Origin of the sequence: Janthinobacterium sp. P210006 (assembly GCF_036231885.1) — a bacterium.
GTDB classification, from domain to species: domain Bacteria; phylum Pseudomonadota; class Gammaproteobacteria; order Burkholderiales; family Burkholderiaceae_D; genus Janthinobacterium; species Janthinobacterium violaceinigrum.
In genome coordinates this window covers 287453-343678 of record NZ_JAZARD010000005.1, presented here as the reverse complement: position 1 = coordinate 343678, position 56226 = coordinate 287453, and the positions used below count along the sequence as shown (strand labels likewise).

Here is a 56226-nt window from a genome sequence, read left to right as displayed (position 1 = left end):
AGCGACACGGAACGCTACGCGGAACTGGGCCGCAAATTGAGGAGCACCTCGTTCTCGACCGCGCTGACCATCGCGCGCGGCAGCTCCGACCACGCCTGCAACTACGTCGCCTACCTGATCATGGCGCGCCTGGGCCGCGTCGTGGCGTCCCTGCCGATGTCGCTGGTGACCCTGAACAAGTCGCCGCTGGTGACGCGCGACACCCTGGCCATCTCGATCTCGCAATCGGGCCAGAGCCCTGACGTGGTCGAACCGATCCGCTACTTCCGCGACGGCGGCGCCACCACCGTGGCCCTGGTCAACGACATCGACTCGCCGCTGGCGCACGCCGCCGAGTGGGCCATGCCCCTGCGCGCCGGCAAGGAACAAAGCGTCGCCGCCACCAAGAGCTTCATTACCAGCCTCGTTGCCGGCGCCCGCATGGTGGCCCAGTGGCAGAATGATCCCGAACTGCAGGCGGGCCTGGAAGCGCTGCCCGAAGCGCTGCTCGAAGCGACCCGCGTCGACTGGTCGCCCGCCATCGACGTGCTGGCGCCGGCCCGCAACATCATGGTCGTGGGCCGCGGCATCAGCTTCCCCGTGGCGCTGGAATCGGCCTTGAAATTCAAGGAAACCTCGGCCCTGCAGGCGGAAGCTTTCAGCGGCGCCGAAATCAAGCACGGCCCGATGGCCCTGATCGAAGACGGCTACCCGCTGCTGATCTTCGCCACGCGCGGCCCGACCCAGGCAGGCCTGCTGCAACTGGCAACAGAGATGCGCGGCCGCGGCGCCAAGGTCCTGCTGGCGGCCCCCGCCGACGTGACCGAACGCGACCTGACCCTGCCCGTGGCGGCCACGCCCGATCTCGATCCGATCGTCGCTATCCAGTCCTTCTACGTGATGGCGGCGAAACTGTCGGCCGCGCGCGGCATGGACCCGGATGCGCCGCGCCACCTGAGCAAGGTCACCAAGACCAATTAAGCAGTATCCGGCAGCTTCGCCCCCGGCACGGGGCGAAGCTGCCGTCCGCAGGACACGAATATAAGCGACGGCAAGGGCATGTACCCGCGCCGCAGACTCATGGACATTGGAGCCCCGCGCTCCAGGATAAAAATGACGATCAAGAGACTGTTGGCAGCATTTGCCTGTGCGGGCCTGCTCGCGCCGCAGGCATGGGCCGCCGAGAAAATCGAATTCTGGACCTTCAGCATGAAGCCCAAGTTCACGCCGTATTTCAATGCGGTGGTGGCGCGCTATGAGGCGCAGAATCCCGACGTCAAGATCGAATGGATCGACTTCCCGTGGGACGTCATCCAGACCAAGCTGGTCACGCGCATCGTGGCCGGCACGCCGCCCGCGCTGGTCAGCCTGAACGTGCCCTGGGCCGACGAATACGCGCGCGACGGCTTGCTCACGCCCGTCGATGGCCTGATCGCGCAGGCGCGCGCCAGCTACATTCCCAGCGCCCTGGAAGACCTGCGCTTCAAGGGCCACACCTATGGCTTCCCCATGTACAGCAATGTCGCGGTGATCGCCTTCAATACCGACATCTTCAGGCAGGCCGGGCTCACGCGCGGCCCCGCCAGCCTCGACGAACAGCTGGCGTTCGCGCGCCAGATCGCGCAACGCACGGGCAAGGCGGGCATCGCCCCCGCGCTGTCGAAGATCGACGGCCTGTTCATGCAGCAGGGCCTGTCCGTCATCGCCAACAACCGTGCCGTCTTCAATTCGCCGCAGCACGTGGCGCTCGTGCAAAAGCTGGCCGACACCTACAAGGCCGGCGGCCTGCTGAAGGAAAGCCTGTTCGCCGAAGATAACTTCCCCGCCGTGATCGACGCCTACAAGGGCGGCCGCCTGGGCATGCTGCTGGCGCCGCCCACGGCCATGCAGCGCATCCGCGGCGACGCGAAAGACATCTACGCCGTCACCGACGTGGCGCCCGCGCCGCTGGGCCCGACGGGCATCGCCGATGGCGGCTGGCTCGTGCACTTCGCCATTCCCAAGGGCGTGCCGGCACGCCTGCTGCCGTCGGTCGGCAAGTTCGCGCGCTTCCTGACGAACGACGCCAACCAGCTGGACTTCGCGCGCCAGGCCAGCGTCTTCCCCACCACCGTCAAGGCGGCGGCCGACCCGTTTTTCCTCGCCACGCCGCAGAACGCGGGCGCGGCCGAGAAGGCCGTCGCAGCCGGCGCCCTGTCGATGGGCCACTCGCGCACCCTGTACGTGGCCGGCATCGACGACTACGACGAGCTGCGCCGCTCGCTGGTAAAAGCCGTCGAGGCGGGCGTGACGGGCAAGCAGGACGTGAAGCAGGCGCTGGACCAGGCCGTCGCCATCTGGAACAAGAAGCTGGCCACGTTGCCGCGCCACTGAGGACACCATGAAACTCGCCCACCGCCACACCGTGCAAGCCTGGCTGTTCCTGGCCCCCGCCCTGCTGCTGCTGGCCACCTTTTCCTTCTGGCCCGTCGGCTATGGCTCCGTGCTGGCCTTTACCGATTACAGCCTGATACGCGAGACGCGCTTCGTCGGCCTCGATAACTTCCGCTACATCTTCAACAACGAGATGTTCGTCTCGGGCTTGAAAAATTCGCTGATGTTCCTGCTGATGGTGCCCTTCGTGCAGGTGGGCGCCATCACTTTGGCCGTGCTGGTGAACAACCGCCTGCCCGGCATCCGCCTGTTCCGCGCCGCCTTCTACGTGCCCGTGGTGACCACCGTTTCCGTGGTCGGCATCATGTGGGGCTTCATGTTCCACGAGCAGGGCGCGCTCAATTACGTGATGATGACGTTAAAACTGGTGAACGCGCCCGTGGGCTGGCTGACGAACGACAGCCTGGCCCTGTTTGCCGTCATGTTCGTCACCCTGTGGCGCGGCCTGGGCTGGTACATGGTGATGTACCTGGCGGCCCTGCAGGCCATCCCGTCGGACATGCAGGAAGCGGCCATGCTCGATGGCGCCAGCCGCTGGCAGCGTTTCTGGAAGATCACCGTGCCGATGCTGCGCCCCACCATCATGCTGTGCTCCATCCTGTCCGTGCTGGCGGCCCTGAAGGCGTACCAGGAAGTGGACGTGCTGACGCAGGGCGGCCCCATGAATTCCACATTCACGGCCCTGTACTACGCCTACGACCAGGGCCTCAAGCACCTGAAGCTGCCGCGCGCGCTGGCGGCCAGCTTCGTCGTCTCGCTGTTCTGCATCGGCATCGCGCTGCTCTGCCTGCGCTACCTCAAACCCAAGCACCGCTGACAGGGGAATGACCATGAAAACCCGTTCCCGCCCCCTGAAAACCCGCTTGCAGCTGCTTGGCCAATATGCGGGCCACTATGCCGTGCTGTGCGCGATCGCCGTCGTCTGCGTCTTCCCGTTCTGGTGGACCCTGGTGACGGCCATTTCCACGGAAGGCAATATCTTCGCCTTCCCGCCCACCTTCTGGCCGAAGGCGCCGTCCTTCGACAACTTCATCGAAGTGTTCCAGGCCATCCCCATCTGGTCGTTCTTCAAGAACTCCGTGCTGATCGCCGTGTTTACCGTGTTCTGGAAACTGCTGCTGTGCTCACTGGCCGCGTATCCGCTGGCGCGCCTGAAATTCCGCGGCCGCAAGCTGGTGTTCGGCCTGATCCTCGCCACCCTGGTGCTGCCGTCGGAAGTGAACTTCCTCGTCAACTTCATCACCATCACGCAAATGAGCCTGGTCGACACCTACACGGGCGTGATCCTGCCCAACGTGGTAACGGCCGTGGCCATCCTGCTGCTCAAGCAGGCGTTCGAGGAAGTGCCGCAAGACCTGATCGATGCGGCCAGGGTCGATGGCGCCTCCGAGTGGGTGATCTTCAGCCGCATTATGCTGCCGCTGATCACGCCGTGGCTGGCCACCGTCGGCATCCTGACGGCCGTCGAATCGTGGAATGAATACATCTGGCCGTCCATCGTCATGAGCAAACCCGATGAATTCCCCCTGTCCGTGGGCGTGCTGTATTTGCGCGGCACCTTCGGCAGCAGCACGCGCGTGGTCGCCGCCGGCACCCTGATCACCATCGTGCCGACCCTGCTGGCGTTCCTGTTCACCCAGCGCTTCTTCATGCGCGGCATGGACGGCGCCGTCAAATGAGCGCCGCCATCGCCACCGACCTGCGCCTGCTGGCTGGACAGCTGCTGATGACGGGCATGCCCGGCACCGAGCTCGATGCGGCCACGGCGCAATGGCTGCAGCAAAACGGCATCCGCGCCGTCTGCCTGCGCGCGGCCAATGTGCGCGATGCATCGCAGCTGATGCGCCTGAACACGGACTTGCGGCGCGCCCTGGGTCCGCAGGCGCTGATCGCCCTCGACCTGGCAGGCATGCCGTCCGCCTACCCCGCCTGGCTGCCGCAGCCGCCCGGCGCCATGCAGCTGTGCGCCGTCGGCGACGCGGAACTGGCCAACGGCACGGGCGCGGCGACGGCGCGCGGCTTGCGCGCACTGGGCATCAACTGGCTGCTGGCGCCCCTGCTCAATCTCGACGCCGCTGCCGGACAGGCCCCTGATGCCGCGCACGCGTTTGGGGGCGACCCGCTGCTGGCGGCCGCCATGGCGCAGGCGTGGACGGCGGGCTGCCAGGCCGAGGGCGTGGCCTGCTGCGCCAGGCTGTACCTGCCGCAGCGCAGCGATGGCGGCCCCCTGCCCAGCGTCGACAAGACCCGCTCGCAGCTGGAGGAACACGATTTCGTGCCGTTTCGCCAGGCCGTCGCGCAGACGGCTTCGATGATGAGCGCGCACGTGGCCTACCCGGCCCTCGACCCGCGCCAGCCCGCCAGCCTGTCGCACGCGGTCATGCACGGCCTGCTGCGCCAGCAGTGGGGCTACGGCGGCGTGCTGCTCACCCCAGGCATCGGCGCGCAGGGCGAACATGTGGGCGCGCGCGCCCTGGCCGCCGGCGCCGACATGGCCATGCTGGCCGATGCCGCGCAGCTGCCGGCCGCGCTGGACGACGTCAGCGCCGCGCTGGCATCGGGCGCCCTGCCGCTGCAGGCGGCTGGCGCGCGGCTGCAGCGCCTGGCGGCCATGGCCGCGCGCTACCCGGCCGGCAGCGGCATCTATGCGCAGGAGGCGGCCGATCGCATCATCATGGCCGAGGCCAGGCGGCGCTGCCATTGAACGCCGCCTTTGTTCCCAACGTGACACCCGACTTTCAAGACGACCCGAGGAAGCATCCATGAACGACAAGCACATCAGCAGCAACAGTAGCAAGGGCGGCGTCCGCAGCCCGATTTCGTGGGTGCCCACCTTGTACTTCGCCCAGGGCCTGCCGTTTTACGCCGTGGCCCTGGTGGCCGGGCTGATGTTCAAGAGCATGGGCGTGCCGAACGACCAGATCGCCCGCTGGACGGGCCTGATCGGCTTTGCCTGGGTCTTCAAGTCGCTGTGGAGTCCCTTCCTGGAACTGGCGTCGAGCAAGAAGACCATGGTGGTGCTGTTCCAGTTCCTCGGTGGCCTGAGCCTGGGCCTGATCGCGCTGGCCCTGCAAACGCCGCTGTGGTTTGCCGCCTGCATCGCCGTGCTGTTCGTCGCCGCGCTGGCGTCGTCGACGCACGACATCGTCTGCGACGGCCTGTACATCGCCAGCCTGTCCGACAAGCAGCAGGCTGCCTACGCGGGCTGGCAGGGCGCCTTCTTCAACGCGGGCAAGTTCATCTCGCTGGGCGGCCTGGTGATCCTGGCCGGCTACCTGGAAAAGAATATCGGCGTCAAGCCTGCCTGGTCCGTGATTTTCCTGATCATCGGCGCCATGATGCTGTCGCTGGCCGCGTATCACCTGTGGGCGCTGCCGCAGGTGCGCAACGCTGCCGTGGCCGACAAGAGCGTGGCCGGCATCAGCCGCACCCTGTGGGACGTGCTGGTGGACTTCCTGAAAAAGCCCGGCATCTGGGGCATGATCGCCTTCATCATCCTGTTCCGCGCCGGCGAGGCGCAAGTGCAGACCATCGGCCCGCTGTTCCTGCGCGAAGCGCGCGAACTGGGCGGCCTGGGCCTGTCGACGACGGAAGTGGGCGCCGTGTACGGCACGGCCGGCACCGTCGCTTTCCTGTTGGGCAGCATAGGCGGCGGCTATTTCACCTCCTGGCTGGGCCTCAAGCGCGCCATGCTGTTCCTGATCCTGGCCATGAACTTGCCGAACCTGGTGTTCTACTACCTGAGCCACAGCCTGCCCACCGACCTGACCCTGATCACGGCTGCGCTCAGCGTGGAAATGTTCGGCTACGGCTTCGGCTTCGTCGGCCTGATCCTGTTCATGATGCAGGTGGTCTCCGTCGGCAAGTACCAGACGGCCCACTATGCGTTCGCCACGGGCGTGATGCAGCTCGGTTTCGTGCTGTTCAAGATGATCAGCGGCGACATCCAGACGGCGCTCGGCTACAAGACCTTTTTCCTGTGGGTGCTGGTGTCGGCCGTGCCCGTACTGATCCTGTCGCGCTTCATGCGCATCGGGCCCAAGGACACCGCCGACCAACCCGACCTGACCAAGGCCGAGTCACCACAAGCGCCAGCCAGCGCCAGCTAGGATAGAACCACTTCATGGCACATATCGTTTTAAAGAATATCGTCAAGCTGTACGACGACAAGCATCCCGTCATCCACGGCATCGACCTCGACATCCGCGACGGCGAATTCGTCGTCTTCGTGGGCCCGTCCGGTTGCGGCAAATCCACCCTGCTGCGCATGATCGCGGGACTGGAAGACATCACGGATGGCGAGCTGCACATCGGCGGCCAGCTGGCCAACGACATCGCGCCGGCCGAGCGGGGCCTGGCCATGGTCTTCCAGAGCTACGCGCTGTACCCGCACATGACGGTGTACGAAAACATGGCCTTCGCCCTGAGCCTGGCCGGACATAAGAAAGCCGAGGTGCGCGCCGCCGTCGAGCGCGCGGCCGAGATCCTGCAGATCACGCCTCTGCTCAAGCGCAAGCCGAAGGACCTGTCGGGCGGCCAGCGCCAGCGCGTGGCCATCGGCCGCGCCATCGTGCGCAAACCCAAGGTGTTCCTGTTCGATGAGCCGCTGTCGAACCTCGACGCTTCTCTGCGCGTGCAGATGCGCGTGGAAATCTCGCGCCTGCACCAGGAATTGAAGACCACCATGATCTACGTCACGCACGACCAGGTCGAGGCCATGACCCTGGGCGAGCGCATCGTCGTGTTCAACGGCGGGCGCATCGAACAGGTGGGCAGTCCGCACGAACTGTATAACAATCCCGGCAACCTGTTCGTGGCCGGTTTCCTGGGCGCGCCGAAGATGAACTTCATCGCCTGCGAAGCCGTCGCCTGCGGCCCCGGCACGGTGACCGTGCGCCTGCCCGGCGGCGCCGTGATCGAGGTCGCGGCGCAGGGCGATGCCGTGGCGCCGGGCGGCCGGCTGACCCTGGGCGTGCGCGCCGAGCATGTGAGCCTGCAGGACGGGGGCGCGGCGGGCGACAACGCGGTCGATGTCACCGTCAGCCATGTCGAATACCTGGGCGACGTGGCCATCGTGTACGCCAGCATGCCAGCCGTGGCCGGGATGCCGGCCGAGATGCTGGCCGTCAAGCTGCCGGCCGAGGATGGCTTGCGCCAGGCGGGCGACGCCATGCGCCTGCATCTGCCGCCGCAGCGCTGCCTGCTGTTCGATGCTGCAGGGCAAGCCCTGGCGCGCACGTTTGCCGCACCCGCTCAGCCGTTTATGTGACAATAGCCGCTTAGTATCATGCCGCTTCTGTTTGACTTATGCAGGCAGACTGGCAGAATGTGTGTTTTTTCGAGCTTCCTTGCCCCTCTGGCAATGCCACTGCACGATGTTGCGGCTGCCAGTGCCGGTGCGTATTTTTGTTATTGATTGAAGGATTGACCATGTCCCAATTCCGTCTTGCCCGTCTCAGCCTGCTCCTGGCCGCCATCGGCCTGAACTTCCTGCCATCCCTGTCGCACGCGCAGGATGCCAAGCCAGCTGCCGCCGCAGCTGCCGCTCCGGCAGATTCGGTGCGCCCAGAAGTGTTCAAGCTGCTCGATCCGACTGCCGTGAAGGCATCGATGGATGCCAAAAACTACGCCGACGTGCAAAGCCGCATCGACCAGGCTGCCGCCATACCGGCCCTGACGCCGTATGAAACGTTCGTGCTGAACCGCCTGCGCGTGGCGCTGGCCTCCACCACCAACAATGCGCCCATGGCCATGACGGCGCTGGAAGCAGTGATCGAATCGGGCAAGCTGGACAAGAAATCGGAAGGCGATTTCATCCAGGCACTGGCCAACTACCACTACAACGCCAAGGATTACCCGAACGCCATCAAATGGTTCACGCGCTACCAGACGGCAACGGGCGACGCGACTACCATGCGTCCCTACATCATCCGTTCCTATTACTTCAGCAACGATTTCGCGCGCGCGAAACAGGAGCTGATGGCCGACCTGACGGCCAAGCAGCAAGCGGGCAAGACGCCGACCATCGAGGAATTGCAATTGCTGGCCAATACGGGCTCGAAGAGCAAGGATCCGGCGACCTACCTGGTAGCCATGGAAAACCTGGTGCGCTACTACCCGTCGGACGACTACTGGAGCGACCTGCTGGGCCGCCTGCAGGGCAAGGCCGGCTACTCGGACCGCTTCGCGCTGGACGTGCTGCGCCTGCAATTCAAGGCCGTCGACACCATGCCGCCACAGGACTACAGCGACATGGCTGAAATTGCCTTGCAAAACGCCTTCCCGACGGAAGCGAAAAAAGTCATCGACGCCGGCTTTGCCAAAGGCGTGCTGGGCACGGGCGCGAATGCCGCCAAGCACAAGAAACTGCGCGACCAGGCCGCCAAGGCCGCTGCCGACGATGCGAAAAACATCGCCAGCGGCGAAGCGTCGGCCATGAAGAGCAAGGATGGCACGGGCTTGATCAACCTGGGCTACGCCTTCGTGACGATGGACCAGTTCGACAAAGGTATCGACCTGATACAGAAAGGTATCGCCAAGGGCGGCCTGAAGCGCGTTGAAGATGCCAAGCTGCGCCTCGGCTATTCCTACGCCATGGCAGGCAAGAAAGATGAAGCCATCAAGGTCCTGGAAACGGTCAAGGGCGGCGACGGCGTGGGCGACCTGGCCCGCTACTGGATCCTGTGGCTGAACCGTCCTGCCACGGCAGCGGCAGCACCGGCAGCAGCGGCCCAGTAATTCCTGCTCCCGACAGCACGCACAAAGCGGTTCCCGGCTCAGGCCGGGGCTGCTTTTTTTTCGACCTTTTCCCTCCTTCCATGCCGCCAGCCACCTCCCCCGCCACCGAACGCCTGATCAGCCTGGACGCCTTCCGCGGCTTCGTGATCGTCACCATGATCTGGGTCAACTATCTGGCCGGCATGCCCGGCATAGCCTGGTGGCTCGAACATGCGGGTCCCCGCGCCGACGGCATCACTCTGCCTGACCTGGTCTTTCCCGGCTTTCTGTTCATGGTGGGCATGGCCATTCCGCTGGCCTTGCAGCGCCATTGCGGCCAGGTCACGCCAGCCTTGCTGGGACGCCTGCTGTGGCGTTCCGCCAGCCTGATGCTGGCCGGCGTGGTGCTGGCGAATGCCTACCGCTACGATGCACAGGCGGCGCTGCTGCCGCACGCCGTGTATTTCCTGCTGTTTTATGGGGCCATGATACTGCTGTGGCGCCAGGGTGCCGGCAAGCTGGAACTGGCCGCAGGCGGCGCGCTGATGCTGTTCCTGCTGGCGACGTTCCGCGGAGAACTGAACAGCGAGTTTTCCAGCACCTGGCTGCAACCGTCCTGGTGGGGCATCCTCGGCATGATAGGCTGGGCGTATCTGCTGTGCAGCCTGCTGTACCTGGCGTGCCACGGCAGCGGCACGGCGCTGATGGGTACGCTTGCCATGCTGATCGTGCTGTACATGGGGGGCACGGCCGGCAGCCTCGATTTCCTGCCGGCAGGCGTGAACGCCTTCGTCAACGTGCCGCAGGTGCTGGGCTCGACGGCGGCCAATGTGCTGGCCGGCACCCTGGTGGGCCAGTTGTTCCTGCGTGGCGCGGCCCTGAACCATGGCCAGAGGATACGTTTCATGGCGTGGTTCGCGCTGGGCCTGCTTGTGGCTGGCCTGCTGCTGCGGCCGTATCACCACATCAACAAGATTGCGGCGACGGAATCCTACACCCTGGTCTGCAGCGCCATCATCCTGGCCCTGTTCCTGGCGTTCTACATCGTCATCGACGTGTGGCGCTGGCGCGCCTGGGCAGTGGTGCTGCTGCCCGCCGGCACCAATGCCCTGTTCGCCTACATCGTGCCCGACCTGTGGCAGCAGCTGGCGGCCGTGCTGCACCTGCCCCGTTTCTGGTGGCCTTACCTGGAAACGGGCGGCGCGGCCGGCCTGTGGAATGCCGCCGCCGTCACCGCCCTGATGATGCTGTTGACCGCCCTGGCAACCCGGTACGGCCTGAAGCTGAAGTTCTAGACTTTGATATAGATCTTGCGCTTGTCCATGCCGTAAGCGATCAGCCAGCACAGCAGCATGAAGCTGACGGCAAACAGCAGCGATCCCACCTGTGCCGGCACCCACCCCGTAAACCCGTGCCGGTACAGCCACTGGTACAGGTTGCCGTCACCGATACGCACGGTAAACGCGATGATCACCAGCACTTCCGACACCAGGTAGATGAACAGGGTGTTCTTGCCGAACACTTCAAAGAAGTAGGTCCAGCCCGTCATTTGACGTACGTCAATGATGAACATCAGCAGGGTCAGCAGCAACAAGTCCAGGCCGATGCCCAGCATCACGTAAGAGCTGGTCCACAGCTTTTTATTGATCGGAAACACCTCGTTCCAGCACAGGGCCACGGCCACGCAGATGACGCCGGCCACGGCCAGCTGAACCAGGCTGGCGCGCAGCCGCGCCGGCGCCGCCTGGCGCAGAAAGCTGCCCGCCAGGTAGCCGGCGATGACGTTGACGGTAGCTGGCAAGGTGCCCAGGATGCCTTCCGGGTCGAAGGCGATGCCTTCGCCGTGGTACAGGTGGCTGTCCCCCAGCAGGATCAAATCCAGCTTGGCCGGCGCATTGCCGTGCAAGCTGTAGTCGCCAAAGCATGCGAGGATGGCCCAGTAGCCGAGCAAGGCGCAGGCGCTGAAGAGCAGCGCGCCCCGTGTCTTCCAGTAATGCAGGATCAGGGCGGCGGCCAGGTAGCACACCGCTATGCGCTGCAGCACGCCGGGAATGCGCGTGTGCGACAGGGACGACCAGGCAAACTGGCCCGCGTCGTCGATCTTGAAGAAGGGGAACCAGTACAGCAGGAAGCCCAGCAAGAAGATCAGCGCGCTGCGCTTGCACAGCTTGGCCAGCACGGCGCCATGTCCCAGGTTTTCATACTTGCCCAGCGCAAAGGCCAGCGCATTGCCGACGACAAACAAAAAGCTGGGGAAGACCAGGTCCGTCAAGGTAAAACCATGCCATTCGGCATGCAGGAACGGCGCATACACGCTGCCCCAGTCGCCAGGCGTATTGACGACGATCATCAGGGCCACGGTCAGGCCCCGCAGGACGTCGAGGGCGAGGTAGCGCTGGCTCATGGCTGTTTCTCCGTCAGGACGGGTGCCAGGGCCGTGCCCAGCACATGTTGCGCATCGCCGCTCAATTCCCAGAACATGCCACCGCGCAAGCCCTTGTCGCGGATATAGCGCACTTTCCCGGCCACCGATTGTGCATCCTCATAGCTGATGAAGACGCCGCTGTCGCGGTTGTACAGATACGGCACTTGCGACGCACCGTTCCAGTAGCGCTGGAAGCCCCGCGCGCCTTTGCCATCGACCAGGTAGCCCTGCTCGAGCAGGTGCCGGTAAGTGAATGTCGGCGAGCCGTCATTGCCGCTGGCCGCGCCCTGGCACGCCTGGTACAGGCCATCGCCGCGGGGACCGGCGGCGCACTGCTTCCAGCCATAGCCATAGAAGGGCACGCCCAGTACCAGCTTGGCGGCAGGCACGCCGGCGCGCAGGAAGCGCGTCACGGTCGCGTCCGCATGCAGGGCCTTGCCGCGCTGCGGGTCGGCAGGGTCGGCATACAGGGGCGCCAGCTGGCCATTCTCGGCATCCCACACGCCGCGGTAGTCATAGGTCATCAGGTTGATCCAGTCCAGCTGCGTGGCCAGGCGGGCCATCCAGCCGGGCGAGGCGTCGCTGTCATCGCTCAGACTGGCATGCGCACCGGCAGCGATGGTGATCAGGTAATGGCGGCCGGCAGCCTGCTTGCCGGCGCGGTCGAATGCGCTGCGCAGCTCGCTGGCCAGGCGCACATAGTTTTCCTTGTCGTCGATGCGGTGGCAAACCTTGCCTTCGATGCAGGGAATCCCTCCCGTGGCCGGATGTTCCCAGTCGATATCGACGCCATCGAGGCCATGCCGGCGCACCAGCTCCAGCGCGGAAGCGATAAACGCCTGGCGCGCAGCCGGCGTGGCGGCCACGTCCGAGAAACGGTTGGACCAGATCCAGCCCCCCACCGACAGCAGGACGCGCAGCCGTGGATTACTGTGCTTGAGCGCATTGAGCTTGCGCAAGTTCTCGGCATCGGCTTGCGGTGCCGGCAGCACGATGCTGCCATTGGCCGGCCGCGACGGCTTGCCGTCCGCATCCAGGCAGGCGCTCACGCCGCCGCCATCGGGCGCGGGATTGCCATGTTCGCCATCCCAGCAGATGTCGGCAAACGCATACTGGATCAGGCTGACGTTGCCGGCGCGAATATTGTGCCCGTTAACGGGAAAATCGGCCGATTTCCAGCCGGGATAATAGGCCACCACTTCCGGCGCCAGGAGAGGCGCTGCGGGGACGGCGGTGGCTGCCAACGGCAGCGCGCAGGCGAAGCAAGCCAGCATTGCGTGTAATGTCATCGGATGTATCCCACCATATAAAGAAAACCATCTTGCAATAAAAAAATGGCGGAGCCAGCTGCGCTCCGCCATTGTCATGCCATCCCGGGTGTCCGCCGGGAGGCATTAACCAAGTAAAACGTCTTACATCTTGCCACGCAGGCCGAAGAATACCTGGCGGCCGTTCTTGTAGAACGCGCGCGGCTGGTCTTTGGTCGATGCATACGACTTCAACAGCGGATCGTTCAAGTCCTTGCCTTCCAGCGACAGGGTCAGGAACTCATTGATGTTGTAGTTGATGGAAGCGGAAACGGTGCCGACATCATCCTGGTAAATGGCGCTCTTGCGATCCAGGCCATTCAGGAAGGAGGAGCGGAAGCTGTAGTTCAGACGTGCGCTCCATTTGGCGTTTTCAAAGAAGCCCGACAGATTGTACGAGTTCTTCGACGTACCGACCATGTCGCAGTTGCCGTCTTCGGCGCAAGCCGATTTTGGCGCTGCTTCCGTTTCCTTGCCATCAGCATAGGTGTAGTTGGCGCTGAAACCGAAACCATTGCTCAGATCCTGGGTGTACTGCAGTTCCACGCCACGCACGCGCGCCTTGGTATTGATGGCGGCGCTCATGTTGTAGTCGGTCACGCGACGCAGGGTCTGGTTGTAGAACTGCGCCACCGACGAACCGTAGGTCACATACGAAGCCAGTTTCATCTGATACAGGTTCACCGCGATCAGCGACTTCGGCATGAAGTACCATTCCACGCCCGCATCGACGTTGTTCGACATGATCGGCTTCAGGTTCGGATTGCCGCCGGAACCGGACATCGTCAAATCGTTCAGGCTCAAGGCACCCAGAGCGCCGAAGTCAGGACGCGCCATGGTGCGGCTGGCCGCGCCGCGCAACACGACATTCTTTGCCAGGTCCGTGCGCAAGTTCACGCTCGGCAGGAAGTTGTTGTAAGTGTTCGAGCTGAGGGTCGGTTTCCACACGTCGTTCGGCGAAGCATTGGCCACGTCGATCTTGGTGTTGACATAACGCACGCCGAAGTTACCTTGCACGTTAGCAAAGTTCAGGTCGCCCATCACGTAGGCGGCGTTTGCCTTTTCCGTGATCTGGAATTCGCTCTGGTAAGCATGCTTGTTGAAGGTAACGTACTTGTCGCCCCATTCCTTCATCGAAGGACCGCTGAAGGTCCAGCCATTCTGCAGCACATTCGACAACGGGCTGGTCGGATAATTCGTCAAACCCTTCGGTGCATTCGCCAGCAGGCCGGCGGCCGGTGCTACCGCGCCGTCGAGCCAGGTCAGCGAACGGTCATGCTTGGCAGTACGCACGCCGAAACGGATGGTCGGCACGGCCTCCCAAGTGGTGCTGTAGGCGCCATCGGCCTGGCCGTAGTTTTCCTTGTCGCGCGTGGTCGTGTCCGATGCCCAACCCGAGAAGAAATCGGCGCCCGTACGTGGATTGAACGTCGTGGCATTGTCGACGACGACAGTGGCCGGCGCATCGATGCCGTGCATGGTCAGGCTATTGCCCGCATATGCCAGCCACGCTTCATACGCGTAATCGCGGGCATGGCCCGTACCGCGCGTGGTACCAACCTGGCCGGTAAACCGCAGGTCGGCGCTGGCGCGGTACTTGAAGTTAAAGTCGACAAATTTCGAATCGCTGTAGGAACCTGGACGGGCAATGATGTCTTGCACCGAGGCACCCATGGCCGAGCAGTCGGCGACCGGGCACTTCGACGGGAAGGCGATCGACGTGATCGTGTTGCCCTTGACCGTGTACGACGACGGGATGGCGCCGCCCACGTTGGTCCAGTTGTTCGACAGGACTTGATACGGCGCCAGCATGAAGTTGGTGTTGACGTTGTCGGCATCGAGGCGGGTGTAGAAGCCGTTGACGTTGAAGCTCAGGTCGTTCGACACCTTGTATTCGACATCGAGCGAGCCGCCCTTGCGCTGGCGCTTTTGCTCGAACAGCGAGGAACCCGTCAGGAAAGACAGATACTTGCCTTCAACGGACGGGTCCGCAGCGATCCAGGCGGCAGCGGCACCTTTGTCAACTTTTTCCCACCACAGGAATTCCTGGCCCTGGCGACGCAGGGTGCGTTTCTCGTTAAACACCTGCAGCAAGATGCCCAGGTCGTTCGTTTCGTTTTTCCAGTTGATCAAGCCGCTGATCTGCGCATCGGTTTTCTTGGACGATTCCGTGTAAGCGCCTTCGATCGAACCCATCAGGGTCAGATTCTTCTTGAAGCTCAGGGGCTTGCGGGTTTCGATATTGACATTGCCGGCGGCGCCGCCTTCGATCAGGTCCGCTTGCGAGCTCTTGTGAACAGTCACGCGGCCGATCAGCTCGGATGGGAACATGGTATAGCTGACGCTGCGGCCACCGCCCGTGATATTCGAAATGTACCAGTCGCCGCTGGACACGGTGTGGCCGTTAAGCGTGGTCAAGGTCAGGTTCGATGGCGTACCTTTGAGGCTGACACGGTCATTGTCGCCAAAGCCGCCTTCGGAGCCGCCTGCCGTGGCGACGGACACGCCAGGAATGCGCTGCAGCGAATCGGCAACGCTCTTGTCCGGCATCTTGCCCACGTCTTCCGCCGTGACGACTTCGACCAGGGAGTCGGAATTACGCTTTTGATTGAGCGATTGGGCCAATGCGGCGCGCACGCCGGTTACCACCACAACACTTGAATCCGGCTGCACTGCTTCCTGCGCCTGGGCGGCAAAACTCGCACCCAGTACCATCAACCCCACGGCTGCCGCGATAGGCGTCAGGCGCGTTACACCGCTTGGTTTCAAATTGCGTTTCATGTACTCCCCCTTGATTTAGGCTCCAGGATTGGAACCTTTTCATTTTTAATGTAGGTCTTCTTTCCAGCCCGCCACTCTCGCCGGCATGCTGCAGACCCTTCGGCACAACCACTTACAAAACCAATTCAACGCCAATATACTACTATCCAATACCAGAACACTACCAGTTGCAACTTTTTTTTTATAACGTTGTTTGAATCACACAGACCACTTTATCTAAATCAATCAGTAGCCCGTATGAACGCCCAAAATACCAGCGAGGCCAGGCATAAATTGCCGGCCTGATAATTCAAATTGGTTTTATAACGGTCTTTTTTGGTATTATCCAGCGACACAAAACAGATACAGAGCGCGTCTGCAACGCGCCGTAACGGAGACCCTCAGCGTATGACAACCCTGGCTCACATCATGCAAGGCCTGGGGCAGACGAGTAGCCTGCCCCTGTACCAGCAACTGCAGCGCGCGCTGCGCGAAGCGATCGACAAGCGCATCCTCGGACCCGACGAAGCCCTGCCGGCCGAGCGCCAGCTGGCCAGCGACCTGGCCGTTTCGCGCATCACCGTGCGCAAGGCCATCGATGGCCTCGTCAACGAGGGCTTGCTGGTGCGGCGCCCCGGCTCGGGCAATTTCATCAATACGCGCATCGAAAAGAATTTCGCCAAGCTGACCTCGTTTTCCGAGGACATGCGGGCGCGCGGACGCACGCCCCGCAGCGTTTGGCTCAAGCGCGCCGAGGGTACCGTCACGCCGGAAGAAGCCTTGCGCCTGCGGCTGTCGCCGGGGGCGCCCGTGTACCGCTTCCACCGCATCCGCTACGCGGACGAAGTGCCGATGTGCCTGGAATACGCGACCATCGTCGCCAGCTGCCTGCCGAACCTCGACGCCGTCGATATCTCCATGTATGACGCGCTGGAACAGGCGGGCAACCGGCCCGTGCGCGCCTTGCAGCGCCTCAGCGCGCTGCTGCTGACGGGGGAGCAGGCCAGCCTGCTGCAGGCGGAGGAAGGCGACGCGGGCCTGTCGGTGGAAAGGCTGGGCTTTTTGCGCGATGGCCGCGCCGTGGAATTTTGCCGCTCCTACTTCCGCGGCGATATGTATGACTTCGTGGCCGAATTAAGTACCAATTAATACCGGATGCGCGCATTTATGAATACCAGATAAAACCAATTATTGCAGTGCAATATATATGCAGGCATCGCGCCTGCATATGCACGGCATTGGTGCAATAATCGGCGCCGATTATGTAGTCGTCGTGCGGAACATATAAAAAAGACGGCGCAATGCGGCTTTGCGCAATGCAGCAAAACGTGGCGTTTCCCGTCAGGAAGCGGGCGCGGCGCGGCGTCCCGCACACAGCATGACGAGGCTTAGCGCCACGCACAGCCAGCCAAACAGCGGCCCCAGCCATCCCGCCCACGTGACAACGAACGGAGGCGCCGGCAGCGGCGCCAACAGGGTGCTGCCCGGCATGGCGCTGCTGGCCCGTTCCGCCAGTACGCGTCCATACGCATCGCTGGCCGTCAGCACGCCCTCGCGCGCCGCGCGCAGCACCGCGTAGCCGTTTTCCACGCCGCGCACCACGGTCATGCGCGCCCCCATCCAGGCATCGAGCTGGAAATCCCAGGCCGGCACCAGCATCGTTTGCGCGCCGGCCCTGCCATACGCCTGCCCCAGGGGCGCGAAATGCATGTCCTTGCAAATGGCCAGGCCCATGGCGAGCCCCGCCACGGGCTGCACGGCATACGCGCTGCCGGCAAGAAAATCGCGCTCGGGCGGCGCCAGATGATGTTTCTGGTAGCGGACGGGCGCGGCGCCATCGGGCGCGAACAGCCAGGCCAGGTTGCGCCGGCCGACCCCATCTTCCACGCCGATGCCCAGCACGACCCACACGCCCGCGCTGCGCGCCAGCGCCTGGAAACGCTGCTGCACGGCGTCCGCCTGCGCGGGCGCCAGCACGGCTATTTTTTCCGGCAACAGCACCACGGCGGCGCCCTGCCCGGCCAGTTGCACCACGTGGCGCGCATACTGGTCCCAGACGGCTTGCGCACGCGCGGGCGGCGTGGCCGGGCCGATGAAGTCATCGATGGCCACCAATCCCGCCAGCGGCCTTGCCAGCGCCGGTGCCGGCGCCCCTTGCACGCGCCAGGCGCCGCCGGCGAACGCGGCGGCCAGCAACAGCGCGGCGGCACCGGCCGCTGGCGCATATGGGCGCCCGCCCGCCAGCAACAAGGCCAGCGCGGATGGCAGCAGGCACAACAAAAACAGCAGGCCAGGCACGCCTGCCAGCGCTGCCACTTGCAAAATGGCAAGGTTATCGGCCTGCGAATACGCGAGACTGCCCCAGTTACCATCGGGCAGCAGGGCCGCCATCAGGGTATCGATGGCCACCCACAGCACGGGATACGCCAGCACCGTCCAGCCGGAACGGTAGCGCAGCACGAGGCGCCGCGTGGCCAGCACCACCAGCAGCCACAGCAGGGCTTTGACGGCGGTCACGGCCAGCACGGCCGGCAAGGGCATGAGCAGGCGGAAATAGGCAAAGTTGGCCGACAGGCCCAGCACGGCGGCCACGAGCGTCATCCAGGCCGCATCGCCACGCGACGAGCGCAGGGCCAGCCACAGCACGGGCAGCGGCGCGCACCAGGCCAGCCAGCCCAGCGGCTGCGGCCCCAGCACCCAGTACAGGGGCAAGCCCGCCGCCAGCGCGGCGGCGATTTGGGACAGGCGCTGGCGCAGCGCGGTACTGCCGGCAGCCGGCGCAGGCAAGGTGTCGGACATGCTCATGCTTTCAAGGGGAGCCAGATTTCCACGCCGCCGATGCCGCTGGCGGGATCGAAATGGTGGTCGTAGCGTTCAAAATCGGGAGCGTCGGCTACTTCCAGGCCGGACCGGGGCAGCCACTCGTTCCACACCGTGTGCCAGGTGGCGCGGATGGTGGAAATATGGCCACGGTGACGGAAGACGGCATAGCGCTGCGGGGCGATGCGCAGCCGCGTCCAGCCATCGGGCGCCTGGGAAATTTCGGCCACCGGCATGGCGCACAGGTAATCGAAATTGCCCGCGTCGTCATTGTTGCAGCACACGCCATACACCAGCTGGCCGGGCGCCACATGGGGCAGGAAGCGCTGCCACAGGGCGGGGATGCCGGCAGAAGTTTCCGCGCGATAGCGCTCCACCAGGCCCGCCACCAGCATGGCGGGCCCTTGCTCGAAACGGGGCGCTTCCAGGGCCACGCCCGGCGCCACGTCCATCCGGATGGCGGCGACCAGCGCGAGATTGCCCACGTGGCGCTGGGCCCGCACCATTTCCGGCGTGCGCTGGAACTGTTCGCGGAACGCCCGCGTAAATGCCTCGTGGGAACCGTAGCCGGCCTGCAGGGCGACAGCGAGGATGTCTTGCGCGCCCTGTGCCAGCGCCAGGGCCGCCTCGCTGAGCCGGCGCGCCCGCACATAGCGCATCACGGAGTGGCCCGTGGCCAGGCCGAACGCGCGCGTCAGGTGGCACGGCGAGGCGCCGCCCACGTGGGCGATATCGCCGAGCGAGATATTGTCCGCGTAATGCGATTCGATATACCACAGTGCCTTGGCCAGATAGTGCATGAACGCTTCCCGTTGTACGAGCAGCAACTGTAGCATTTTCAGGCGGCGAGGATTTGACTGGAATTGCGCAATGCGGCGCAATGCGGGCTTCAATGCAGGCTTATTTGCGCGTGCGCTTTTCATGCACCAGCTGGCCGCTGCTGATGCGGGCCAGCTCGGCCATCTCCTGGGCCAGGAAGGCCAGCAGGTCGTCGATGCTGACGATGCCGGACAGCGCGCCCAGGCTATTAACCACGGGCAGGCGGCGGATGCCGTTGACGCGCATGCGTTCGATGATTTCGTAGACGTCTTCGTCTTCGCTGGCCGTGAGCAGCTGCGCGCTCATGATGTCGCCCACCAGCAGGCTGGCAGGGTCGAGGCCCAGGGCGATGACGGAAATGACGATGTCGCGGTCGGTGAGGATGCCGATGGGGACGCGCTCGCCGTTCGGCTGTTCGGCCACGATCAGGTCGCCCACGTGGTGCTGGCGCATCAGCAGCGCCGCGTCTTGCACGCTGGTGTCACGCTGGCAATGGATGGTGTGCAAGGTGCAGATATCGCCGATACGCATGTCGCCACTCCGTTTGAGGCAGAGTGTCCACGCTACGCCAGCCCGCCGCGGCGGGTTTGAGGCAGATCAATTGAAACGGGTCTTACTTTTCTTCGGGGGGCGGCAGGAAGCAGGCTTCGACGATCTGCAGGTCGTTATCCTTGGCGAACTCGCGCACGAAGTGAAACGCCATCGGCTCGATCTCGCGCAGCTTGGTGTTGACGACCACCGACTTGACGCCATTGACGACGGTCGGGCGCACGTAGGGCGAATACTGGAGGTGCGCATTGCGCCCGCCGCCTTCGGGATTGAAACAGGACATCACTCCGCAAAGGCGCTCGGCCCAATCGCTGGGTCGGAATTGCTTGCCATTGCTGGTGAGACCAAGGATGAAGAACTCGTCTGAGAGTTCCCCTGTTTTTTGAGATAACTCGGCCATGTGGCTTGTCGGGACTGGATTGCGTGAATGGCCCCGGCGGGTAAGCCGGGCTGGTAATTCAACTACGTTTGCTGCGGTAAGCCAGTATTATATCTTATAGAAGACTTGGGTTCTACCTCGATCTGCCCTGACTATGCAAACAGGGGCCGGCACGCCTTGCGCGCCAGCCCCTATTTTAACCTTGTTCCAGGCGCAAGGCGCATGGATGGCGCGTGTGCGCCCCCGTCAGCCGAGGAAAACGGCGCCCGACATCAACAGCAGCAACAGCATCCACAGCAGCAAGGCGCGCCAGACCAGGCCCACCGTGCTCTGCAAGGCGCGCGCGCCCGGCTCTTCGCCTGGCAGGATATCGCTTTCGCTGTCGCTGTCATCGACGGCCAGGTCGGGCGTCGTCACCACGCGCGCCGCCGTTTCCGCTGGCGTGCCCAGGCGTACGCCCATGGCGCCGCCGCCCGCCGTCAGGATGATGCCGATGGCCTCGTCCTGCCAGCGCTGGGCGAAATTGCGCCAGGCGTAAATGGCATCCTCGAAATTGCCGACCACGGCAAACGCGACGGCCGTCAGGCGCACGGGAATCCAGTCGATCCAGTAAAAGGCGCGCGCGGCGAACTGGCCGAACGCTTCATTGCGCATGTGCTCGGGCTCGTTCCAGGCGCGCGCCAGGTATTCGGCCACGCGGTACATCACGGCGCAGGCGGGGCCCAGCGGCATGAGGAACCAGAAGAACACGCCAAACACGTTGCGATGCGTGGTGATCAGGGCTTTTTCCACGGCGATGCGGGCGATTTCGCTCGCTTCCATGCCCACCGTGTCGAGTTTGGTCCAGTCTGCCAGCAAGGTGCGCGCAGTCGCTTCGTCGCCGGCGCTCAGGGCCAGCTGGATGGAGGTAAAGTAGTGGCTGTAATGACGAAAACCCAGGGTCAGGTAGACGATGAGCACGTTCCAGGCAAAGGCCAGCAGGGTCAGCTGGTAATGCTGCAAGAGCCAGTAAATGCCTGCCGTCGGCACCATCAGCGCGCCGATCATGAGGAACCAGCCCATGCGGCCGTGGTTGGCGTGGCCGGCATTGAACCAGGTCTCCATGCGCGTCGCCAGGCTCTTGATTTCGGCGTAGATCGGATTGTCCGCGCGCAAAGGTTTGAGCTGCTCGATCAGCAATGCGCAAAGTATGGAGAGAAATGTCATCAATGGTCCTTTTTGTCTTTTTCAGCAATACCGCAATGCCCGCTACGATAGCGCAGTGCAGTGCCGGAATCAAACTTATTACGTGCGCGGCGCCATTTTACGCGCGCAAGAGGTGAAACAGATTGCGCAGCATGCCGGCCGTGGCGCCCCAGATGTAGAAGCGCTCGTACGGCATGGCGTAGAACGAGCGCCGCCCGCCGGGCAATTCCACGGACAGGCGCTGATGGTTGAGGCCATCCATGAGGAAAGCCAGCGGCACTTCGAAGATTTCCGCCACCTCGGACGGGTCGGCGCGCAGCTCGAACGGCGGCGTCACCAGGCCCACCACGGGCGTGACCTGGTAGCCGGTGCCCGTCAGGTAGTCGGGCAGGCAGCCCAGCACTTCGACGTGCCCGCGCGCCAGGCCCACTTCTTCTTCCGTTTCGCGCAGGGCCGTGGCCACGGGCGAGCCGTCGAACGGTTCGCTGCGCCCGCCGGGAAAGCTGACCTGGCCAGCATGGCTGCTCAGGTGGTCCGTGCGCATGGTGAGCAAGATGGTCAAGCCTTCCGGCCGTTGCACGAGAGGAATGAGCACGGCGGCGCGCACGGGCACGGCGCGGGCGGACAGGAAATCCTGGGTAATCTCGGGCTGCCATTCCGGCTGTTCGGCCAGGCGCTGGCGCAGCCAGTCCGGCGTCAGGCGCACGGCGTCCAGCGCCGCCTCGCCGGCGATCGAATCGATGGCGAGTTGTTTGGGATCAAATGCGATAGTGGCCATTACCCCTCCTTCATGATTAAAACCACCTGGCAAAACCGTCGCGAGCGGAAGGAAGCGGTGGCCGAGACGCGCAACCGCACTCCAGTACGGCGAGCATCGCAGGCTACCCATGCCGACGCGCAGCAGCTTGGGCCAGGTGTCACCATAAAAAAAGGGGCGCCGAGAGGCACCCCTTTTCCCAACGCAGACGCTGATATTACGCGCTTGCTTTCGCCACAACGCGGCGATTTGGCAATTTTTCTTTGATACGCGCCGATTTACCCGAACGCTCACGCAGATAGTACAGCTTGGCGCGGCGAACATCACCACGGCGTTTCACTTCGATCGAAGCGATCAGCGGCGAGTACAGTTGGAACGTACGCTCAACGCCTTCGCCGGACGAGATCTTACGAACGATGAAGTTCGAGTTCAGGCCACGGTTACGACGGGAGATAACGACGCCTTCGTAAGCCTGGGCGCGCTTGCGCGTGCCTTCGACTACGTTGACGCTGACGATAACGGTATCGCCTGGTGCGAAGTCAGGAATCGATTTACCCAGACGGGCGATCTCTTCTTGCTCTAATTGTTGAATCAAGTCCATTTTTATAACTCCGAAAACCATCATGCCGGCGCACTGTGGATAGCAAGTATCCGCCCGGTAGAGGATGGGTAACACAATATGGGCAACATGCCCGGCACTACTGGCCACCCTGCACGCCGTCCGGAGACGGCTTACAGGCTGGCCAAGAATTGTTCGTCGGCTCGGCTGAGCAAGCCGGCGGCGCGCGCACTGACCAGCAGGTCAGGCCGCTTGGTCGCGGTCGCTTCCAGCATGCGCTGGCGGCGCCACTTGACGATCTCGGCATGATTGCCACCCATCAAGACGGGCGGCACGGCCATGCCTTCATATGTTTCCGGCCGCGTATAGTGCGGCGAATCGAGCAAGCCATTGACGAAGCTGTCCTCGATGGCCGATGCCTCGGTGTTCAAGACACCCGGCAACAGGCGGATCACCGCATCCATCAGCGCCATGGCGGGCAATTCACCGCCCGACAGGACAAAGTCGCCGACGCTGATTTCTTCGTCGACGCAACGGTCCAGCAAACGCTGGTCCACGGCTTCATAGCGGCCGCACAGGATCACCAAACCAGGTTCGGCTTTCAACTGCGTGACGCGCTCGTGCGTCAGCGGACGGCCTTGCGGCGACATGAACACCACGCGGGGCGCCGCCAGGCCGAGATCGGTCTGGCGTTGCTTCGCAGCGGCAATTGTCGCTTCGAGCGGACGGGCCATCATCACCATGCCGGGGCCGCCGCCATACGGGCGGTCATCCACGGTACGGTGATTGTCGGTCGTGAAATCACGGGGATTCCACAGCGACAAGCCACATTTGCCCTGATCGAAGGCGCGCCGGGTCACACCCGACTGCGTCAGCGCGGCAAACATTTCCGGGAACAGGGTCACGACATCAAATTGCATCGCTCACCATCCTGCAATGTTTGCCCGGCGCATGGTTAAGCGCAGGCGGTTTAATAATCGAGGCCCCAGTCGACCGTGATCTTGTTGGCGGCCTTGTCAACGTTAATGACAAACTGGCCGACAAACGGGATCAGGCGCTCAGGCGCCTTTTCAGCGGCGTCATCGGGATTGGCGACGGGCGTAATGCGCAAGATCGACTGCGGACCATTGCTCATCATGTCAGTCACTTCGCCGAGGCACTCGCCTTGCAAATTCTCAACTGTCAGTCCGATCAGATCGGACCAATAAAATTCATCGGCCGTCAGCGTCGGGAAATGGCTACGCGGAATTTGCACAGAGACGCCTTTCAGCGCTTCTGCGGCATCCCGCCCGACCACACCCACCAGCTGGGCCACGACGTCGCCGCCGTGTAACTTCGCTTGCCTGACTTGAACATCATGCAAGGTCGGTTTATCAAACCACCAGGTTTTGACGTTTAATAATGCATCCGCGTCGTCGGAGAAAGGAGTGATCCTGACCCCGCCAGCAATGCCATAGGCACCGGAGACATAGCCTACCTGTACCAGGTCATCGGGGACTTTCACCCCGGATGCAGTCTTGACCGTCAAACCAGTGATCTAATTAAGCTGCTGCTTTGTTGTTGCTAGCTACCAGGCGAGCAACGGTTGGCGACAATTGTGCGCCAACGCCTTGCCAGTAGGCCAGACGGTCTGCGGTGATACGCAGTGGAACTTCGCCACCTTGCGCCATCGGGTTGTAAAAACCGATACGCTCAATGAAGCGACCATCGCGGCGATTGCGCGAATCAGTAGCGACGATGTTGAAGAACGGGCGCTTCTTGGCGCCTCCACGAGCTAAACGAATAACGACCATAATATTTCCAAAAAGTGTGCTGAGGCGGAAAAAGCCGCAAATTATAGCGCGCTTTACCGCCAGGCAGCAAGCGTTATGATGACGGGCGTGTAATTTGGGCTAATCAAACATTATGACCAGTCATGGCCGAAGACGCAATAGGCGCGTGCGTCTATCGTGCCCGCCATGCCACGCCCAGGCCATGATATTGCGCGACAGCATGACCTGAACGCCGCAGGAAAGTGCTATCGTTGCGGCAGGCAATGACCGATACTGGCAATCTTTACTGATCAGCAACTCTGGAGCCCCATGACCGCCGCCACCATTTTGCAACAGCCGCACAAGAACAAGGCATTCACCACCTTGCTGGCCTTCCTGCTGGGCACCCTGGGCGCCCACCGCTTCTACCTGCATGGCGCCAAGGACCGCTGGGGCTGGCTACACCTGGCCGCCGTGCCCGCCTCGCTGCTGCTGCGCCAGCTGTTTCCCGAGGCCGACTGGTTTTACCAGATACTGCCGCTGACCCTGTCCGCCCTGGGCGGCTTCCTAGAAGCGCTGGTACTGGGCCTGATGCCGGACGACAAGTGGGACGCACGCTACAACGGCGCATCAGGCCGCCAGTCGGACACGGGCTGGCCCCTGGCCGTGGTACTGGTCGCTACCTTGATGCTAGGCGCAGGCGTGCTCATCGCCACCATGGCCCGCCTGTTCGACTTGCTGTATACAGGCGGTGCCTACGGTTAATTTCCATGCGGAAATGACATGGCCGTACGCGTCGCACACGCACATGTAAGTGTTGGTAAGCAATCATGATTTTCCTCTATACTGCATTCACAATGCCGACATTACTGGCACATACGACACCCCACAGGAGAAGATCATGATTCGTCGCCCACTCATCCTCGCAGTCGCCGTCACGGCCCTGTTCAGCACATCGGCCTTCGCGCAAAACCTGTCGCCGAAGGCGCAATACGCATACGACACCAAGCAGGCCAACACGCGCTATGCGGACGACAAGAAATTGTGCGCCGAAGAAACCAGCTCGAAAGCCCGCATGCAATGCCTGCGCGATGCCAAGGGCGAATACGACCAGGCCATCATCAACGCCAAGGCCGCGCAAAAGGCGGGCAATGCGTATGCGGGCCAGAACAGCAAGCCAGCCCAGCAGCAAATCTGCGCCGAGTGCGGCAAGGTGCTGGCAGTCAACGTCGCTGAAAAAGCCGGCGAAGGCGGCGCCCTGGGCATGATCGGCGGCGGCGTGGCCGGCGCCCTGCTGGGCCGCCAGGTTGGCGGCGGACGCGGCAAGGACCTGGCCACCCTGGCCGGTGCCGCCGGCGGCGCTTTTGCCGGCAAGCAAGTCGAAGGCCACATGAAGAACAGCAAGGTGTGGACCGTCACCGTGCAATATGAAACGGGCGCCAAGGCCGATTTCGCATTTGACCAGGACCCCGGCCTGGCCGCTGGCGACCTGGTGCGCAATTCCGGCAACGGCATCGCCCGACGTTAAGAACGCAGAGAAAGCGCCCATGGCGGCGTTGCCCGGGTTTGGCCGACATTGCCGTACTGGCAGCGGACGCAGACAAGGCGCCTTGCCCTGAGCGCTTTCTCAGGCGTTCTTAATATAGAAAAAGCGCTGGAGAGTGATCTCCAGCGCTTTTTTTGCATTCAACCGGCAATCACCGGCAAGCATGCACCTTAGAACTGCTCTTCCGACAAGGCCATCACGCCCGCGCTGCCGTCGATGATGGTGGCGCGCAAGCCCGGCGCTTGCGACAGGATGTGGTCGGCAAAGAAGCGCGCCGTGGCAATCTTGGCCTTGTAGAACGAAGCGTCGCCGCTGCCTTCGCCCAGCTTTTGCTGTGCCGCCACGGCCGCGCGCGCCATTTGCCAGCCGCCCAGCACGATGCCGGCCAGTTTCAGATAGGGCACGCTGCCCGCGAACACGGCCTTGATGTCCGACTTCATGTTCGCTACCACATACTCGACCACGGCTTCCAGCGCGGCGCTGCCCTCGGCCAGGTGGCGCTGCATGGCCTGGAAGTCGGCGCCCGAGAGTTCGCCCAGCTGGGCTTCCGTGGCGCGCACCTGGGCGATGATGGCTTTCGCCACGGCGCCGCCGTCGCGCACCGTCTTGCGGCCCACGAGGTCGTTGGCCTGGATGGCCGTCGTGCCTTCGTAGATCGTCAGGATCTTGGCGTCGCGGTAATGCTGGGCCGCACCTGTCTCCTCGATGAAACCCATGCCGCCGTGCACCTGCACGCCGTCGCGCGTGACGTCCTGCGACATTTCCGTGGACCAACCCTTGATCACGGGCACCAGGTATTCATACGTCGCCAGGCTTTCCGCGCGCACGTCCGCATCGGGATGATGGTGCGCCACGTCGCTGATGGCCGCGCCCACGTAGGCCAGCGCGCGCGCCGCCTCCGTCTGCGAGCGCATCGACATCAGCATGCGGCGCACGTCCGGGTGGTGGATGATGGAAACGGGGCCGGGCGACCCCGCCAGGTCGCGCGACTGCACGCGGTCCTTGGCGAACGTCACCGCCAGCTGGTAGGCGCGCTCGGCCAGGCCGATGCCCTGCAGGCCCACGCCGAAGCGGGCCGCGTTCATCATGATGAACATGTATTCGAGGCCCCGGTTTTCCTCGCCCACCAGGGTGCCGATGGCGCCGCCGTGGTCGCCGAACTGCAATACGGCCGTCGGGCTGGCCTTGATGCCCAGCTTGTGTTCGATGGAGACGCAATGGGCGTCGTTGCGCGCGCCCAGGCTGCCGTCCGCGTTGACGAGGAATTTCGGCACGATGAACAGCGAAATGCCTTTCACGCCGGCGGGCGCGTCCGGCGTGCGGGCCAGTACCAGATGGACGATGTTTTCCGCCATGTCGTGTTCGCCGTACGTGATGAAAATCTTCGTGCCGAACACTTTATATGTGCCATCGCCCTGCGGCACGGCGCGCGTGCGCACGGCGGCCAGGTCGGAGCCCGCTTGCGGCTCCGTCAGGTTCATGGTGCCCGTCCACTTGCCCGACACCAGGTTTTCCAGGTAGGTGGCCTTCTGTTCGTCGCTGCCGGCCGTCAGCAGCGCTTCGATGGCGCCATCGGACAGCAGGGCCACGAGGGCAAACGAGATGCTGGCCGAGTTGAGCATTTCGATGCAGGGCGTGGCCAGCAGCTTGGGCAAGCCCTGGCCGCCGAATTCGGTCGGATGCTGCACGCCCTGCCAGCCCGCTTCGCCATACGCCTTGAACGCTTCCTTGAAGCCTTTCGAGGTAGTGACTTGCCCGTCGTGCCAGAAACTCGGTTCCTTGTCGCTGGGGCCGTTCAAGGGTGCCACCACGCTGCCGCAGAACTTGGCGTTTTCTTCCAGCACGGCTTCGGCCGTGTCGGGCGTGGCGTCTTCGCAACCGGGCAAGGTGTGGATTTCGGCCAGGCCGGCCAGTTCGTTCATCACGAACAACATGTCTTTCAGCGGGGCTTGATAGCTCATCTTCTTTTCTCCAAGAAAAAAGCCACGCGCGGCTCGCCGTGTGGGGCGGGCCGGCGTGGCTTTGTCAGTAACAAAACCGGAAGGGGTGTGACTTAACCCAGTTCTTTGACCAGTTGCGGCACGATCTCGAACAGATCGCCCACGATGCCGTAGTCGGCCACGGCAAAGATCGGCGCTTCCGGATCCTTGTTGATGGCGACGATGGTCTTCGAATCTTTCATGCCGGCCAGATGCTGGATCGCGCCCGAGATACCGACGGCGATGTACAGCGATGGCGCGACGATCTTGCCCGTCTGGCCCACTTGCCAGTCGTTCGGCACGAAGCCGGCGTCGACGGCGGCGCGCGAAGCACCCATGGCGGCGCCCAGCTTGTCGGCCAGCGGCTCGAGGATGTGGAAGTTCTCGGCCGAACCCATGCCACGGCCGCCCGACACGATGATTTTCGCGGCGGTCAGTTCAGGACGGTCGGACTTGGCCAGTTCGCGGCCCACGAAGGCCGATTTGCCCGCGTCAGCAACGGCAGCGACGGTTTCCGTGGCAGCCGAACCGCCGGTGGCGGCAGCCGCATCGAAACCGGTCGTACGCACGGTGATGACCTTGACCTTGTCGCCAGATTGCACGGTGGCAATGGCGTTACCGGCGTAGATCGGACGCTCGAACGTGTCAGGGGAATCGACCTTGGTGATTTCCGAGATTTGCGCCACGTCCAGCTTGGCGGCCACGCGCGGCAGGATGTTCTTGCCGTAGGCGGTGGCTGGCGCGAGGATGTGGCTGTAGTTGCCGGCGATGGCCAGCACTTGCTCGGCCACGTTTTCGGCCAGGCCGTCGGCAAAGTATGGCGCGTCGGCCACGATGACTTTCGTCACGCCGGCGATTTGCGCGGCGGCAGCGGCGGCAGCCGCAGCGTTCGAACCTGCAACCAGTACGTGCACGTCGCCGCCGCACTGGGCAGCCGCGGTCACGGTGTGGTGGGTGCTGCCCTTTAAGGTAGCGTTGTCGTGTTCAGCAATAACTAATGCGACCATGATTATTCCTAATAGTTAGCAAGTGCCGGGGTCAGACCCGGCGGGTCTGACCCCAGATTTTATGTTTTGGCGGCAAACCGCTCAGATAACCTTGGCTTCGGTACGCAGCTTGGCGACCAGGGTGGCCACGTCCGGCACCTTGATACCGGCCGAGCGCTTGGCTGGCTCGACGACTTTCAAGGTTTTCAGGCGTGGCGCGACGTCGACGCCCAGATCTTCCGGCTTGACGGTCTCGAGCGGCTTTTTCTTTGCCTTCATGATGTTCGGCAAGGTCACATAGCGTGGCTCGTTCAGGCGCAAATCGGTGGTGATGATCGCTGGCAAGGTCAATGCCAGGGTTTCCAATCCGCCGTCGACTTCGCGGGTGACGGTGACTTTGCCATCTTCCAGCACGACTTTCGAAGCGAACGTGGCTTGCGGCCAACCCAGCAAGGCTGCCAGCATCTGGCCGGTCTGGTTGCTGTCGTCATCGATTGCTTGCTTGCCCAGGATGATCAGTTGCGGCTGCTCTTTCTCGGCCAGGGACTTGACCAGCTTGGCCACGGCCAGCGGTTCCAGTTCAGTCGTCGTTTCCACCAGGATGCCGCGGTCGGCGCCGATGGCCATAGCCGTGCGCAGGGTTTCCTGGCACTGCGTCACGCCGCAGGAGATGGCGACCACTTCAGTGACCTTGCCGGCTTCTTTCAGGCGCATCGCTTCTTCCAGCGCGATCTCGTCGAAAGGGTTCATCGACATTTTGACGTTGGCGGTATCGACGCCAGTGCCGTCACTCTTGACGCGGACTTTGACGTTATAGTCGACCACGCGTTTGACGGGTACCAAGACTTTCATAGCTATGCCTTTGGGAAATTATAAAAATGACGGATCAAGTGCTGATTGTGCGTTCGATTATAAGAGAAATTTGAATCCTGAACCGAATTTAAGCACGATCGTGCGATTTTTTGTTAGAGCAATCCATCTAAACTGTGTGCTTGCGGGGATTTCAGGGGAGTCTGCCGCTACGCTGCAGGGCAGCAAAAGGGCACGAAAGTGACGCAAAAGCGCGGCACGGCGAACGCTTCACCAGGCCGCGCCACGGCGGCCCCGGCTGGCAGAATTATTTACGTTGCATCAAGAAAACAAATTCGGTACCCGTCTGCACATGCGACAGCAGGGCATTGCCCGTTTGCTTGGCGAAAGCCTGGAAGTCGCGCACGGAACCGGGATCGGTTGCCATGATGCGCAGCACTTCGCCACTTTGCAGCTCTGACAAAGCCTTCTTCGCCTTCAGAATCGGCAACGGGCAGTTCAAGCCCCGCGCATCGAGTTCTTTGTGAAATTCCATAATCTCGGTATCAAGTAGTGTGTCGCTCATCATCAATATCCCACCATTTTTGTTGTACTGATTTTCGACATACTACTCTAAATCAGGGGCATTGACGCGCTGCACCAAAATAGTTCATCGGCTGTTGTGGTGTCACAACGGGATTCAAAAAGAAATAACGGCCCGCAAACACCGTCTGCGGGCCGTTTTCAAGAGGCCGTGGGGCGAAAACCCCGCATGCCTGCTAGCTTACGCCTTATTTCGCGCGTTCGCCCACCCAGGCCGGCACACCGGCCAGGGCGTTCGCCAGACCGCTCGGATCCGTGCCGCCGGCCTGCGCCATATCGGGGCGTCCGCCGCCTTTTCCGCCCACTTGCTGTGCAACGAAGTTCACCAGCTCGCCCGCTTTGACCTTGGAAGTAGCGTCCGCCGTCACGCCGGCGATCAGGCTGACCTTGCCGTCAGCCACGCTGGCCAGCACGATGGCAGCCGTTTTCAGCTTGTCCTTCAGCTTGTCCATGGTTTCGCGCAAGCGGGCCACGTCGGCGCCGTCCAGCACGGCAGCGAGCACCTTGATGCCGTTGACGTCGACAGCCTGCGTGACCAGTTCATCGCCCTGGCCCGACGCCAGTTTCGATTTCAGCGCGGCCAGTTCCTTCTCCAGCGCCTTCACGTGGTCCTGCACCTGGACGATGCGGGCCGTCAGTTCTTCCGGCTGCGCTTTCAGCGCGCTGGCTGCCTCGACCAGGCGGCGGTTGATGGTCTGCACCAGCGCCAGCGCGCCCTCGCCCGTCACCGCTTCCACGCGGCGGATACCGGCGGCCACGCCGCTTTCGCCGATGATCTTGAACAGGCCGATATCGCCCGTGCGCTGCACGTGGACGCCGCCGCACAGCTCTTTCGAGCTGCCGATGTCGAGCACGCGCACTTCGTCGCCGTATTTCTCGCCGAACAGGGCCATCGCGCCATGCTTGACGGCATCGTCAAACGACATCAGGTGCGCCTGCGTGGCGCGGTTTTCCAGGATCTCTTTATTGACGATGGTTTCCACGGCGGCGATCTGCTCGGCCGTCATCGGTGCATTGTGGCTGAAGTCGAAACGGGTCTTGTCCGGATCGACGAGCGAGCCCTTTTGCGCCACGTGGCTGCCCAGCACTTCGCGCAAGGCCTTGTGCATCAAGTGCGTGGCCGAATGGTTGCGGATGGTGCGCGCGCGCTTGGCCGTGTCCACTTCGGCCGAGACGGCGTCGCCCACCTTCAGCACGCCCGACTCGAGCACGCCGTGGTGGCCGAAGACGTCAGCCTGGATCTTCAGGGTGTCGCTGACGGCAAACGTGCCCGCGCCCGAGGCGATCACGCCCTGGTCGCCCACCTGGCCGCCCGATTCCGCATAGAACGGCGTCGTGTCGAGCACGACGATGCCCGCTTCACCGGCCTTGAGTTCCTGCACGGGCGTGCCGGCCGCGTACAGCGCGACGACCTTGCTGCTGAACGTCAATTGATCGTAGCCGACGAAGGTGTTTTTCTCGCCCGTGTACTCGACCTTGCTGTCCTTGTGCGTCTTGCCGCCCTTGCGCGACAGTTCCTGGCTTTCCTTCAGGGCCGCGTCGTAGCCGGCCTGGTCGAAGCTGATGTCGCGCTCGCGGCAGATGTCGGCCGTCAGGTCCGGCGGGAAGCCGTAGGTTTCGTACAGGGTGAAGGCGGTGGCGCCGTCGATGCCCGTGGCATCCTTGGCCAGCTGCGCTTCCAGCACTTTCATGCCCGTTTCCAGGGTTTCGCCGAAACGCTCTTCCTCGGCTTTCAGCATGTTGGCGACGTTGTCCTTGGCTTCTTCCAGCTCGGGATAGGCGCCGCCCATCTCGATGGCCAGATCGGCCACCAGCTTGTAGAAGAACGGTTTCGTCTGGCCCAGCTTGTGGCCATGGCGCAGGGCGCGGCGGATGATGCGGCGCAGGACATAGGCGCGGCCTTCGCTGCCCGGAATGATGCCGTCGACGATCATGAAGGCGGCGGCGCGGATGTGGTCGGCGATCACGCGCAGCGACTTGTTTTCCAGGTCGGTGGCGCCCGTTTCGCGCGCGGCGGCCTTGATCAGGTGCTGGAACAGGTCGATTTCATAGTTCGAATGCACGTGCTGCAGCACGGCGGCCAGGCGCTCCATGCCCATGCCCGTGTCGACGCATGGCTTCGGCAACTTGTGCATGACGCCCGCTTCGTCGCGGTTGAACTGCATGAACACGAGGTTCCAGATTTCAATGAAGCGGTCGCCGTCTTCGTCAGGCGAGCCCGGCGGGCCGCCAGGGATCTCGGCGCCGTGGTCGTAGAAGATTTCCGTGCACGGACCGCATGGGCCCGTGTCCGCCATCTGCCAGAAATTGTCGGACGCGTAACGCGAACCCTTGTTGTCGCCGATGCGGATGATGCGCTCGACGGGCACGCCGATTTCCTTTGCCCAGATGTCGTACGCTTCGTCATCTTCGATGTACACGGTGACCGTCAGTTTTTCAGCCGGCAAGCCATACACCTTGGTCAGCAGTTCCCACGCATATTGAATCGCGTCGCGCTTGAAATAGTCGCCGAAGCTGAAGTTGCCCAGCATTTCAAAGAAGGTGTGGTGGCGCGCCGTGTAGCCGACGTTTTCCAGATCGTTGTGCTTGCCGCCGGCGCGCACGCAGCGCTGCACGGACGTGGCACGCGTGTACGGACGGCTGTCCGTGCCCGTAAACACATCCTTGAATTGCACCATGCCGCTGTTCGTCAACAGCAAGGTCGGATCGTTGCCTGGCACCAGGGAGCTGGAACGGACGATGGAATGGCCCTTGGACTCGAAAAATTTCAGGAACTTGTCGCGGATTTCAGATGATTTCATGTTTTTTTGACAAAGAGTGGCGGCAGCTTTAAAGGAAAGATTATACGTGATATGGGTACGGGAATTGGCGCCGGGCACGGGCATTGTTGCAAGCCTGCCCACCGGTGCCGCCCTGCCCGTTCAGGCCGGGTCGTGGTGGCTGGCGCAGGCGTGCGGTGCCGGCGTGCCCTTGGCCGCAGCGGAAGCCGCGCTGGCGCAGGCAGCCGCATTGCAGTCGGCGCAGCGGCCGTACAGGGTCAGTTCGTGGCGCTCGACGACAAAACCCTGCGGCGCCATGCGCTTCAAGTCGCCCGGGCAATCATGCACGTCGAACACACGCTGGCACGTGGTGCACTGGAAATGGTGGTGGTGGTGATTGGCGGCCGTGTTCGACTCATAGCGCGGGTTTTCGCCCGGCAAGGTCACCACGTGCACCTTTTCTTCCAGCACCAGCGATTTCAAGTTGCGGTAAACGGTGGCGATGCCCAGCTGCGTCACCTGCAAGCTGGCCTGTTCGAGGATTTCCTGCGCCGACAGGGGGCGCTGGGCCGACTCGATGGCGGCTTGAATAGCGGTTTTTTGACGTGTTGTGCGTTCCATAGCCGACAGAATACACCATCCGCCCTCTTCCCCTGCCCGGAAAAACTGTCACACAGTAATGATAATGGGTTATCATTATCATCTTCTGGCAGCCACCCCATCCGGCAATGGCCTGCCCCAGCCCCGCAAACACCGATAGCGAATAAGGAATTCTTGCCCATGTCCGTCCGTCCTCAACAACCGACTCCCCTCGCGCTGGCCATCATGCTGGCCTTTGCCGCCCCTGCCAGCGCACTGGCGCAACAGGCGACCACCTTGCCCGCCGTCACCGTCTCGGCCAGCGCCCTGGCCCTGGGCAGCGACGACATGAGCACGCCCGTGACCGTGCTGGAAGGCGAGGAACTGGTGCGCGCCCGCGAAGCAACCCTGGGCGAAACCCTGGCCGGCCAGCCCGGCATCACGTCCAGCCATTTCGGCGCTGGCGCCAGCCGCCCCATCATCCGCGGCATGGATGGTCCGCGCGTCAAGGTGCTGTCCGACGGCGCCGAAGTGCAGGATGCATCGACCATCAGCCCCGACCATGCCGTCGCGGCCGAACCCATGCTATCGGAACAGATCGAAGTGCTGCGCGGCCCGTCCGCGCTGGCCTACGGCGGCGGCGCCGTGGGTGGCGTCGTCAATGTGATCGACAAGAAAATCCCCACGCGCGTGCCGGCCAAGGGTTTTGAAGGCAGCGCGGAAGTGCGCGCCAACTCGGCCGCGCGCGAAAAGGCGGGCGCCTTTGAAGTGACGGGCGGCTCCGGCAACATCGCCTTCCACGCGGAAGGCGTCAAGCGCGATGCAAAGGAATACAAGGTCGGCAGCGGCTGGGAAGGCGGCTCGACAGTGGCCGGCAGCTACAACAAGACGGACACGGGCAGCGTGGGCGTGTCGTGGGTGGGAGCGCGCGGCTTCCTGGGCCTGGCCTTCACGAGCCAGCACGCGGAATACGGCTTGCCTGGCCACAACCATGAATTTGAAAGCTGCCACCCGCACGGCACGCATCTGCACTGCGGCGGCCATGAAGGCCACGACCACGGCGATGAAGAAGAGCACGACCATGACCACGAACACGGCAGCGTGCCGTACGTGAAACTGAAAAGCGAACGCTGGGACGTGCGCGGCGAATTGCGCGACCCCGTGCCCGGCTTTGCCAAGCTGCGCCTGCGCGCCGCGTTCACCGACTACAAGCACGATGAAATCGAAGGCACGGAAATCGCCACCACCTTCAAGAACAAGGGCCACGATGCGCGCCTGGAAATGGAACACCATCCCCTGTTCGGCTGGCGCGGCGTGGTAGGCCTGCAAACGTCGAAGCGCGATTTCTCCGCCCTGGGCGAGGAAGCGTACGTGGCGCCGACGGTCACGAAGAAACACGCGGCTTTCCTGGTCGAGGAATACAAGCTGGACCAATGGCGCTTCGAGGCGGGCTTGCGCCACGAATGGCAAGACATCACGGTCGACAGCGCCACCTTGCAGGACCGCAGCGCCAAAGGCACGTCGGTGTCGCTGGGCGCCGTGTGGAAATTCGCGCCCCAGTACTCGCTGGGTTCGACCATTTCGCGCACGCACCGCCTGCCCAGCGCAGAGGAACTGTATGCGCACGGCGTGCACATGGCCACGGCCACGTATGAGCTGGGCAATCAAAACCTGGGCAAGGAAACGTCGAACAATATCGACTTGACCTTGCGCAAATATGCGGGCGCCACGACCTTCTCGGCCAGCGCCTACCGCAACAAGGTGGACAATTACATCTTCGGCAGCACGCTGGACAGCCACGAAGGCTTCCAGCTGATCCAGTACGCCCAGCGCGACGCGACCTTCACGGGCGTGGAAGGCCAGATCCGCCAGCAATTGAACCCCATGTTCGGCGCCAGCGTGTTCGGCGACTACGTGCGGGCCAAGCTGGCCGACGGCGGCGGCAATTTGCCGCGCATCCCGGCCCAGCGCGTGGGCGTGAAGGTCGATGCCAACTGGCAGGCGTGGAGCGGCGTGGCCGAGTTCTACCGCGTGGGCAAGCAGGATAAAGTGGCAGCATTCGAAACGGCAACGCCGGGCTACAACATGCTGAACCTGTCCGCCAACTACGACACGCGCATCGGCACCACGCCAGCCCAGTTCTACATCAAGGCGAACAACCTGACGAATGAACTGGCGTACAGCCACACCTCGTTCATCAAGAATGCGGCGCCGTTGACGGGACGTAATTTGACGGTTGGGATGCGCGTCACGTTCTAAGCTGTTTCGTAGGTCGGGTTAGCGCAAAGCGCGTAACCCGACCTCGAACTGCTGGGGTCAGACCCGACGGGTCTGACCCCGGAGTTCCGGCCTGCAATGCTCGCTGTGCTACAGCACAGCTGCGCTTCTCGGCCGTATCTCATTTCCGCTCACTTCCGCTCGCTACGCTTCTGTCAGGCGCTGTGAAGCTGAGTGAAGCTGAGACTACGGTGAGATTGCGGTGAGATTAAACCGAGAGCTTGTCAGCTAGCCTTGATCAGATCGATCCTGTCCGTGCAAAAACCGTCCACGCCCCAGGCCAGCAGCTCGCTGGCCCGCTCGGGCGTGTTGACGGTGTAGCAGAACAGTCCCAATCCTTCCTCTTTGACTTCCAGCGCAAGCGCGCGCGTCAGTTGCTGGTGGTCGCAATGGAGCGCCACCACGCCCAGTTCGCGGGCCGTCCGCGCCCATCCATCCGGTATCTGTTCGACCAGCCAGCCCCGCGCCAGTTCCGGCGCCGCCTCGCGCGCCGCCTGCAAGGCTTCGATGCTGAACGACGACAGCAGCGGCAATACTTCTCCTGCCGCAATTTCCTGCGCAAAATGCTCGCGCGTGGCCCGCGCCACCGTTTCGCCCGTGGCCACGTCAAAGCCGGGCGCGGGCTTGATTTCAATATTCATCCAGATGCGCTGCGCCTTGCAATAGCTGACGACGGCGTCAAACGTGGGCACGCCCTCGCCCGCGAAAGCGGGGCCGAACCAGGCACCCGCGTCCATCGCCCCCAGCTGCGCGGCCGTGTAATCGCTGACATGGCCGCTGCCGGCCACGGTGCGCCCCAGTTCGGGGTCGTGCACGACGACGGGCACGCCATCGGCGGCCAGCATGACGTCGAACTCCACGGCGCGGTAGCCGTAGGCGAGGCCACAGCGCAGGGCGGCCAGGGTGTTTTCAGGTGCCAGGGTGCCGCCGCCGCGGTGCGCCAGGGTGCGTGGATAGGGCCACATGATGTTCCTTTATAACAACTCCATGGATACAAGACTGTCTTGCCATACTATTGCGTGCCCGCCCTGAAAAGTAAAGCGGCCCGTTTGGCGACGTGCCGCGGCGAATGGCGACGCGCCCGGGCCGTTTCGTCGCAGCCCGGTTGCGCCCTGGCCTGCGCTGGCACACAATGCCTCATCGTTACCAGCAGACAACTACATGAAACCCGACGTCCCATCCGCCGATGCCCCCGCCAAGCGCCGCTCGCCCTATTACCGCATGCTGCCCGACGCGCGCTATGCGCTGGCGCTGAACGTGATCTGCGCGCTGGTCATTACCTTCATCCTCAATCCGGGCAGCCATTTTGGCCAAAACCTGATCGCCTCGATGTGCATCGGCACGATTGCCTTCCTGCTCATCGACGGCATGCGCCTGACCCTGTGGGGCGAAGGCCAGCGGCCCAGATTCCTGCCTTTCATGCTCATCATCCTGATTTCCGTGCCCGTGGCGCAAATCCTGGGCTTGACCCTGTTCAGCTGGCTGACGGGCGTGGACGTGGGCGGCTTCGAAAACCTGCTGCCCTCGCAGATGATGGGCACGCTCGTATTCACCCTGCTGGCCACGGGCGGCGCCGTGCTGTTTTTCTCCAGCCGCGAAAAGATTGCCCGTCTACAAATGGCGGCAGCCCAGGAAAAGGCCCGCGCCGAATCCGTTGCGCGCCAGGCTATGCAGGCCCAGCTGCAGCTGCTGCAGGCGCAGATCGAACCGCACATGCTGTTCAATACCCTGGCCAACCTGCAGGGCCTGATCAGCTTTGACCCGGACCGCGCCCAGTTGCTGCTCGACCAGCTGATCCAGTATTTGCGCGCCACCCTGTCCTCCTCGCGTGCCGACTCCACCACCCTGGAGCAGGAGTTTTCCCTGATGCAAGCCTACCTGGGCCTGATGTCCATCCGCATGGGCGCGCGCCTCAGCTATGCGCTGGACTTGCCCGAGGCCTTGCGCCAGATCAAGGTGCCGCCCATGCTGTTGCAGCCGCTGGTGGAAAACGCCATCCAGCACGGCCTGGAACCGAAGATCGAAGGCGGCCACATCCATGTGCAAGCGTCCACGGACGGCGGCGTGCTGACCCTGACCGTCAGCGACGATGGCCTGGGCCTCGACCATCCGGGCCAGACCAAGGGCACGCACCTGGGCGTGGCGAATATCCGCGAACGCCTGCACGGCATGCATGGCGATGCCGCCAGCCTGTCGCTGGCCGCCAACCATCCGGCAGGCGCCACCGCCCGCCTGACACTTCCCCTTCCACCCACCACCACGAGTCCACTCGCATGAGCCAGCACACCGCACGCGCACCACGCGCCCTGATCGCCGAAGACGAACCGATACTCGCCGCCGCCCTCGCCCACGCCTTGCAGCGGCTGTGGCCCGAGCTCGACATTGTTGCCACCTGCCCCAACGGCGTGGATGCATTGCGGCAAGGCCTGGCGCTGCAGCCCGACATACTCTTTCTCGACATCAAAATGCCAGGCAAGACGGGCCTGGAAGCGGCCGAAGAACTTGCCGAACAGTGGCCCGAAGGCGTGCCCTTCCCCCACATCGTGTTTGTCACTGCGTACGACGAATACGCACTGGCCGCCTTCGAGCAGGCTGCTGCCGACTACGTCTTGAAACCCGTCAACGATGCGCGCCTGGGCAAGACAGTGGAACGCCTGCAGCAGCGCTTGCGCGACAGTGCCGGCACGCCGCCCGCCGCGACGGCAAGCGCCGCAACATCGGCGTCGCCGGCGTCGTCGGCATTGCCAGCATCAGCATCAGCGGCAGTCCAGGCGAACGCGGCAGGCATCGCCGCCGGCGACGACAACATGGCCCGCCTGCTGGCCCAGCTGCAAGCGATGCTGCCGCCCGCCCCCCGCCTGCAAATGATACGGGCGGCCGTCGGCAACAGCGTGCGCATGATCGCCCTGGCCGACGTCGTGTATTTTGAAGCGCTGGACAAATACATCAACGTCGTGTGCCACGATAGCGAAGCGCTGATACGCACGAGCCTGAAGGAATTGCTGCCCCAGCTGGACCCGCAACAGTTCTGGCAAATTCACCGGGGCACCATCGTCAATGCCGGCGCCATCGCCACGGCCGTGCGCGACGAGGCGGGCAAGCTGTCACTGACCCTGCGCCAGCATCCGGCGCAGCTGCGCGTCAGCCCCTTGTATGCCCATCTGTTCCGCCAGATGTAATACGCGCAAGGGCCAAGGCCTAGTGCAGCTGGTGCTTCAGGTCCGATAGTTCATCGTGGACCTTCTGCACGGCGCTTTTCATTTCCGGCGTCAGGCTGGACGCCGTGCCGCACGCCCGCTTGGCGCGGTCACCCAGCGATTCCATCTGGTCGACGGCTTGCCGGATGCGCGCATCGTCTTGCGTGTCGATGGCTTGCCGCACGGCATTCTTTTGCTGGTCCAGCTGGTTGATGCAATCTTTCAAGTCCATGGGCATGCCCTGCTGCTTGCCGCACAGCTGGGCCGCCTGGCCGATCGCGTGTTCGATGGCGCCAAAGCGCCGTGCCACTTCCTTTGCCTGCATCATGATATGTCCTCCCATGCTATCTGGAGTTGGATCGTCAGGCCGGCCCCGGGTTCCCCACCGTCCGCCACGGCATTGAAATTTCCATGTGGCACTTTTTTGTAAGTGCTTGTGACATTTTAGATAATTATCAAATTCCTCAGCTACATTGGCGTACCCGAACCACCACGCCATCCATGACCTCGTTGCCGCCCCTGCCCCGCCGTGCCCCCAGCCTGCTGCTGATCGTCCTGCTGCACGCGGGCCTGGCATATATCTTCGTGCAGTCGCGGCCCGCCAGTATCACGGAGGCCGACCTGCCGCAGGGCCCCGCCATCACCTGGCTGCGCTACACCGCGCCCGCGCCGCCCAAGCCCCTGCCTTTACCCAGCGCCAAACCGCCAGCCCCACGCATGGCCCGCCTGCCTGTGCCGGCCCCCATCAGCCGCCCCTTGCCGCCCCCCGCCGTCGAGCAGGCGCCAGCACCGGCAGTGCCGGAAGCGGTCACGCTCGCCGCACCGCCCAGCGCGGCCGATATCCTCGCGCAAGCCAAGCGCGACGTGGGCAAGATCGACAAGGAGTTGCGCAAGGAATTCCCGCAGCGGGGCGGGGAGAAATTCGAGGACACGGGTTTCAAACGCATGCAGCAAGGCTTTGCCGAAGCCTACGCGGCCGTGCCGCCGAAATGGTACGAAGCGTCGAAAATCGAGGAGGTGGGCGCGAATGCGGCCAAGGGCAGCCGCACCTATAAAATCACCAGCGCGCTTGGCACCTTGTGCGTGACCACGCGCGCGGGCAAGAATGGCGAAACGATGATCGGCAACTGTCCCAAATAGCCGGACTCAGCCCACTGCTTCGCGCGCGCCCAGCGGCTGCAGATGGCGCAGGCGCAGGGCGATCAGCACGCCGCCGCCCAGGCACAGGCCCAGCATGACGACGACACCGGTCCAGCCGTCGAAGCCCCACATCATGCCCGAGGCGGAACCGATCAGACTGGAGCCCAGGTAATAGAACAGCAAATAAAAGGCCGAGGCCAGCGCCTGCGGCGCGCGGGCGCGGCGGCTGACCCAGCTGCTGGCGATCGAGTGCGAGGCAAAGAAGCCGAAGGTGGCCAGCGCCATGCCCGTGACGATCAGCGGCAGCGAGTCGAACAGGGTCAACAAAATGCCGGACAGCATCACCGACAGCATGATCCACAGCACGCCCCGGCGCCCCAGGCGGTCCACCAGGCGGCCCGCCCAGACGGAGCTGAAGATGCCGATCAGGTACAAAAAGGCCAGCAAGCCGACCGTGCTCTGGCGCAAGCCGAAGGGCGCGGCCAGCAGGCGGTAGCCGATGTAGTTATACAGGCTGACAAAACAGCCCATCAGCACGAAGGCCAGGCAGAACAGCCACGGCAAGCCCCGGTCGGAAAAATGCTGTTTGATGGCGTGCGGCAAGGCATTCCAGCCCTTGGTGCTGGGCACGAAATTTTTCGACGCAGGCAGGCTGCGCCAGAACTCGGCCGCCGCCAGCACGCCGGCCACGCCCAGCACGCCCAGGGCCCAGCGCCACGACAGGAAATCGCTGAGCATGGACGCCACCAGCCGTCCCGACATGCCGCCAAACGCGCTGCCGGCAATATACAGCCCCATCGACAGGCCCAGCGACGGACCCTCGATTTCCTCGCCCAGGTAGGCCATGGCCACGGCCGGCATGCCGCCCAGGGCCACGCCCAGCGCTGCGCGGATGGCCAGCAGCTGCGCATAGTCCTGCGCGAACGCGGACAAGATGGTCAAGATTGCGGCGGAAAACATCGACGCCACCATCAGCGGCTTGCGGCCTACCCGGTCCGAGACGGCGCTCAGCAGCACCAGCGAGATGGCCAGCAAGCCGCTCGACACGGACAAGGACCAGCTGCTTTGCGCCGGCGTCAGGTGGAACTGGTGCGACAGCAGCGGAAACAGGGGCTGGATGCAATACAGCAAGCTGAAGGTGGAAAAGCCGCCGAAGAACAGCGCGCGGTTGCTGCGCTTGAACTCGATGGACCCCTTGGCGATGGCCGTGCGGGGTGCCGGAGCGGGAGGAACCGGGATGGCGGAAGGTGCAGCGGAGGAAAAGGCAAGCGATGAATCAGACATGGCCGTGTTTCGGATAGGAAGCGAGTTTTCATCTTAGGATTGCCAACTCATATCGTCCAATATATATTTAAGGCCCAACTCATACTTTAAAACGATTACTGGACGAATATGGAACTGCGCCACCTGCGTTACTTCGTCGCCGTCGCCGAGGAGCTGCACTTCACGCGCGCGGCCGAGCGCCTGCACATCGGCCAGCCGCCCCTGAGCCAGCAAATCCAGGCGCTGGAAGCGGAACTGGGCGCGCAGTTGTTCGAGCGCAACAAGCGCTCCGTGCGGCTAACGCAGGCGGGCACGCTGTTCCTCGACGATGCGCGACGCATCCTGGCCCTGTCGGAACAGGCGGCCGTGACGGCGCGCCGGGCGCAGCGGGGCGAAGCGGGCGAACTGCGCATCGGCTTTACGTTTTCCACGCCGTTCACGCCGTATTTCGCTACCGTCATCAACCGCTACCGCCAGCTCTTTCCGCACGTCACATTGACCCTGCACGAGATGGCGACATTGCATCAGCTGGAAGCGATCTCGGACAGGACGATGGACCTGGGCTTCGTGCGCCCGCCGGAAACGGCCTACCCGGCCGACGTCCGCCTGACGCAATTGCGCCAGGACCCGCTGTTCCTCGTCTTGCCCGTCGCCCACGCGCTGGCGGCCAAGCGCAGCATCGCGATCGCCGACATGGCAGGCGAAGGCTTTGTCATGTATCCCAAGAATGCGGGCACGGGGATTTATCCGCAGATTTTCCGCCTGTGCAAGGCGGCCGGCTTCGTGCCCCAGGTGGCGCAGGAAGCGGGAGAAGCGTCGACCATCATCGGCCTGGTGGCGGCCGGCTGCGGCATTTCCGTGCTGCCCGCCTCGTTCGACCGCATCCGCATGGATGGCGTGTGCTACCGCCCCATCGCCGACCCGCAGGCGACGACCAGCCTGCTATTGGCGCAACGGGAAGAAGAGACGTCGCCGCAGGTGGCGGCGTTCGTGAAGCTGGCCGAGGAAGCGGCCATGGAAGGAAAGCAGTAGGTCGGATTAGCCCGCAGGGCGTAATCCGACAATCGCATGCATCAATGCAACGCCAGCAATGTCGGCTTACGCTGCGGCTGTGCCGCAGCTAAGCCGACCTACAGGACGCGCATCGGCGTAGGTCGGATTAGCGGTGGCGAAGCTGCCCCGTGATCCGACATCAACGATCACGAATAATCCGCGTCCAGCTCCGAACCCGCATAGTTTTCCAGGTCCTCGAACAGGCTTTTCATGCTGGCCCGCGTGAGGATCTTCTGCACCACGGTGCAGCTGCGGCGGTACGAAGCGATGCGGTCGAGCAGCACGGGATGGTGCTGCACGGGTACCTTGGCCACCAGGGCGGCCCAGCCTTCCTCGAAGTCGGGCTTGTTCTTGCGCACGGAACGCACGAAGCGCTCGAACTCCTTCTGCCCCGTGCGCGCGATGACGCGCCCGCCGCCTTCGATGGCGAAGATGATGGCCAGCGCGATGACGCCCTCGGCATTCAAGTCGCTGTCGCTGACGGGGCCGTTGTCATGGTGACGGCGCAGCCAGCTGGCCAGGCGCACGACGGCTTGCACTTCCTTGCGCTGCTGCAACTGCACCGCATACTTTTCATAGCCGGCCCAGTTCTGGTTCGGGTCGGCCTGGCAAATATCGATGAACAGCTCGCGCAGGCGGCGCTGCAAGTACACGGGGTCCTGGTCGTACTCGCCCACGAGGGCGTCTTCAGGCAGCTGCGACAGTTCCTTGATCAGGCGAAAGCCCACCTGGAACGCGTGCTCGGCGCCGTGCTCGACGAGGAAATCGAGCGCGGCCTGGTCGCCATCATGCGCGACGGCCTGCTCCAGGCCCAGGGACACGCCGCCCACCGTCAGGTACAGCGCCTTCTGGATGCCGTCGGCCGTGCGTTCATTCGTGAACTTCTCGGCCACCATCGCCGTGATGCCCGTCAATTCGTCGGCCAGGTTCAGGGCCGCATCCTCGCGCGGGTCGTTCGGCAACAGCTTGATGGCGCGCACCAGGCGCGGAAGATTCTCTACAACAATTGCTGGCAGCATCAGTCGTTCCCTGCTTTCATCACGAGAAAATGCCCGTGCCCAGGCTGCGGCGCGTGCTGGAACGTGGCGCGCTGCGCGTGCTCGGCACTTGCTTGCGCAGGCGGTACAGCAATTCCTTGGTACTACGCTGCAACATGGTCGGCTCTTCGTCCGGGTCGTCCGAGTATTCGGCATCGGCCAGGTCGGCGCTGTGGCGGAAATCGGGGAACAGCTCGAACAGCGAGCGGTCCCAGCCGTCCTCATTCGCCTGCGCCAGCTCGATGGCCAGCGGCACGACGTCGTTGTCGGACGAAGTCACGCCCGTCACATACGGTCCCTTGATGACGATTTCGCCCGCCACTTCGAGGATTTCCTTCGGCGCCATCGAGAACAGGATGGCAAACGCCGTGGCGCCCCAGTCGGTGGCGGACGCTTCGAGCAGCAGCTCGCGGCGGCGCTCGGCGTCGTCGGTGGAAAACACCACGCCGTGGATGTGCGCGAACAGCGCTTCGGCGATGCGTTCCGGATCGTCCTCGATCTGGTCGTCGCTCCAGGTGGCGGCGATGAAGGCCAGGCTGTCGGCCCAGGCTTTCGGCGGCACCAGCAAGGTTGCCAGCGACATCTTGCCGCCGTCAAAGCCGGCCAGGTGCAGGGCCGTCACTTGCGGCGGGATGGCATTGAGCACTTCCACCACGGCCAGGTCGCCGTACTGGTCGGCCGCGTCGGCAAACGCCTGCTCGGCGTGGCCCAGCGAACCGGACAACACCAATTCCGTGACCTGTTTGGTCAGCGCGGGAAGATTGCTCTTTTGCTCCGCATTTTGCTTGTCATTATCTGCCATGGTCATCTCCATCCTGGTCGAACATCTGGGCGAAATCGTCGGTGGCTTCGTCTTCGTCGTGCTCGTCGTCGCCGTCGTCATTGGCGGCCAGTTGGTCGAGCGACTGGTCGTCGTCGTCCCACAGGCGCGGATTCTTGTGCAGGAAAGCCGTGATGATGGCCTGGCGCGCCAGGTCCGGGAAGCTCTCTTCGATGGCCGCGTACATCTTGGCCGCTTCCGGCGCGGCGCAGGCGGCCATGGAAAACACGCGGGCCGGGTCGCCGAACTCGTAGTCTTCGCTTTCGGCCAGCAAGCCTTTCGGGTCGCTGAACGTGATGTGGTCGACCAGCGCGAAGGCCAGCATGTTCACGTCTTCGATGCCGCCGCCGCTCGCGTACTCGCCGACCAGCGCGTCGACCATGCTTTTGTAGTTCTTGCGGTTCGGCGGGTCGCCGAGGATGCCTTCGATCTGGCCTTCCAGCTCGCGCGACTGATACGCGAATTCAGGGTGTACTCTTCTCATGCTGTGCTTTCCAATGTGATGCGCGGCGCTGGATTAACAGCGCCGTTGTTGTTTTTCAAGTAATTCTGGCCGGCTGATGCGGGCCGCATCGATTTAATCGGCAGGCAATACTGTGCCGTGCAAACGGAACACGCCGCACCACAGCGCATACGCTTCCGCTTCCGGATCGATGATGATGCGGTGGTTCACGCTCTGGTCGTATTCGGCGCGCTTGGCCGGGTCGGCCAGGATTTCATACGCCTTGGTGACGCTCTTGAAGCGCGCCTCGGCGCCGGGGGCCTGGTTGCGGTCGGGGTGGAAGCGCATGGCCAGCGAACGGTAAACCTTCTTGATTTCATCGTCGCTGGCATTGGGTGCGACACCGAGGACGTTATATAAATTTTCCATATGAGGCTCCGGAGGCGCGAATTTCTACTAATTAAAGGCGAATTATCCTATAGAACGGCGTCCGCGTCGCTTGCATGCTGGGAAATGGGGGCAAATACGTGCTTATAAAGCGCTTGCGGTACGGTAAAATGCTTTTTACTGTCACTCTTCCGCATTGATCAATGAGCAACGATAACCCGAATACCGCCGCGCCAGCGCTGGCGCCCAATTTCTTGCGTAACATCATCGAAGCCGACCTGGCTGCCGGCGCCCACGTGCGTCCCGGCCTGCCCCAGGTGATCACGCGTTTCCCGCCGGAGCCGAACGGCTACCTGCACGTGGGCCACGCCAAGTCGATCTGCGTCAACTTCGGCCTGGCGCGCGATTACGCCGGCCAGTGCAACCTGCGCTTCGACGACACCAACCCGGCGAAGGAAGAGCAGGAATACGTCGACACCATCATGGACAGCGTGAAATGGCTGGGCTTTGACTGGGAACCGAAAAATGGCGACGGCCAGAGCCACCTGCACTACGCGAGCGACTATTTCGACCAACTGTACGCGATGGCCGAGTACCTGATCACGGCCGGCTTTGCCTATGTGGACAGCCAGAGCGCCGAAGACATGGCCGCCAACCGGGGCAATTTCGGCCAGGCCGGCAAGAATTCGCCGTTCCGCGACCGTCCGCGCGACGAATCGCTGGCCCTGTTCCGCGCCATGAAGGCGGGCCAGTTCAAGGATGGCGAGCACATCCTGCGCGCGAAGATGAGCGAAGATGCCATGAGTTCGCCGAACATGAACTTGCGCGACCCGGCCATCTACCGCATCCGCCATGCGCACCACCACCGCACGGGCGACGCCTGGTGCATCTATCCGATGTACGACTACACGCACCCGATCTCCGACGCGCTGGAAAACATCACGCATTCGATCTGCACGCTGGAATTCCAGGACCACCGCCCGTTCTACGACTGGCTGCTGGAAACCCTGTCGGCCGGCGGCTTCTTCCAGCAACCGGTGCCGCACCAGTTCGAATTCTCGCGCTTGAACCTGACCTACATCGTCACCAGCAAGCGCAAGCTGCGCCAGCTGGTGGAAGAAAAGATCGTCGACGGCTGGGACGACCCCCGCATGCCGACCCTGGTGGGCATGCGCCGCCGCGGCTACACGCCGGAAGCGATTCAATTGATGTGCGAACGCACGGGCGTGACCAAGTCCGACGGCTGGATCGACTACAGCGTGCTCGAAGGCTGTTTGCGCGAAGACCTGGACCCGAAAGCGCCGCGCACGGTGGCCGTGCTGCGTCCGTTGAAATTGATCATCGACAATTTCCCTGAAAACGAGAGCGTGGAATGCACGGCGCCCGTGCACCCGCACTTCCCGGAACGGGGCTTGCGCACCTTCCCCATCTCGCGCGAGCTGTGGATCGAGGAAGACGACTTCATGGAAGTGCCGAACAAGGGTTACTTCCGCCTGTATCCGCCCATCGACGACAAGCCGGGCAGCAAGGTGCGCTTGCGCTACGGCTATGTAATCGAGTGCACGGGCTTTGACAAGGATGAAAACGGCAAGGTCATCGCCGTGCATTGCACCTACTTCCCGGACAGCAAGTCGGGCACGGAAGGCAGCGCCAACTACAAGGTCAAGGGCAATATGCACTGGGTCAGCGCGCCGACGGCCATTCCCGCCGAAGTGCGCCTGTACGACCGCCTGTTCACGGACCCGCAGCCGGACGCGGGCGGCAAGGACTTCAAGCTGGCCCTGAACCCGCTGGCCAAGGAAGTCGTGCAAGCGTGGCTGGAACCGGGCGCGGAACTGGCCCTGCCGGAACAGCGCTTCCAGTTCGAGCGTCACGGCTATTTTGCGGCCGACCGGGTCGACAGCCAGCCGGGCAAGCCCGTGTTCAACCGCATCGTCACCCTGAAAGACAGCTGGCAGCCCGCGAAATAAGGGCTGGACGGCACACACAAAAAACCGCTGCGGCGGTTTTTTTTCGTTTCATGGAGAAATATTGCCTGTTGACTATATTCACGATAGTTTTGTATATTAGGCAGCTATTGAGCAATTTGCAATTCCGATAGTGCTTGTACAACCCAGCCTAGCCACCGCCATCCAGGCGGCACCCGATTCCTTTTCCTGATGCGGATGGCGATGTCTTCTACTGCCGGCGAACACCCTTTATCTGCGGAAAAAAGACCGCTCTGGCTGCTTGGCTTCGTGATGTCGGTGATGGCGGGCCTGCTGTTCTACGTGGCCGCCTCGCTGTCGATCGAAAGCGATGCCAGCGACCTGTTCAACAATCTGGCCCGCAATACGCAGAAAAACATCGAATCGCGCGTCAAGTCGTATGCCAACCTGCTGCGCGGCACGGCCAGCCTGTTCCACGCCAACGAACACGTGAGCCGCGAGCAATTCCACCGCTACGTGGCAAACATGGCTCTGCAACAGAACTACCCGGGCGTGATGAATCTCAATTACAGCCAGGAACTCGACGGTGCACAGCGCGCCGCCTTCGAAGCGGCCATGCAGCGCGACTATCCGCCCGGGAGCGACGGCTACCCCCCGTTTGCCATCGATCCGCCCGCCCCGCGCGACCGTTATTCCGTGCTCGTGTACATCGAACCGATTGCCAGCGCCCCGGAAAAGTTTGGCTACGACATCGCTTCACGTCCCCTGATCGCGGAAGCGCTGGCGCAGTCGCGCGATTCGGGACAGATCAGCAATTCCGGCGTGCCCGTGCCCATGGAAGGCCGGCCGCAACTGACGGGCATGGCCATGCGCCTGCCCGTGTACCGCTACGGCATGCCCACCGGCACAGTGGAACAAAGGCGCGCGGCTTACCGGGGTTCCGTCGGCATCGGCTACGACCTGGTGACGATGATGCGCAGCGCGCTGGCCGACATGCCGGTACGCAACGTCCGCCTGACCCTGTTCGATATCGGCCCGCAGGCGCGCGCGCCCCTGGACTTGCCGCACGACATGCGCCCCATCTTCGACAGCACGGCGGCGGGCATGCATGCACCATGGTGGCTGCCCGGCAACTCGGGCCGCTACCTGAGCAGCACGATGCTGATCGAGCACAATGGCCGCATGTGGCAAGCGCTGTTCAGCGTGCGCAAGAGCGACCTGTACACGCGCTTCGACGCCTTCCTGCCGTGGCTGGCCCTGCTGACGGGCTTTGCCAGCACCATGCTGCTGTATATGCTGTTCCATACCCTGGCGTCGTCGCGCCGGCGCGCCATCCAGATGGCCACGGGCATGACGGAGGAATTGCGCGCCAGCCAGATCCGCCTGCAGCTGTCGCACCAGAAACTGCGCCGCCTGGCAGCCCATGCCGACCAGATCAAGGAAGAGGAACGCAAGCGCATCGCGCGCGAAATCCACGACGACCTGGGACAGAACCTGCTGGTGCTGCGCATCGACGCCGACATGCTGGCTTCGCGCACGCAGCGCCGCCACCCGCGCCTGAACGCCCGCGCCCGCTCGACCCTGGAACAGATCGACGCCACCATCAAGAGCGTGCGGCAGATCATCAACGACTTGCGCCCGACCGTGCTGGACCTGGGCGTGAATGCGGCCGTCGAATGGCAGGTGGCGCAGTTTCGCCTGCGCACGGGCATCGCCTGCGAAGTGAGCGAAAGCCACGACGACATTTGCCTGAGCGACCAGTGCGCCACGGCCCTGTTCCGCATCCTGCAGGAATCGCTGAGCAATATTTCCCAGCATGCCAATGCCAGCCGCGTGCAAGTCAAGCTGGAAAAGTGCCGCGATACGGTATCGATGAGCGTCAGCGACAACGGCGTAGGCGCGGCCATCGACGGACGCAACAAGCTGGGTTCGTTTGGCCTGGTGGGCATCGAAGAGCGCATTAAATTGCTGGGTGGTACTTTCCACATCGAAAGCAGCCCCGGCGCCGGCATGAGCGTGCACGTCAGCGTGCCGCTGGGCGCGGACGCCACCGCATTTCCCTACCAGGAGGAAAGCAGGGCCAGCGCCTGACGGACACGCCCGCTTGAAGCAAGCTCAGCTTGCGTATTTTGTGATTAGATGCAATATTGATGTAGAACAATTAGCCTGACAGTCACCATCCAGGCACCCTTCCACCTGCCAGGAGTTCTCGCCACCAGCCAGCCATTTTTTCACCGTTTTTCCCCCACGCAGCGCTTTTACGATACCCACGACTAAAGGACACCCATGGATACCAACGACAGTTTCAAGGCAATTGCCGATTTGAATTTGGACGCGATCAAGGTCAAGCTGATGCACCGGGAATCCGGCGAAGGATGGAGCCTGGAGAAGGCCAATGCGGTGGAATTCGAATACCGGCGCTTCCTGATCCTGATGAAACAGTTTCCGGAAGAAGAGACGGCGCCGCTGATGGACGTCGATACCTTCTGGCACTACCACATCCTCGACACCCTGAAATATGCGGCCGACTGCGAACAGGTCTTCGGTTACTTCCTGCATCACTTCCCGTACATCGGCTTGCGCGGCGAGGACGACGAAGCGGCGCACCACCGCGTGGGCGAGCGCATGAAGCAGCTGTACGAGCAAACGTTCGGGGAAGATTATATCCGCGCAGAAACCGCGTATTCGGGACGCGCCGTGCAGGCAGCCTATTCGGGAAGGGCCGTGCAAGCCGCGTATTCAGGACGGGCTGTACAAACAGCATTTTCCAGTGCGGCGGTACAGGCGACGGCATACTCGGGCCGGGCCGTGCAGACGGCGTTTTCCAGCGCAGCGGTGCAGGCGACGGCGTATTCGGGCCGCGCGACCGGTGCTGCCAGCACCGCATTTTCCAGCGCACCCGCCACGCTGACCGCCGCAGTGGTCAAATCGTCCACGACTGGCCTGGAGATGGGGCGTTTCTATATCGATCGTCCGGTGCTGAACCGCGACCCGCAATAGAGAAAGCAAAGGTGGCTGCCGCACGCGGCAAGCTTGACTTACCCAGACGGCACCTCTCAGTTTGCCGTCTGTCAGGCGCTCTTAGGCAGCCATCAGTTCGCGCAGTTCACGAATGCTGAAATCGCTGATTTCATGCATGCGGATGAGGATCGTGGCGCCGATCGGCAAGGTATTGTGACGAATCTTGCTGATAACAGGTGGCGCCACTTCCAGAGCTCGCGACAGGGCGGCATCGTTTTTCAGTTGCAGCTTGTCGATGATCGCATCGAGGACGCGATTCGGGTTGTAGGTAGGCAAAGAGGTAATTTGTTTGAGAGACATGATCAAAAATCCGACTTGTTGTATTAGTGCAAAAAGAAACCGAATGTCTCTTCTGCAATAATTCAGGGTAAACACACTAAAAAGCGCCATCACTTATGCGGCATTTACGCCGCAAACAATATAATACACGCTATTGTTGATTTTTGCGTAACTTAAAGCAAAATTGTGATAATTGAAGAGAATTGACGCACTTGGAATGTGCTAGAGGATAACTCAAATCGGAAAAATTTGCTGCAAGTCATCAATTTTTACAATGAGGAACGCCGCTACGCATGAACCAGGCAATCGCCATGAGCGCGCTCAGGCGTGCCATTTCCGCTGACAAGTGCCAGCCCTGGACGGCCACGCCGGCCGGGGTGGCCCGCAGACTGGCGCTCGGGAAGGCGTCCACGCGGCACCAGGCCAGTTGCCGGCGAATTTCATCGGGTGGCGGCGGTGGCTGCAACGCACGCTCACGGCGCCGCATATAGGCACGCACCTGTTCCTTGCTGGGGTGACTCATAGCTCGCATGGCTCGCTCCTGCTGACGGAAAACAACGTCGCGCTAATTGTAGAGCCCGCCACAAATAGCCAAGACGCGTGACGACATTGCTCACCATATCGCCAGCTCGCCATGACACGTTTGCGCTGCATCAAATGGCAAGGCCCCGGCGTTGCGCCGAAGCCCATCCTGCCCCACGGCCTGGCGGCCGCGGCGGCCCATCCTTATTTCTTTTGCTGGCGCACGCGCTGTTGCTGCTTTTCCTGCGTTTGCTGGCGATTCTGCTTGCGCTCGAACAGGGTGACCGCATCTTTCTTGGCTTGCTCGACGGTACGCATTTCCTCATGCGCATCGTGCGGGACAAAAAATTCGGCATCCTGCGCTGCCACGACGAGCTTGATGGCGGCGTCGTCGTCGAGGTCATACAGTTCCGTCAGGACGGTGGTGACCTCGTCCAGGTATTCTTCGTAAGTGAGGGTGGTCATGCTGTATTCCTTAAGTGAATGGCGCACCGCCGGAACGACGCGCTGCGCGCCGGCCCAGGAAAAGTGCGCAGATAACCGGCCATTTTACCCGATGCGGGCCCCGCCGGCGGCCAGCGGCCGCAAGGCATCGGCCACGCGCGCGTAGCGCAGGCGCACGCCCAGCTCGCGCTTGATGCGCGTATTGTGCAGGCGGCGCGATTCGGACATGAACGACAGCAGCATCGGCGTGACCACTTGCTGCAGCTGGGCACGCGGCAGGCGCGGCGGACGCGGCAAGCCGAAGGTATCGGCCACGGCATCGAAATACTCCGCCATTTTGAGCTCGCTGTCATCGCTGGCGTGATACACGCGCCCCGGCTTGCCCCGCCACAGGGCCCGCTCGATGATGCGGGCCAGGTCATCGGCATGGATATGGTTGGTGTACACATCGTCGCCCGCGGCCAGGGCCGGCGTCCCTTCGCGCAAGCGCTTCAGGGGCAGGCGGTCGTCCGCATAGATGCCGGGCACGCGCAGGATGGCCACGCTGGCGCCGCGGCGCCCCCCCCAGCCCCGCAAGACCTGCTCGGCGTCGACGCGGCGGCGCGCGCGCGCATTCGCCGGCGCCACCGGCCGCGTCTCATCGACCCAGGCGCCAGCGCAATCGCCATATACGCCACTGGTGCTCACATACACCATGCGGGCGTGCTCGGGTAAAATGGCGACCAGATTGCGCGTGCGCCGGTCCAGCACGCCCGACGACAGGGGCGGCGCCAGGTGCACGACCATGGTCGCCAGCCCCGCCAGCCGTTGCAGGCTGGCGCGGTCGTCGAGGTTGGCCACGATGGGCACGGCGCCAGCGGCCCGCAGCTGGGCGCAGCGCGCCGGCTGGCTGGTGACGGCAAAGACGCGAAAGCGCGTGCGCAGCAAGGGCAGCAACCGCATGCCCACATCGCCGCAGCCCAGGATCAGCAGGCGCGGCAAGCCTACGGGCTTGCGCAAAGAGTGCATTAACATATTTTTCATCTCAAGGATTGTATGACTTTTCAAGTTACTGTTCAGCCCAGCGGCCACCAGTTCAGCTGCGAAGCGGACGAAACCGTGCTGGCGGCGGCGATACGCGCCGGCGTGGGCTTGCCATATGGCTGTAAAAATGGCGCCTGCGGCTCCTGCAAGGGCAAAGTAGTTGCCGGCAAGGTAGAGCACAAGGCGCACCAGCAGCGCGCCCTGACGCCGGAAGAAGAAGCGGCCGGCTTTTCCCTGTTCTGCTGCGCCACCACGGACGCGGACCTCGTCATCGAAGCACGCGAAGTGGCGGGTAGCAGCGACTACCCGATCAAGAAAATGCCGTCGCGCGTGACCACCATCGAAAAAGTCGCGCCCGACGTCGTCGTGCTGACCCTGCAGCTGCCGGCCAGCGAGCGCCTGCACTACCGCGCCGGACAGTATATCGAAATCCTGTTGCGCGACAACAAACGCCGCAGCTACAGCATGGCCAGCGCGCCCGCCGACGGCGGCCCCGTGACCCTGCACATCCGCCACCTGCCGGGCGGACTGTTCACCGACCAGGTGTTCGGCACCCTGAAAGAGCGCGACATCCTGCGCTTCGAAGGCCCGATGGGCACCTTCTTCCTGCGCGAAGATTCCGACAAGCCCGTCGTGCTGCTGGCCTCGGGCACGGGCTTTGCCCCGCTGAAAGCCATCGTCGAACACATGATCAGCGAGAAATCGCAGCGCCCGATCACCCTGTACTGGGGCGGCCGCCGCCCGCAGGACCTGTACATGGATGCGCTGTGCCGCCAGTGGGCCGCCGACCTGCCGCAATTCACGTATGTGCCCGTCGTGTCGGAAGCCTTGCCGGAAGACGCCTGGAGCGGCCGCACGGGCTTCGTGCACCAGGCCGTCATCGCCGACCTGCCCGACCTGTCCGGCCATCAGGTGTATGCCTGCGGCGCGCCCGTGATGGTCGACTCGGCCCACCGCGACTTCGTGCAATTGTGCCAGTTGCCAGACGACGAGTTCTACGCGGACGCCTTCACCACGGAAGCCGACCTGGCCAAGTAAGCATCCAGACAGCGGGGTGCTGCTGGCGCGGCATCCGCTGCCGCCACCGCTCCACCCCGCCGTTCCCTGGAAATCTCATGTCCCTCGCATCTGCCGGCAACGGCTTCAGTATCCTGCGTCACCGCAATTTCGCCTTCTACCTTTCCGCCCGCGTGCTGGGCACGCTGGCCGTGCAGATGCAAAGCGTGGCCATCGGCTGGCAGGTGTACCAGATCACGGGCAGCCTGTTCGACCTGGGCTTGATCGGCCTGGCGCAGTTCGCCCCCTTCCTCGTGCTGATCTTGCCGGCCGGCCACGTGGCCGACCGCTACAACCGCCGCAACATCATCGCCTGGTGCCTGGCGGCCCAGCTGGCGTGCGCGCTGGCCTTGCTGGCCTTTACGCTGAGCGGGCTGTCCATCGTCTGGCCCGTGTTTGCCGTGCTGGTACTGTTCGGCAGCGCGCGCGCCTTCATGATGCCGGCCACGCAAGCCGTGCTGGTCAACATGGTACCAACGGAACATTTCAGCCGCGCCGTGGCGCTCAGCTCGTCGAGTTCGCACGTGGCCATCATCCTGGGCCCCACCCTGGGCGGCTTGCTGTACTACTTTGGCCCCAAGGTCGTGTACCTGATCTCGTCCGCGCTGCTGGTGGTGTCCGTCCTGCTGATGCGCGCCACCACGCCGGCGCCGCAAGTGGTGAAACGCGAGCCCGTCAGCTGGCATACCCTGCTCGAAGGCTTGCGTTTCGTCTGGTCGAAACCCATCGTGCTGGGCGCCATTTCGCTCGACCTGTTTGCCGTACTGTTCGGTGGCGCCACGGCCCTGCTGCCGGCGCTCGCGCACGACGTGCTGCATATCGGCCCCAGCGGCCTGGGCCTGCTGCGCACGGCGCCAGGCGCCGGCGCCGCCCTGTGCTCGATCGCGCTGGCCATGTTCCCCATCACGCGCCGGGTGGGCGCCTGGATGTTCGGCGGCGTGGCCGTCTTCGGCCTGGGCACCCTGGTGCTGGGCAGCACCAGCTATTTCCCGCTGGCGCTGGCGGCGCTGTTCCTGATGGGCGCCGGCGACATGGTCAGCGTCTACATCCGCCACCTGCTGGTGCAGTTCGAGACGCCGGACGAAATCCGCGGCCGGGTCAGCGCCGTGAATGCCGTCTTCATCGGCGCCTCGAACGAGCTGGGCGAATTCGAATCGGGCCTGACGGCCGGCTGGTTCGGCCTCGTGCGCGCCGTGCTCTTCGGCGGCGCCGCCACCCTGGCCGTGACGGGCGTGTGGGCCGTGCTGTTCCCCGTGCTGTCGCGCATGGACCGCTTTCCCCACCACGAGAAGGAAGCGGCCGCCAGGACGGCCACCGCGACCGGCCCATAAGGTCTAAGATGCGCTATTGCCACTGACGACTTCGCACCATGAAAATCACGCTTCCGTTTCACGGCTTCATCCGCAGCCGCCCCCACCTGAGCCTGGCCACGGCCATCGGCGTGGCGGCCGGCCTGCTGCTGCCCGCGTCCTGGCAACAGATGACGCGCCTGCTGACGGCGTGGAACGTGGCCGTCTGGTTCTACCTGGCGACGATGGCCTGGATGATGATGCGGGCCAACCATCACAAGGTCAAGGCCATGGCGCAGCGCCAGGATGAACGGGCCGCCACGGTGCTGTCGGCCCTGTCCGTGGCGTCCGTGATGAGCCTGGTGGCCATCGTCTCGCAGCTGTCCTCGATGAAGGACATGGCGCCGGACGAGCGCGCGCTGCACTACGGCCTGACGATCCTCACCCTGGTCGGCTCCTGGTTTCTCGTCGGCACCCTGTTCTGCTTTCACTATGCCCACCTGTATTACCAGGCCGACCCCGCCTTGCGTCCCCTGAAGTTTCCCGACGACGAGCAAAACCCCGATTACTGGGATTTCCTGTATTTCGCCTTCACCATCGCCGTGGCCGTGCAAACGTCCGACGTTTCCGTGCAGACGCGGCTGATGCGGCAAATCGTGCTGGGACAATCCGTGCTGAGCTTTTTCTTCAACCTGGTCGTGCTGGGGCTGTCGATCAATATCGCGGCCGGTCTCATCAACGGATAAATGGCGGGACTGACGGCGGCCCAAAAGATTCCGAGAGGAAACTTGACCTGGGTGTAGGGTTAAGCTCATCTTAATCGTGCGCACCCTCTTGAAATACGGGAAAGAGGAGTAAGATGGGTTACGTAAGACAGGTCATGCACAGATCAAGTGCATGAGGCAAGAACCAGGCGCCGACGCGCCCTGGCAGCAGGTTTGACCACTGCCGTGCCAGGCGCCTGAGATGGGTTTTTTTTGAATTGACAGGAGTAAGCATATGCAAATCAATATTCATACCGACAGCACCATCGCCAACACCGCTGGACTGAACGAACATGTGCAATCCGTACTTGAAAACGCACTGAGCCGCTTCCGCGACAACCTGACCCGCATCGAAGTCCACCTCAGCGACACGAATGGCCCGAAAGGCGGCGCCGACGATATCCGCTGCGTCATGGAAGCACGCGTTGCTGGCTATCAACCAATCGCCGTCACAGAACAAAACGCCACCGTGCACCAATCCGTTGCCGGCGCCACCGACAAACTGAAACGCGCCATCGATAGCGCCCTGGGCCGCCTGCAAGACAGCAAGCGCCACGCCACCGGCAAGAATGCCGTGATCGATACGGCCGAAGCGGAAGAAAC

54 protein-coding genes (2 of these 54 only partly in view) are annotated in these 56226 nt (G+C 63.2%); 24 read left to right on the top strand and 30 right to left on the bottom strand.

Annotation, left to right across the window (positions count from 1 at the left end):
- The 9 genes from VPH41_RS24775 to VPH41_RS24735 form a co-directional block, all read left to right on the top strand.
- On the top strand, window positions 1–960 hold the 3' portion of the coding sequence (locus VPH41_RS24775) for an SIS domain-containing protein (protein WP_328571925.1). It extends 54 nt beyond the left edge of the window; only the last 960 of its 1014 coding nucleotides appear in the window; the start codon falls outside the window, past its left edge; the stop codon is at window positions 958–960.
- A gap of 132 nt (window positions 961–1092) precedes the next feature.
- On the top strand, window positions 1093–2352 hold the full coding sequence (locus tag VPH41_RS24770; RefSeq protein ID WP_328571840.1) for an ABC transporter substrate-binding protein: 1260 nt from the start codon (window positions 1093–1095) through the stop codon (window positions 2350–2352).
- Window positions 2353–2359: 7 nt separating this feature from the next.
- The gene (locus VPH41_RS24765; RefSeq protein ID WP_328571839.1) at window positions 2360–3229 is read left to right on the top strand and encodes a carbohydrate ABC transporter permease; all 870 of its coding nucleotides are present in this window, start codon (window positions 2360–2362) and stop codon (window positions 3227–3229) included.
- A gap of 13 nt (window positions 3230–3242) precedes the next feature.
- Window positions 3243–4091, top strand: coding sequence for a carbohydrate ABC transporter permease (locus VPH41_RS24760; protein ID WP_226941621.1), 849 nt, complete (start codon window positions 3243–3245; stop codon window positions 4089–4091).
- On the top strand, window positions 4088–5116 hold the full coding sequence (locus VPH41_RS24755) for a glycoside hydrolase family 3 N-terminal domain-containing protein (protein ID WP_328571838.1): 1029 nt from the start codon (window positions 4088–4090) through the stop codon (window positions 5114–5116). Before VPH41_RS24760 ends, VPH41_RS24755 begins: the two co-directional genes overlap by 4 nt.
- Before the next feature lie 58 nt (window positions 5117–5174).
- Window positions 5175–6521 (top strand): MFS transporter, encoded by a 1347-nt coding sequence (locus VPH41_RS24750; RefSeq protein ID WP_287777612.1) that lies wholly within the window; start codon window positions 5175–5177, stop codon window positions 6519–6521.
- Between the two features lie 14 nt (window positions 6522–6535).
- The gene (locus VPH41_RS24745) at window positions 6536–7681 is read left to right on the top strand and encodes an ABC transporter ATP-binding protein (RefSeq protein ID WP_328571837.1); all 1146 of its coding nucleotides are present in this window, start codon (window positions 6536–6538) and stop codon (window positions 7679–7681) included.
- Window positions 7682–7842: 161 nt separating this feature from the next.
- Window positions 7843–9150: a tetratricopeptide repeat protein gene (locus VPH41_RS24740; protein WP_152283605.1), complete on the top strand. Its 1308-nt coding sequence runs from the start codon at window positions 7843–7845 to the stop codon at window positions 9148–9150.
- Between the two features lie 80 nt (window positions 9151–9230).
- On the top strand, window positions 9231–10424 hold the full coding sequence (locus VPH41_RS24735; protein ID WP_328571836.1) for a DUF5009 domain-containing protein: 1194 nt from the start codon (window positions 9231–9233) through the stop codon (window positions 10422–10424).
- On the opposite strand, the gene VPH41_RS24730 is transcribed toward VPH41_RS24735, so the two are convergent.
- From VPH41_RS24730 to VPH41_RS24720, 3 genes are all read right to left on the bottom strand, one after another.
- Complete coding sequence (locus tag VPH41_RS24730) at window positions 10421–11533, bottom strand: acyltransferase family protein (protein ID WP_328571835.1); 1113 nt, start codon at window positions 11531–11533, stop codon at window positions 10421–10423. The genes VPH41_RS24735 and VPH41_RS24730 overlap by 4 nt on opposite strands.
- Window positions 11530–12843, bottom strand: coding sequence for a glycoside hydrolase family 18 protein (locus tag VPH41_RS24725; protein ID WP_328571834.1), 1314 nt, complete (start codon window positions 12841–12843; stop codon window positions 11530–11532). Before VPH41_RS24725 ends, VPH41_RS24730 begins: the two co-directional genes overlap by 4 nt.
- Before the next feature lie 123 nt (window positions 12844–12966).
- Complete coding sequence (locus VPH41_RS24720) at window positions 12967–15642, bottom strand: TonB-dependent receptor (RefSeq protein WP_152283601.1); 2676 nt, start codon at window positions 15640–15642, stop codon at window positions 12967–12969.
- A gap of 387 nt (window positions 15643–16029) precedes the next feature.
- Between VPH41_RS24720 and VPH41_RS24715 the strand changes: the two genes are divergently transcribed.
- Complete coding sequence (locus tag VPH41_RS24715; RefSeq protein ID WP_328571833.1) at window positions 16030–16770, top strand: GntR family transcriptional regulator; 741 nt, start codon at window positions 16030–16032, stop codon at window positions 16768–16770.
- A gap of 192 nt (window positions 16771–16962) precedes the next feature.
- Here the strand turns inward: VPH41_RS24715 and VPH41_RS24710 are convergent, their stop codons facing one another.
- From VPH41_RS24710 to rpsP, 10 genes are all read right to left on the bottom strand, one after another.
- The gene (locus VPH41_RS24710) at window positions 16963–18426 is read right to left on the bottom strand and encodes a nitrilase-related carbon-nitrogen hydrolase (RefSeq protein WP_328571832.1); all 1464 of its coding nucleotides are present in this window, start codon (window positions 18424–18426) and stop codon (window positions 16963–16965) included.
- Complete coding sequence (locus VPH41_RS24705) at window positions 18423–19241, bottom strand: AraC family transcriptional regulator (RefSeq protein WP_328571831.1); 819 nt, start codon at window positions 19239–19241, stop codon at window positions 18423–18425. The genes VPH41_RS24710 and VPH41_RS24705 overlap by 4 nt, the downstream gene beginning before the upstream one ends.
- 100 nt (window positions 19242–19341) lie before the next feature.
- Window positions 19342–19791 carry a CBS domain-containing protein gene (locus VPH41_RS24700; RefSeq protein WP_152257229.1) on the bottom strand — a complete coding sequence of 150 codons (450 nt, stop codon included), beginning with the start codon at window positions 19789–19791 and terminating at the stop codon, window positions 19342–19344.
- Window positions 19792–19873: 82 nt separating this feature from the next.
- Window positions 19874–20209, bottom strand: coding sequence for a DUF3579 domain-containing protein (locus tag VPH41_RS24695; protein ID WP_029496213.1), 336 nt, complete (start codon window positions 20207–20209; stop codon window positions 19874–19876).
- 225 nt (window positions 20210–20434) lie between these two features.
- Window positions 20435–21394 (bottom strand): CobD/CbiB family protein, encoded by a 960-nt coding sequence (locus tag VPH41_RS24690; RefSeq protein ID WP_328571830.1) that lies wholly within the window; start codon window positions 21392–21394, stop codon window positions 20435–20437.
- A 97-nt stretch (window positions 21395–21491) separates the two neighbouring features.
- The gene (locus VPH41_RS24685) at window positions 21492–22151 is read right to left on the bottom strand and encodes a CoA pyrophosphatase (RefSeq protein ID WP_328571829.1); all 660 of its coding nucleotides are present in this window, start codon (window positions 22149–22151) and stop codon (window positions 21492–21494) included.
- Between the two features lie 196 nt (window positions 22152–22347).
- Window positions 22348–22731: a 50S ribosomal protein L19 gene (rplS, locus tag VPH41_RS24680; RefSeq protein WP_035825414.1), complete on the bottom strand. Its 384-nt coding sequence runs from the start codon at window positions 22729–22731 to the stop codon at window positions 22348–22350.
- 131 nt (window positions 22732–22862) lie between these two features.
- Window positions 22863–23609, bottom strand: a complete 747-nt coding sequence (trmD, locus tag VPH41_RS24675; protein ID WP_328571828.1) for a tRNA (guanosine(37)-N1)-methyltransferase TrmD — start codon at window positions 23607–23609, stop codon at window positions 22863–22865.
- A gap of 50 nt (window positions 23610–23659) precedes the next feature.
- Window positions 23660–24217, bottom strand: a complete 558-nt coding sequence (rimM, locus tag VPH41_RS24670) for a ribosome maturation factor RimM (protein ID WP_328571827.1) — start codon at window positions 24215–24217, stop codon at window positions 23660–23662.
- 13 nt (window positions 24218–24230) lie between these two features.
- Entirely contained in the window at window positions 24231–24482 is a 252-nt protein-coding gene (gene rpsP, locus VPH41_RS24665; RefSeq protein ID WP_010395524.1) for a 30S ribosomal protein S16, read from the bottom strand.
- 288 nt (window positions 24483–24770) lie between these two features.
- Here rpsP and VPH41_RS24660 point away from each other — a divergent pair, with 288 nt between their 5' ends.
- Complete coding sequence (locus VPH41_RS24660; protein WP_152283594.1) at window positions 24771–25205, top strand: NINE protein; 435 nt, start codon at window positions 24771–24773, stop codon at window positions 25203–25205.
- 136 nt (window positions 25206–25341) lie between these two features.
- Entirely contained in the window at window positions 25342–25968 is a 627-nt protein-coding gene (locus VPH41_RS24655; RefSeq protein WP_287775730.1) for a glycine zipper 2TM domain-containing protein, read from the top strand.
- Window positions 25969–26156: 188 nt separating this feature from the next.
- Here VPH41_RS24655 and VPH41_RS24650 read toward each other — a convergent pair whose 3' ends face one another.
- The 6 genes from VPH41_RS24650 to VPH41_RS24625 form a co-directional block, all read right to left on the bottom strand.
- Window positions 26157–27947 carry an acyl-CoA dehydrogenase gene (locus VPH41_RS24650; protein ID WP_328571826.1) on the bottom strand — a complete coding sequence of 597 codons (1791 nt, stop codon included), beginning with the start codon at window positions 27945–27947 and terminating at the stop codon, window positions 26157–26159.
- A 92-nt stretch (window positions 27948–28039) separates the two neighbouring features.
- A complete protein-coding gene (locus tag VPH41_RS24645) occupies window positions 28040–28972 on the bottom strand; it encodes an electron transfer flavoprotein subunit alpha/FixB family protein (protein ID WP_131373968.1) in 933 nt (310 codons plus the stop codon).
- Between the two features lie 81 nt (window positions 28973–29053).
- Window positions 29054–29803 (bottom strand): electron transfer flavoprotein subunit beta/FixA family protein, encoded by a 750-nt coding sequence (locus VPH41_RS24640; RefSeq protein ID WP_034759884.1) that lies wholly within the window; start codon window positions 29801–29803, stop codon window positions 29054–29056.
- A 265-nt stretch (window positions 29804–30068) separates the two neighbouring features.
- Complete coding sequence (locus tag VPH41_RS24635; protein ID WP_225317265.1) at window positions 30069–30326, bottom strand: sulfurtransferase TusA family protein; 258 nt, start codon at window positions 30324–30326, stop codon at window positions 30069–30071.
- 205 nt (window positions 30327–30531) lie between these two features.
- A complete protein-coding gene (gene alaS, locus VPH41_RS24630; protein ID WP_328571825.1) occupies window positions 30532–33144 on the bottom strand; it encodes an alanine--tRNA ligase in 2613 nt (870 codons plus the stop codon).
- A gap of 120 nt (window positions 33145–33264) precedes the next feature.
- A complete protein-coding gene (locus tag VPH41_RS24625) occupies window positions 33265–33723 on the bottom strand; it encodes a Fur family transcriptional regulator (RefSeq protein WP_328571824.1) in 459 nt (152 codons plus the stop codon).
- 159 nt (window positions 33724–33882) lie between these two features.
- On the opposite strand from VPH41_RS24625, the gene VPH41_RS24620 reads away from it, so the two are divergent.
- The gene (locus VPH41_RS24620) at window positions 33883–35940 is read left to right on the top strand and encodes a TonB-dependent receptor domain-containing protein (RefSeq protein WP_328571823.1); all 2058 of its coding nucleotides are present in this window, start codon (window positions 33883–33885) and stop codon (window positions 35938–35940) included.
- A 242-nt stretch (window positions 35941–36182) separates the two neighbouring features.
- Here the strand turns inward: VPH41_RS24620 and ugpQ are convergent, their stop codons facing one another.
- Complete coding sequence (gene ugpQ, locus VPH41_RS24615; protein WP_328571822.1) at window positions 36183–36923, bottom strand: glycerophosphodiester phosphodiesterase; 741 nt, start codon at window positions 36921–36923, stop codon at window positions 36183–36185.
- Between the two features lie 196 nt (window positions 36924–37119).
- On the opposite strand from ugpQ, the gene VPH41_RS24610 reads away from it, so the two are divergent.
- Complete coding sequence (locus VPH41_RS24610) at window positions 37120–38235, top strand: sensor histidine kinase (protein WP_328571821.1); 1116 nt, start codon at window positions 37120–37122, stop codon at window positions 38233–38235.
- Window positions 38232–39137 (top strand): LytR/AlgR family response regulator transcription factor, encoded by a 906-nt coding sequence (locus VPH41_RS24605; RefSeq protein ID WP_328571820.1) that lies wholly within the window; start codon window positions 38232–38234, stop codon window positions 39135–39137. The genes VPH41_RS24610 and VPH41_RS24605 overlap by 4 nt, the downstream gene beginning before the upstream one ends.
- Window positions 39138–39156: 19 nt before the next feature.
- Here the strand turns inward: VPH41_RS24605 and VPH41_RS24600 are convergent, their stop codons facing one another.
- A complete protein-coding gene (locus VPH41_RS24600) occupies window positions 39157–39483 on the bottom strand; it encodes a hypothetical protein (protein ID WP_328571819.1) in 327 nt (108 codons plus the stop codon).
- A 173-nt stretch (window positions 39484–39656) separates the two neighbouring features.
- On the opposite strand from VPH41_RS24600, the gene VPH41_RS24595 reads away from it, so the two are divergent.
- Window positions 39657–40295, top strand: coding sequence for a hypothetical protein (locus VPH41_RS24595; protein ID WP_328571818.1), 639 nt, complete (start codon window positions 39657–39659; stop codon window positions 40293–40295).
- Between the two features lie 6 nt (window positions 40296–40301).
- Here the strand turns inward: VPH41_RS24595 and VPH41_RS24590 are convergent, their stop codons facing one another.
- The gene (locus VPH41_RS24590) at window positions 40302–41579 is read right to left on the bottom strand and encodes an MFS transporter (RefSeq protein ID WP_328571817.1); all 1278 of its coding nucleotides are present in this window, start codon (window positions 41577–41579) and stop codon (window positions 40302–40304) included.
- Between the two features lie 108 nt (window positions 41580–41687).
- Between VPH41_RS24590 and VPH41_RS24585 the strand changes: the two genes are divergently transcribed.
- Complete coding sequence (locus tag VPH41_RS24585; RefSeq protein WP_287775719.1) at window positions 41688–42590, top strand: LysR family transcriptional regulator; 903 nt, start codon at window positions 41688–41690, stop codon at window positions 42588–42590.
- A 167-nt stretch (window positions 42591–42757) separates the two neighbouring features.
- Here VPH41_RS24585 and VPH41_RS24580 read toward each other — a convergent pair whose 3' ends face one another.
- The 4 genes from VPH41_RS24580 to VPH41_RS24565 form a co-directional block, all read right to left on the bottom strand.
- Complete coding sequence (locus VPH41_RS24580; protein ID WP_152283583.1) at window positions 42758–43630, bottom strand: hypothetical protein; 873 nt, start codon at window positions 43628–43630, stop codon at window positions 42758–42760.
- A 19-nt stretch (window positions 43631–43649) separates the two neighbouring features.
- Window positions 43650–44450 carry a hypothetical protein gene (locus tag VPH41_RS24575; protein ID WP_152283582.1) on the bottom strand — a complete coding sequence of 267 codons (801 nt, stop codon included), beginning with the start codon at window positions 44448–44450 and terminating at the stop codon, window positions 43650–43652.
- Window positions 44440–44952 (bottom strand): hypothetical protein, encoded by a 513-nt coding sequence (locus tag VPH41_RS24570; protein WP_152257247.1) that lies wholly within the window; start codon window positions 44950–44952, stop codon window positions 44440–44442. The genes VPH41_RS24575 and VPH41_RS24570 overlap by 11 nt, the downstream gene beginning before the upstream one ends.
- Before the next feature lie 93 nt (window positions 44953–45045).
- Window positions 45046–45339, bottom strand: a complete 294-nt coding sequence (locus VPH41_RS24565) for a DnaJ domain-containing protein (RefSeq protein WP_010395442.1) — start codon at window positions 45337–45339, stop codon at window positions 45046–45048.
- Window positions 45340–45500: 161 nt separating this feature from the next.
- Between VPH41_RS24565 and VPH41_RS24560 the strand changes: the two genes are divergently transcribed.
- From VPH41_RS24560 to VPH41_RS24550, 3 genes are all read left to right on the top strand, one after another.
- Window positions 45501–47267 carry a glutamine--tRNA ligase/YqeY domain fusion protein gene (locus VPH41_RS24560; protein ID WP_328571816.1) on the top strand — a complete coding sequence of 589 codons (1767 nt, stop codon included), beginning with the start codon at window positions 45501–45503 and terminating at the stop codon, window positions 47265–47267.
- 201 nt (window positions 47268–47468) lie between these two features.
- A complete protein-coding gene (locus tag VPH41_RS24555) occupies window positions 47469–49316 on the top strand; it encodes a sensor histidine kinase (RefSeq protein WP_328571815.1) in 1848 nt (615 codons plus the stop codon).
- A 195-nt stretch (window positions 49317–49511) separates the two neighbouring features.
- Entirely contained in the window at window positions 49512–50225 is a 714-nt protein-coding gene (locus VPH41_RS24550) for a glycine-rich domain-containing protein (protein ID WP_328571814.1), read from the top strand.
- Window positions 50226–50306: 81 nt separating this feature from the next.
- Here VPH41_RS24550 and VPH41_RS24545 read toward each other — a convergent pair whose 3' ends face one another.
- The 4 genes from VPH41_RS24545 to VPH41_RS24530 form a co-directional block, all read right to left on the bottom strand.
- Window positions 50307–50546, bottom strand: coding sequence for a hypothetical protein (locus tag VPH41_RS24545; protein WP_029496207.1), 240 nt, complete (start codon window positions 50544–50546; stop codon window positions 50307–50309).
- Window positions 50547–50787: 241 nt separating this feature from the next.
- Entirely contained in the window at window positions 50788–51048 is a 261-nt protein-coding gene (locus VPH41_RS24540) for a hypothetical protein (protein ID WP_287775713.1), read from the bottom strand.
- A 203-nt stretch (window positions 51049–51251) separates the two neighbouring features.
- The gene (locus VPH41_RS24535) at window positions 51252–51512 is read right to left on the bottom strand and encodes a hypothetical protein (RefSeq protein WP_152283578.1); all 261 of its coding nucleotides are present in this window, start codon (window positions 51510–51512) and stop codon (window positions 51252–51254) included.
- 84 nt (window positions 51513–51596) lie between these two features.
- Complete coding sequence (locus VPH41_RS24530; RefSeq protein ID WP_328571813.1) at window positions 51597–52514, bottom strand: NAD-dependent epimerase/dehydratase family protein; 918 nt, start codon at window positions 52512–52514, stop codon at window positions 51597–51599.
- A gap of 12 nt (window positions 52515–52526) precedes the next feature.
- Between VPH41_RS24530 and VPH41_RS24525 the strand changes: the two genes are divergently transcribed.
- The 4 genes from VPH41_RS24525 to VPH41_RS24510 form a co-directional block, all read left to right on the top strand.
- A complete protein-coding gene (locus VPH41_RS24525) occupies window positions 52527–53552 on the top strand; it encodes a CDP-6-deoxy-delta-3,4-glucoseen reductase (RefSeq protein WP_287775710.1) in 1026 nt (341 codons plus the stop codon).
- A 77-nt stretch (window positions 53553–53629) separates the two neighbouring features.
- A complete protein-coding gene (locus tag VPH41_RS24520) occupies window positions 53630–54901 on the top strand; it encodes an MFS transporter (protein WP_328571812.1) in 1272 nt (423 codons plus the stop codon).
- 38 nt (window positions 54902–54939) lie between these two features.
- On the top strand, window positions 54940–55605 hold the full coding sequence (locus VPH41_RS24515; RefSeq protein ID WP_152283574.1) for a DUF1345 domain-containing protein: 666 nt from the start codon (window positions 54940–54942) through the stop codon (window positions 55603–55605).
- A gap of 253 nt (window positions 55606–55858) precedes the next feature.
- A protein-coding gene (locus tag VPH41_RS24510) for an HPF/RaiA family ribosome-associated protein (protein WP_328571811.1) crosses the window boundary here: on the top strand, window positions 55859–56226 show its 5' portion. The gene runs 10 nt beyond the window's last position; 368 of the gene's 378 nt are visible here — the first part of the coding sequence; it begins with the start codon at window positions 55859–55861; its stop codon lies off the right edge, out of view.

Excerpts from the sequence above, each read along its gene's own strand:
- VPH41_RS24735 (WP_328571836.1), top strand. The coding sequence starts at position 9,231 with ATGCCGCCAGCCACCTCCCCCGCCACCGAACGCCTGATCAGCCTGGAC.
- VPH41_RS24700 (WP_152257229.1), bottom strand. The coding sequence starts at position 19,791 with ATGCGTATCGGCGATATCTGCACCTTGCACACCATCCATTGCCAGCGT.
- rplS (WP_035825414.1), bottom strand. The coding sequence starts at position 22,731 with ATGGACTTGATTCAACAATTAGAGCAAGAAGAGATCGCCCGTCTGGGT.
- VPH41_RS24755 (WP_328571838.1), top strand. The coding sequence starts at position 4,088 with ATGAGCGCCGCCATCGCCACCGACCTGCGCCTGCTGGCTGGACAGCTG.
- VPH41_RS24620 (WP_328571823.1), top strand. The coding sequence starts at position 33,883 with ATGTCCGTCCGTCCTCAACAACCGACTCCCCTCGCGCTGGCCATCATG.
- VPH41_RS24560 (WP_328571816.1), top strand. The coding sequence starts at position 45,501 with ATGAGCAACGATAACCCGAATACCGCCGCGCCAGCGCTGGCGCCCAAT.
- VPH41_RS24750 (WP_287777612.1), top strand. The coding sequence starts at position 5,175 with ATGAACGACAAGCACATCAGCAGCAACAGTAGCAAGGGCGGCGTCCGC.
- VPH41_RS24580 (WP_152283583.1), bottom strand. The coding sequence starts at position 43,630 with ATGCTGCCAGCAATTGTTGTAGAGAATCTTCCGCGCCTGGTGCGCGCC.
- VPH41_RS24545 (WP_029496207.1), bottom strand. The coding sequence starts at position 50,546 with ATGTCTCTCAAACAAATTACCTCTTTGCCTACCTACAACCCGAATCGC.
- VPH41_RS24600 (WP_328571819.1), bottom strand. The coding sequence starts at position 39,483 with ATGATGCAGGCAAAGGAAGTGGCACGGCGCTTTGGCGCCATCGAACAC.
- VPH41_RS24745 (WP_328571837.1), top strand. The coding sequence starts at position 6,536 with ATGGCACATATCGTTTTAAAGAATATCGTCAAGCTGTACGACGACAAG.
- VPH41_RS24710 (WP_328571832.1), bottom strand. The coding sequence starts at position 18,426 with ATGAGCATGTCCGACACCTTGCCTGCGCCGGCTGCCGGCAGTACCGCG.
- VPH41_RS24650 (WP_328571826.1), bottom strand. The coding sequence starts at position 27,947 with ATGAGCTATCAAGCCCCGCTGAAAGACATGTTGTTCGTGATGAACGAA.
- ugpQ (WP_328571822.1), bottom strand. The coding sequence starts at position 36,923 with ATGTGGCCCTATCCACGCACCCTGGCGCACCGCGGCGGCGGCACCCTG.
- rpsP (WP_010395524.1), bottom strand. The coding sequence starts at position 24,482 with ATGGTCGTTATTCGTTTAGCTCGTGGAGGCGCCAAGAAGCGCCCGTTC.
- VPH41_RS24765 (WP_328571839.1), top strand. The coding sequence starts at position 2,360 with ATGAAACTCGCCCACCGCCACACCGTGCAAGCCTGGCTGTTCCTGGCC.
- VPH41_RS24610 (WP_328571821.1), top strand. The coding sequence starts at position 37,120 with ATGAAACCCGACGTCCCATCCGCCGATGCCCCCGCCAAGCGCCGCTCG.
- VPH41_RS24550 (WP_328571814.1), top strand. The coding sequence starts at position 49,512 with ATGGATACCAACGACAGTTTCAAGGCAATTGCCGATTTGAATTTGGAC.
- VPH41_RS24690 (WP_328571830.1), bottom strand. The coding sequence starts at position 21,394 with ATGACATTTCTCTCCATACTTTGCGCATTGCTGATCGAGCAGCTCAAA.
- VPH41_RS24760 (WP_226941621.1), top strand. The coding sequence starts at position 3,243 with ATGAAAACCCGTTCCCGCCCCCTGAAAACCCGCTTGCAGCTGCTTGGC.
- VPH41_RS24625 (WP_328571824.1), bottom strand. The coding sequence starts at position 33,723 with ATGGAACGCACAACACGTCAAAAAACCGCTATTCAAGCCGCCATCGAG.
- VPH41_RS24530 (WP_328571813.1), bottom strand. The coding sequence starts at position 52,514 with ATGAAAAATATGTTAATGCACTCTTTGCGCAAGCCCGTAGGCTTGCCG.
- VPH41_RS24605 (WP_328571820.1), top strand. The coding sequence starts at position 38,232 with ATGAGCCAGCACACCGCACGCGCACCACGCGCCCTGATCGCCGAAGAC.
- VPH41_RS24740 (WP_152283605.1), top strand. The coding sequence starts at position 7,843 with ATGTCCCAATTCCGTCTTGCCCGTCTCAGCCTGCTCCTGGCCGCCATC.
- VPH41_RS24720 (WP_152283601.1), bottom strand. The coding sequence starts at position 15,642 with ATGAAACGCAATTTGAAACCAAGCGGTGTAACGCGCCTGACGCCTATC.
- VPH41_RS24565 (WP_010395442.1), bottom strand. The coding sequence starts at position 45,339 with ATGGAAAATTTATATAACGTCCTCGGTGTCGCACCCAATGCCAGCGAC.
- VPH41_RS24520 (WP_328571812.1), top strand. The coding sequence starts at position 53,630 with ATGTCCCTCGCATCTGCCGGCAACGGCTTCAGTATCCTGCGTCACCGC.
- VPH41_RS24695 (WP_029496213.1), bottom strand. The coding sequence starts at position 20,209 with ATGGCCGAGTTATCTCAAAAAACAGGGGAACTCTCAGACGAGTTCTTC.
- VPH41_RS24590 (WP_328571817.1), bottom strand. The coding sequence starts at position 41,579 with ATGTCTGATTCATCGCTTGCCTTTTCCTCCGCTGCACCTTCCGCCATC.
- VPH41_RS24715 (WP_328571833.1), top strand. The coding sequence starts at position 16,030 with ATGACAACCCTGGCTCACATCATGCAAGGCCTGGGGCAGACGAGTAGC.
- VPH41_RS24540 (WP_287775713.1), bottom strand. The coding sequence starts at position 51,048 with ATGAGTCACCCCAGCAAGGAACAGGTGCGTGCCTATATGCGGCGCCGT.
- trmD (WP_328571828.1), bottom strand. The coding sequence starts at position 23,609 with ATGCAATTTGATGTCGTGACCCTGTTCCCGGAAATGTTTGCCGCGCTG.
- VPH41_RS24725 (WP_328571834.1), bottom strand. The coding sequence starts at position 12,843 with ATGACATTACACGCAATGCTGGCTTGCTTCGCCTGCGCGCTGCCGTTG.
- alaS (WP_328571825.1), bottom strand. The coding sequence starts at position 33,144 with ATGAAATCATCTGAAATCCGCGACAAGTTCCTGAAATTTTTCGAGTCC.
- VPH41_RS24535 (WP_152283578.1), bottom strand. The coding sequence starts at position 51,512 with ATGACCACCCTCACTTACGAAGAATACCTGGACGAGGTCACCACCGTC.
- VPH41_RS24685 (WP_328571829.1), bottom strand. The coding sequence starts at position 22,151 with ATGGCCACTATCGCATTTGATCCCAAACAACTCGCCATCGATTCGATC.
- VPH41_RS24515 (WP_152283574.1), top strand. The coding sequence starts at position 54,940 with ATGAAAATCACGCTTCCGTTTCACGGCTTCATCCGCAGCCGCCCCCAC.
- VPH41_RS24730 (WP_328571835.1), bottom strand. The coding sequence starts at position 11,533 with ATGAGCCAGCGCTACCTCGCCCTCGACGTCCTGCGGGGCCTGACCGTG.
- VPH41_RS24635 (WP_225317265.1), bottom strand. The coding sequence starts at position 30,326 with ATGAGCGACACACTACTTGATACCGAGATTATGGAATTTCACAAAGAA.
- VPH41_RS24575 (WP_152283582.1), bottom strand. The coding sequence starts at position 44,450 with ATGGCAGATAATGACAAGCAAAATGCGGAGCAAAAGAGCAATCTTCCC.
- VPH41_RS24525 (WP_287775710.1), top strand. The coding sequence starts at position 52,527 with ATGACTTTTCAAGTTACTGTTCAGCCCAGCGGCCACCAGTTCAGCTGC.
- VPH41_RS24645 (WP_131373968.1), bottom strand. The coding sequence starts at position 28,972 with ATGGTCGCATTAGTTATTGCTGAACACGACAACGCTACCTTAAAGGGC.
- VPH41_RS24570 (WP_152257247.1), bottom strand. The coding sequence starts at position 44,952 with ATGAGAAGAGTACACCCTGAATTCGCGTATCAGTCGCGCGAGCTGGAA.
- VPH41_RS24585 (WP_287775719.1), top strand. The coding sequence starts at position 41,688 with ATGGAACTGCGCCACCTGCGTTACTTCGTCGCCGTCGCCGAGGAGCTG.
- VPH41_RS24655 (WP_287775730.1), top strand. The coding sequence starts at position 25,342 with ATGATTCGTCGCCCACTCATCCTCGCAGTCGCCGTCACGGCCCTGTTC.
- VPH41_RS24555 (WP_328571815.1), top strand. The coding sequence starts at position 47,469 with ATGTCTTCTACTGCCGGCGAACACCCTTTATCTGCGGAAAAAAGACCG.
- VPH41_RS24770 (WP_328571840.1), top strand. The coding sequence starts at position 1,093 with ATGACGATCAAGAGACTGTTGGCAGCATTTGCCTGTGCGGGCCTGCTC.
- VPH41_RS24640 (WP_034759884.1), bottom strand. The coding sequence starts at position 29,803 with ATGAAAGTCTTGGTACCCGTCAAACGCGTGGTCGACTATAACGTCAAA.
- VPH41_RS24705 (WP_328571831.1), bottom strand. The coding sequence starts at position 19,241 with ATGCACTATCTGGCCAAGGCACTGTGGTATATCGAATCGCATTACGCG.
- VPH41_RS24595 (WP_328571818.1), top strand. The coding sequence starts at position 39,657 with ATGACCTCGTTGCCGCCCCTGCCCCGCCGTGCCCCCAGCCTGCTGCTG.
- VPH41_RS24660 (WP_152283594.1), top strand. The coding sequence starts at position 24,771 with ATGACCGCCGCCACCATTTTGCAACAGCCGCACAAGAACAAGGCATTC.